Raw genomic sequence first — 57,671 nt, 5'->3', positions numbered from 1 at the left:
CACGCCCAGGAGCGAATCCAGCAAGTAGTATAAATCTTGGAAGTATTAATGCTTCGCAAACGACTATAGTGCGCTTTCAAGTTCGAGTAACATCTAATCCTCTTGTCAATCCAATTCCCAATCGTGCAAGTGCTACATTTACCTTTACTCCAGTGCCTGGTCAACAACCAGTTTCAGGGCAAGCGACAAGTAACACTGTAGTTACGACCGTTAACATAGCTGATATAAGAACGAGAAAAACAGTGGATAGAGCTTTTGCGACGGTAAATGATGTTCTTACGTACACTGTTACAATTGAAAATACAGGAAATGTACTTGCGACGAACGTTATTTTTCAAGATCCGATCCCAATTGGAACGACATTTATCGCAAATAGTGTGACTGTGGACGGGGTTTCACAACCTGGGGCAAATCCAGCAACTGGGTTTACAGTAGCTAATATATCTCCTGGCGGAAGTAGGACTGTTACATTTCGAGTACGAGTTACATCTACACCATCGGGAGGTACGATTGCGAATCGCGGAAATGTGTCTGCTAATTTCGTCGTTATTCCGAATCAGCCACCGATAACAATTAATAGACAAACGAATACAGTTGTGACACAAGTTAATACAGGCGGTTTAAATGTAATAAAAGAAGTGAATACAACGCAAGCGGCGGTAGGGGATACTTTAACATACACAATTGCCGTCCAAAATACAGGAAACGTTCCGTTAACAAATGTATTTTTCCAAGACCCTATTTCTTCTGCTGTTTCATTTGTTGCAAATTCTGTAACAATTAATGGAGTATCGCAAAGTGGATTGAATCCGAATACAGGATTTTCTCTTCCGAATATTCCTGCGGCTCAAACAGTTGTAGTCACATTTGACGTATTAATTGTACAGGATCCAGAAAATGAAGATATTTTAAATCAAGCAAATGTAACAGCAAGTTTTCAAGTGAATCCGAGTGAACCACCAGTAACCATCAATGTTCCGAGTAATGTTGTGAATACGACAGTACAAACAGGGAACTTTGAAGTTGTGAAATCAGTGAATACGGCTGTTGCAACTGTAGGGGATATTTTAGTATATACAATCGAAGTTATAAATGCAGGTAGTGTACCAGCTACAAATGTATTTTTCCAAGATTCAATTCCACAAGGGACATTATTTATTGAAAATAGTGTAGTTGTGAATGGTGTTTTACAAGAAGGGGCAGATCCAGAACTTGGATTCCAATTAAATGATTTGCCTACTGGCGCGAGTGTTATTGTTACGTTTGAAGTATTAATTGATGAAATTCCCCAAGGGAATAATGTCGTAAATAATGCGAATGTAACTGGAGATTTCCTTGTAAATCCAACAGAGCCACCGATTACTGTAACAGTACCAAGTAATACTGTTATGACGATTGTGAATTCTTCAGGGTTAAATGTAATGAAAAGTGTAAGTGCTACTGAAGCCGGTGTAGGAGATACGTTAACGTATACAGTTCGTATACAAAATAGTGGAACGGTGACAGCGACAAATGTATCATTCCTTGATCCGATTCCAGTTGGAACCACTTTTGTAGCGAATAGTGTAACAATAAACGGGACACCTCAACCAGGTTTAAACCCGACAATTGGATTTCCACTTGCTAATATTCCAGTAGGAGGTATGGTGACGGTCACTTTTCAAGTGGCAATCACGAGTGTACCACCAAATAGAGTTCTTCCGAATAATGCGAATGTAACTGCTGATTTCCAAGTAAGTCCTCTCCAGCCACCAATTACAATTGTAACGATTAGTAATATTGTTGTGACGCGAGTGAATGTAGGATCACTTAATGTAATGAAGAGTGTAAATACACCACAAGCCGGTGTAGGAGATACGTTAACGTATACGATTCTTATTCAAAATACAGGAACTGTTCCTGCAACAAATATTGTTTTTCAAGATCCAATTCCGTCTGGTACTGCGTTTGTAACAAATAGTGTGACGATAAATGGAGTTGTTCAGCAAGGTGCGGATCCTATGCTAGGTTTCCCGGTACCAAATATTCCGGTCGGGCAAACGGCTACGATTACGTTTCAAGTTACAGTGACGAGTGTTCCGAGCGGTGGAAATATAAGAAACCAATCGAACGTTACTGCAAGTTTTCTTATAAATCCAGCAAACCCTCCAATAACGACTGTTACAAATAGTAATTTTGTTGTGACGCAAGTAAACACAGCACAGTTAAATATACAAAAATCTTCATCTGTACAACAAGCAGCACTTGGAGAAACTTACACGTATTCTGTTGTCATTCGGAATAACGGTACAGTAACAGCAACGAATGTCTCTTTCCTTGATCCAATTGCTTTAGAAACAACATTTGTAGCAAACAGTGTAACGATAAATGGAACGCTACAACCTGGATTTGACCCAAATGTTGGTTTCCCGCTTCCTAATATTGCTGCTGGAACATCATTGACAGTAACGTTCCAAGTTACGGTAGTTGCACCGTCTACACGTGGAGCAGTATTAAATACAGCATCTGCTACAGCCACTTTCTTATTAAATCCTTTACAACCACCTGTAACAACCACGAATTCAAGTAATACAACGGTAGTTACAATACCGTTACCTCCTCCTGGTGAAGTAACAGCAACAAAAACAGTTGATGTTGCAACTGGGGCCGTTGGGGATGTATTAACGTATACTGTGCTCATTTCAAACGTAGGAATTATCCCTGTTACAGATGTGTTCTTCCAAGATGTCATACCAGAAGGAACGACGTTTGTTGACAATAGTGTAACGATAGGTGGAGTGCAGCAACTTGGTTTAAATCCAGAAATAGGATTTACAGTTACTCCATTATTAATCGCTGGTGGAAGTATTGAGGTCACATTCCAAGTGACGATTACAGAAATTCCAGATAATGAAGTCATATTAAATGATGCAGATGTTACATTTACTTCACAACCAAATCCGCAGGAACCACCGATTACGGAAACGATATTAACAAATTTAGTCGTTACGACAATTAATATAGCGTTTATTTTTCCATTGAAACTAGTAGATAAAGAAGTAGCGACGGTAGGAGAAATATTAACGTATGATGTATTGATTTTTAATTTCGGAACAGTGCCAGCGACGAATGTTCAATTTATCGATACTACTTCCGCGGGTGTAGCATTTGTACCAGGAAGTGTGAGCATAAACGGGGTACCAGCACCAGGATTAGATCCTTTCATTGGTTTTACAGTTCCAGATATACCTGTCGATGATTTTGTACTTGTCACATATCAGGAAGTGGTTACAAGCATACCAGAAGGTGGAACGATTGTTAATTTTGTAGACGTTACAGCTACATTTGCTGTAAGTGAAACAGAACCGCCTATTACGGAAACAACGACAAGTAATACGACATTAACAGAAATCAATGAGCCTGGTTTGAATGTTTTAAAATCAGTGAGTCAGCCGGTTGTTGCAGTAGGCGATACAATCACATATACAACAGTAGTTCAAAATACAGGAACAGTGCCAGCAACGAATGTTCAATATAGTGATGTATTACCTTCCTCTATAGCATTCGTGCCGAACAGTGTAACGATAGATGGTGTGTTACAACCTGGATTCAATCCGAATAACGGATTCCCGCTTCCAGATATAAATCCAGGTGAAAGTGTAGAAGTCACCTTCCAAGTAACCGTTGTTAGTGCGCCATCAAACGGAACAATTGCCAATACGGCAAATGTAACTGGAAGTTTTGTATTAGTACCAGGAGAACCACCAGTTATAGTAACAGAGCCGAGCAATACAACACTTACAACTGTAAATAGAGGGCAATTTAATGTTATTAAACAAGTAAATAGGGTTGCTACTCTCGTTGGAGATATATTAACGTATACGGTTCAAATAACGAATACAGGAACAGTAACAGCTAATGCTGTTCAGTTTGTTGATACCATTTCAGCAGGGGCGTCATTTGTACCAAATAGTGTAACGATAAATGGAGCCTCGCAACCAAACTTAAATCCAATTACTGGATTTGGAGTTGGAGATATACCGGTAGGTGAAACAGTTATAGTGACGTTTCAAGCGACAGTTACAAACATCCCGTCATCAGGAACAATTACGAACGTTGCAAATATAACAGGAAGCTTTACTTTAGTGCCAGGAGAACTACCAGTTGTAGTAACAGAGCCGAGTAATACGACGATAACTAGAGTGAATAGAGGACGATTCAGCGTTATAAAATCTATAAATAAAGAAGCGACACGATTAGGAGATACGTTAACGTATAGTGTGCAAGTTACAAATACGGGAACGGTAACAGCAACGAATGTTCAGTTTATCGATGTTCCATCACCTAGTTTAGAATTCGTTCCTGGAAGTGTACAAATAAATGGGGTTCCGCAAGTAGGTTTAGATCCATTTGTAGGCTTTGCATTGCCTGATCTTGCAGTAGGGGATAGTGTATTAATTACATTTGAAGTAAATGTAATCGCAGTTCCGCCTTCTAGTAGCATTATGAATACAGCAAGAGTAACGGGAGATTTCGAATTGATTCCAGGAGAACCTCCGTCTACAATTACAAATTCAAGTAATACGACGGTTACGCCGGTAAATAGAGGCAGCTTAGATATGCTAAAAGAAGTAGACCATTCAGTTGTTGGTGTAGGAGAAACGGTAACGTATACTGTTCGTATATTAAATACTGGTACTGCTGATGCAATGAATGTTCAATTTATCGATGTGCTATCTCAGGAAGCTGATTTCATTCCAAATAGTGTAACGATAAATGGGGTTCCGCAACCGGGGTTAAATCCGCAGATTGGATTTACGATACCTGATATACCAGTTGGTGAGACGGCACTTGTAACATATGAAGCTACGATTACAAGTTTTCCGGATGGTGGAACAGTAGTAAACGTTGCTGGAGCGTTAGCAGAATATATTTTAGTACCAGGAGAGCCGCCAGTTACAGTGATGGACACGAGCAATACAGTTATTGTAACGGTAAATACTGCAATCTTATTTGTTGCAAAAGGAGCAAACTTTGAAGTAGCAATGATAGGGGATGTTGTCACTTACGGAATCGCTGTTATAAATGATAGTACAGTTCCTGTGACCAATATTGTGTTAACAGATATCATTGATCCGAATACGCTATTTATAAATGGTACGGTAACGGTAAATGATGTACCTCTTCCATTTGCTAATCCGAATACTGGTATTCCGTTAGGTGATTTTCAGCCAAATGATGCAGCAATTATTAATTTCCAAGTTGTAATAACAGGAGGGCAAGTAAATAATTTAGTTACAAATACCGCTACAGCGAATGGGCTCGCAACTGTAAATCCGAATGAGCCGCCAGTAGTAGTTGAAGGTGATAGTAATACAGTTGTTATCCCGTTTATTCCTCAAAATGTCTCAACGACAGTCGTAAAAACGGCAGATTTACAGGCAGCAACAATTGGAGATGTCATTACGTTTACGACAGTCATCACAAATACGGGTGATACTGTAATGCAAAATATTCGTTTTCAAGATATGTTAGATAGTAGTGTTCGATTTGTTCCTGGAAGTGTAACGGTTGATAATAGGCCAGTGCCGAATGTAAGCCCGGCAGTAGGGTTTCTTATCGGAATTTTAAATCCTGGTGAAGCAAGGACAGTTTCGTTCCAAGTAGCAGTACAGAGCGCGCCAAATGGCTCAGGAAATTATATAAATCAAGCGAGTATTCGTTTTGAACATCAAGTAGGCACAGTATTGCCACCTGTTACACAAATAGTAGAAAGTAACATAGTTGTCATTCCATTTGTTCCAACGATTGAACAAATTTGTGAAACAAACTTTAATTGCTTAGATAAAATTCCATTTCAATGTTCTCCGTGTAATCATTTGCATGGACATAAAAAATAAAAACAGAAAGAGCATCCTGAAAAATAATTGGATGCTCTTTCTGTTTTAATCATATAGATTCATTTTCGGGTGAGGTGAAAAATTCGTCGGTTTTGTCGGAGAGTAGTAATGGAATGGCTCCTTTTATAACAGAAATGTCCCAGTCCCACCATGCGAGATTCTCTAGTTTGTCAATCGTTTCTTGTGGGAAACGATATCGAACAAATTTTGCAGGATTACCAGCTACAATTGCATACGGGGGTACGTCTTTTGTAACAACGCTTCTGGCGCCGATAATGGCCCCGTTACCAATTGTAACACCAGATAAAATGCAGGATTGATAACCAATCCATACATCATTGCCGACTACGATATCACCTTTTGAAGAAGGGTGACCAGTAATATGTGCTCCTTCATCAAAAAGTGCATTAAATGGATAAGTTGTTATCCAGTCTGCGCGATGTTCACCGCCGAGTATGAAAACGACTTCTTCTGCTAATGAACAAAACTTACCTATTTTTAATTTTGTTTCATCGTTCCAAGAAAAAATGGTTGGCCCTACTTTACTATAAGTATAATCACCAATATCATATTTATTATATTCAGGTTTTTGATTTAAATATAACATGCTTTTTCAGCCTCCTTTCTCAATTAAGCGATACGTATGGAATATTATATGCAAGATGTAGTAATGTGAACTGTATTAAATGTGAACTGTATTAATAGGTGAAATGAAAAAAAGGGAGTGGGATGTATGCGATACGAAATGGGTTTATATAATAAACCGTTTCAGTCAATTCAATCAGGAAAAAAAGTATATGAAGTACGCCTATACGATAAAAAACGTCAACTAATAAACAAAGGCGATGAAATCGTATTTACGAATCTTACGACGACAGAAATGATGACGGTAAAAGTAACGGAAATAAAGCGATACGAGAGCTTTAAATCTATGTATGAACAAATTGATAAAAAATTATTGGATTGTGAGAATGATAGTTTAGAGGAAATGTTAGAAAGTACATACAAAATATATACGAAAGAACAAGAAAAAGAGTGGGGAACAGTCGCGATTCGTATTGAGGAAATAAAATGATAAGAAATCGCGGGGCGGCTATCATTGTACAGGAAGGGAAAATTGCTCTTATAAAACGTATTCGAGAAGAGGAAACATATTATGTTTTTCCTGGCGGAGGGGTTGAGGAAGGTGAAACGCCTGAAGAGGCAACGAAAAGAGAGGTATATGAAGAATTAGGGCTACATATAAAAGTGGAGCACCTTATTGCAAAGGTAAAATATAAAGGAAATGAATATTATTATTATGGTGCCTATATTACAGGCGGAGTGTTCGGAAGTGGAACAGCTGAGGAATTTCAGCGGGAAGGTAGAGGAAGTTATATTCCGTTATGGCTACCGATAAACGAGTTGGAAAAAGTGAATATAAAACCTTATGAAGTGGTCGGAAATATATTTAATCATTATAAAATATAACGTCTGACAACATACAAAAAAAACCATTGACATAGGCTTCTGATTTAAGTATTGTATTCGAGTATGTTTATAATCAGGAGGTTTATATGAGCAATCAAACTACTACACATCATGTGAAAATGACAACAGCGGATCCATCTGGAATTGGTCTATTTGGATTAGCAATGGTAACACTTGTAGCATCATCTCAAAAGTTAGGCTTAACAGATGGCGTTTCACTTGTATTACCATGGGCAATCTTTTTAGGAGGATTTGCACAAATCTTTGCTTGCATTCACGATGCAAAGCATAACAATACATTCGGTACGACAGCATTTGGTGCGTACGGCCTATTTTGGTTAGGTGTTGGAATGACTTGGTTAATTCAACTTGGAGTATTTGGCGAAAAATTAGCACAAGCTGCAGATTCAAAACAGCTTGGTGTAGCCTTTATCGGATATTTGATTTTCACAATCTTTATGACGATTGGTGCAATGGAAACACATAAAGTATTATTTATGATCTTTGTCCTTATTGATTTCTTATTTATTGGTCTTTCATTAAGTACTTTAGGTGTTATGCCGCACGCAATGCATAATTTAGCAGCATATTCTGAACTTCTTATTTCATTATTATCTTTCTACGGTTCAGCAGCAGCAGTGTTAAATACACACTTTGGAAAAGTTGTTTTACCAGTAGGAAAGCCTTTTGGTATTTTTAAAAAGTAATAAAAAAGCACAGATGATTGTATAGTCATCTGTGCTTTTTTATTTATCCCGCTATTTGCCGGGCAGTAAGACCCCCCACCTCAAAATTCAGTGGAAGCAAAGAAGTTAGGTGAGGGCCCTGCTGCCCGTAAAAGTCCGATTGGTTCAACTAATAATGAGTGGGGGATGAACAAAACTCCCACTCATTAAAGTTTCACTTTATTTGAAATAAGTAATGTAAATAAAAGTAGAAAAAATCAATTGAAATTGATTCTCATTATTAATATAATGAGAATGAGAATCATTTATTGTTAGAGGGGGATGCCAAAGTGGCAAAAATTTTAATAGCTTATGCAAGTATGTCAGGAAATACAGAGAGTATTGCTGATTTAATTAAAGTTAGTTTAGATGCTTTTGATCATGAAGTAGTATTGCAAGAAATGGAAGGCATGGATGCTGAAGAATTATTAGCTTATGATGGAATCATTTTAGGATCTTATACGTGGGGCGATGGTGAATTACCATTTGAAGCGGAAGATTTTCATGAGGACTTAGAAAATATAGATTTAGCTGGGAAAAAGGTAGCGGTATTCGGATCAGGTGATACGGCGTATGAACTATTTTGTGAAGCGGTAACGATATTTGAAGAACGTCTTGTAGAACGCGGTGCAGAGCTTGTACAAGAAGGGCTGAAAATTGAATTAGCTCCAGAAGATGAAGAGGATGTTGAAAAATGCAGTAATTTTGCAATTGCATTTGCTGAGAAGTTCTAAGAATGGGAGTGTCAACGTGGAGACAATGTTAAGTGCAACTGCTATTGCAAAGTTAAGAGATGGAAAACTGTTGTTAGCTACTACATATAATGGCTTATTTATTGAACAAGACGGAGAATGGAAACGAATTTTAAATGGTTTTCAAAAACGAATTAGGGATTTACATAGCGAAGATAATGTAGTTTATGGTGTAGGTGACGAAGGGATTTTTATTCGTAGTATGAATGGTGGAGAGAACTGGACAATTCAGCGTTTTCCAACAAAAGCAACGAGTTGGAATGTATGTAGCAATGTACAAGGAACTGTCATTGCTCATGGAGAAAAAACGCTGTATCTTTCTAATAATTTCGGTTCGACATGGGAGACTATTCATCCGTTTCTTGAGTATGGCAGTGCGGCACCGTCTATTCGATCGTTATTTTTATATAAGCATTACTTATTTATTGGTACGAAAATACATGCTAAATATGGTGGTGTTTGGCTCTTTGATTTGAAGACACGTAAATTAAAGAGGATTAAAATTGCGATGAATCAAATGATCTCCGCGTTGACTTTACACAATTCTTATTTAGTAGCGGCAAGTGGATCGTGCAAGGGAGTTAGCGGGAATATTTCTTATTGTAAAATAGATGAAAGTATTGCGAGTGAAAAAATATATTGGCATACATGTCAAAGTGAGCAGAAAGCAAGTAGTTATTTAGACTTAAGTGTAGATCAACATGTTTTATATACAACTTCAACACAAAATAAGGCGGGTATTAGTAGTGTGTGCCGTGTGCTTCTTGACGAAGGTATTGTTACAGTATGTGATTCAGTTAAAGGGCACGGATGGCGCATTGTTAATCAAAAAGATGGTTATGTAGTAGCCGGATCAGGCGAATTAAAAGCAATGCAGTGGGAAAAAAATAATTTAAGAAAAAAACTTTACTTTTATTATATTGATATGATATAGTGTATTTAAACCATTTTACTTTTAATAATATAGAGATTTAAATGAGCTGTAACTTCCGAGGAGGATAGCAATGTTAAATCTCCTCAGGGGTTGCAGTTTTTTAATATCTGGCTTATTATTGTAAGGTGGTTGAAAATGAATATGTACATATAGGTACATTGTAGGAGGATTTTTTTCATGCAAAACGGTAAAGTAAAATGGTTTAACTCAGAAAAAGGTTTCGGTTTCATCGAAGTTGAAGGCGGAGAAGACGTATTCGTTCATTTCTCAGCTATCCAAGGCGAAGGCTTCAAAACTTTAGAAGAAGGTCAAGAAGTTACTTTCGAAGTAGAACAAGGTAACCGTGGACCTCAAGCTACTAACGTAAACAAGAAGTAATTTTTGAAAAAAGAAGGGCTCGCCCTTCTTTTTTTTGCATTTTTATAGATGTCCTCCTACTTACATATCATAACGAGACTGAATTTTCATTTATTTATTCGGAGTATTTTTGTATAAAGTACATGAATAAATAAATACTGAAAATAGAGTGTTTGTGTGAAAAGGAATTTAGAAAGAGGTAAATAAATTGAAAAACGCTACACATTTCATTGTGTTTGATATTGAGAGGAATTTCAGACCGTATAAATCAGAAGATCCGTCAGAAATAGTTGATATCGGAGCTGTAAAAATAAAAATAGGTACAATGAAGATAATTGAAGAGTTTTCGGAGTTAGTAAAACCAAGTGCACGATTAACTCGTCATACGACAAAATTGACTGGAATTACAAAGGAAGATTTAATTGGTGTAGAAAAATTCCCTCAAATTGTAGAGAAATTTATTCAGTTCATCGGCGAAGATTGTATATTTGTTTCATGGGGAAAAGAAGATTATCGCTTTCTATCTCATGATTGTGCATTACATGGTGTTGAATGCCCAAGTATAGAAAAAGAAAATAGAATTGATTTGCAAAAATTTGTTTTCCAAGCGTATGAAGAATTATTTGAACATACGCCAAGTTTACAATTTGCAGTAGAACAGCTCGGTTTAACATGGGAAGGGAAACAGCACCGAGCTCTAGCAGATGCTGAGAATACAGCAAATATACTTCTTAAAGTATATAGCGAGAGAGATATTCATAAACGGTACAAAAGACATGGCGAACTGGAACTTGTAAAGGACGGGAAACTAACGGAAAAAGCGAAAAAAAAGATGCGAAAATGGGTGTTTAAAGAACTAAAGAAAAATACAGAACGCTCTTTTGAATGGAGTACATTTGAAAGTAGTGACACGTGGGAAAGTATTACGGAAAGATATTATATAAGTGAAAATACAGTAGAACTGCTGAAAAAACATTTTCGTACGGCAGTGCGAAAAGCAGAACGGCAGATTAGGTATTTGGCTGAGATGGAGGAGAATGTAGAGGTTAAATGACATTCTCCTTTATTTCTAGCTACATAAATTTAACATCATTATATTGATGGATGAATAAAGTATTCATATTAAATAGGAATTGATTTGTTGTGATTGGGCCATTATAATTGCTTTGAAAATTAAGGGGCGGTAAGAATTTTTAAATACATTCATAAAATTAGAGCCCATAGAAATGAAAGAGGATACAGTTAAATGGAAGCAATCTTCAACATTGTAACAGTTGTAGTTTTGGGGATAATATTTACCACGCTATCAGCAGTAATTATACTTCCTTTCATAGCAAAGAAGAAGAATTGGAAAAAGCTTAATATATCTTTAAAGCGTGGTGTATTAAAGATTAAAATCGAAGAGTAAAATATGAGTTTTATACAAGGGAGGTGTGATAGTGATAGACTTGGATATTAAAGACGTCACCGTACAGATGGAATTAAACGGTGTCTTTTGGAATGAGGATGGGGTTGCTGAAATGACGGTGACTACAAAAGCTGAGCATTCTCTTCTTCTTCGTTTAGTAGTTGACTTAAAAAGTAAAACTATTAGGGCGACAAGTGCCGACATAGTAAATGGATTCTGCCCTCTGTGCAAACAGAAAAAGGACAAATGTAGTGAACTTAATGACTTGCAAAACAAAATGGAAATTTTAGAAGAAGCCTACGATTGGGTGAGAGAGCATCCGGAATATCGTTTTCAATTATCTTTTTACGAGTATAATAAATTTGAGGTAGTGAAGTGAAGTTTTCATTTTACCAACATACATAGTGACTACTCTAATGGAAATACGCTTGCACAACAAGGAAGGAATTTACTTGATTCTGCGACAATTGATATCTTGAATCAATAATAATTTTTAAAAATAAGCATATTTTTGTTATAAATCAGGAAAAACGATTCTATTAAGAATCGTTTTTTAATATAAACATCAACTAAGCTCAAAATAAAAGAGCGCTTATTAAAAGCGCCCAATAAAAACAGATATATGGAAGGATTTATTCAATCCCGTTCGGATCATACGAATACTGTTGCTTATTCTCAATCCGCTCAATCACATCTTGCAGCTCATCTGGCTTCAGAAACTCAATAGGAGAGAAGCCCTTTTCAAATGTAAGTGTGTCTGCTTCAATCATAAGTACATATCGGTCATTTACCTTCGCAATATGTATTTGATCCCCGAAATCAGCAAGTAACGCCTTCACAGAAATATGGTCTGCTTTTAGCTTTAATTCCACTTCAGGAGCATGCTCAACGATTTGAGCGGTAGCTTCCATTACTTCTTCGGTTGAAAATTGTTCCATAATTTCGCGTTTCGGACTGGCAGCCCATACTTCTATCGCTTGGTCGAATTGTTCGCGTTCTTCTGTACCTTCTTCAAATACCTCTTCAATTTGGTCGTATACCATGTCCATTACTTGTGTTTTCATAATTTCAGGCATAGAGCGTTCATATTCGACGAATTTTAAGAAGTCTTCAAAGTAGCGGGCGTGTGATGCTTGGTGAATTTTTAATTCGCCCACTTCGACCATACCTTCTTCAGGCATGTACGGATATTGGATAGATTTCATATTCTTTGTTGTGATGGCCATTTCAACGTTACGAATCAGTGTTGATTCATCAGAAATAGAAGCCACCTTTGGTTCGAAGTCGCATTTCATTACAAATACGAATGGATCATCAAAGTATTTGCGTAGTTTTGCCTGAGCAATTAAAAATACACCACCGCGTACAGCGCTTGTGTCAAGATATGTATAAACGAGAGGTTCGCTCATATCTTTAAAGTTTTCCTTTGTTTCTGCAAAGCGAATACGATTAAAAAGGTTGTAATGAGGGTTTGAATCAAGTTCGTGCCCTTCTTCTACAATAAAGCGACCAATTTTTGTTGGGGCTTGTTCGGTTTTTGCATGACGTTCTACTTTTCGCTTCGATATTTTTAATAACTCACCATTCAAAAATTCTTTTAAGGAGCTATCTTCATACTCTTCAGCGTCTAAAGTTTGAAAATGTTTGTAGCGTTTATCAACTGCTTCACCTTTTCCTTCTACTTGTACAACATAAAAGGAAAGATAATTTATTTCAAAATCCATATTTATCACCTTGTTTCATTTCATTAACTCTTATCAGTATAGAGATGGAAAAAACTTTCGTCAATTTATATAAAGGAAGGGGGAGCCCCTTCCTTTATATAATTTTTATCCCGCTATTTGCCGGGCGGGCTGCCCGTAAAAGCCCGATTGGTGAAGGTTGATTAAAGTTTCACTTTATTTTCTCGATTAAAATCCGTCTTCTAATGCTGCGAATGGAATGTTTAGTCTGTTTTCTACTGTGCGTAAACGTTGGTTTAAGCGGTTTAGTCTACGTGTATGGCGCTCAACTGTATTTTCTAGTTGACGTACTCTTTGTTCAAGCTCATTTACGCGTCTTTCTAATTGGCGATTTCCAGTGCCAGGAAAAGAGATTGGAAGTTGGAATTGTCTATTTTGGTCATATGGATTCGTTTGCTCTGCTTGATCTGCTTGATCTATATAAGATTGGTATTGTGCTTGTAAGTCATACTGTGGTTGTTGGTACGCATATTGATTATATGGATCATATGGATTGTAGGGATACATAATAACATCCTCCATTTCTTTAAAATAGGTTGAATTCACCATAATGTATGTGCAAAAGCGGAGCGGTGGCACGGCAAATACCTATTTATGTTGAGGGATTTTTCTTTATAAAAAATAGCTTGAGGGTTTTTGATTTGTATTTCTTTTGCTTAATGGTATATACTGGATAAAAGGGAGAGTTTACATAAAAGTTACAATTCTATCAAACTCAAACTTTTATGTAAATATGTATAGACATTTGTAAAAGAAAAGAGTAATTTATATAGAGTGAAAAATAACTTGTAACATTTTATAAACATATTGTAAAATGATTGTAACAAAACATACATAAAAATGAAATAAATACATAATAGTGATGTTGGGGAAAGGGAGAGAGTATATTGTTCCGTAAAGTAAAGGGTATATTAGTTGGGGTGTTATGTGTAGCTGTAGTGAGTGGCTGTGGTACAAAAGTAAGTGATGTTGCATTGGTAAGTGATATTGGTGGGCACACTGTAGAGGCTAAAGCAGAAGTGCAGGATACTATTAGTTTAGTTGATGGTCGAACTGGTACTGAAGTGAAAAAATTAGATTTATCTGGTTTAGGCTATTTTGAAGATGAAGCGAAATTTAAAAAGTCTGTAACAAAGGTTGTTGGTGAGGTTGGAAAAAGCGTCGACAAAAAAATGGTTCCTTCACGTATAGCACCTGATGGAAGTTGGCAAGAAGGAAAACCTTCTTATGAATTAATGGAAAAAGAATTAGTAGATAAATTGTTAAATGTGGGTATGTGGGATGCTACGTATCAGTTGCCGATCGTGGAGAAAAAACCAGTCGCAACATTAAGTGATGCGCAAGGAAATGGTACGGTAATTGGTAGATATGAAACGAACTTAGGCGGTTCAACAGGTGGCCGTATTGAGAATATTCGTTTGTCAGCAGCGAGCATAAATGGAGTTGTGTTAGCAAAAGGAGACCGTTTCTCTTTTAATTCATTAATCGGTGATACAACACCAGACAAAGGATATCAATTAGGGAAAGAAATAGTTGATGGTAAATTAGTAGATGGATACGGTGGTGGTGTTTGCCAAACATCTTCAACTTTATACAATGCAGCAGATCAAGCTGGCCTGAAAATGGTGGAGAGAACTACACATTCTAAAACGGTAGGTTATGTTCCTCAAGGAAGAGATGCTACAATTGCATATCCATATTTAGATTTAGTATTTGAAAATACGAATGATGCACCTGTGAAGCTTTATATGGGCATTCAGGGTGGAAAGCTAGTTGCTGAAGTTCATAAAATGAGATAAGCGTTAAAAAGCCCCCTTTTCTGAAAGTTAGAAAAGGAGGCTTTTTTTATTATGAAAATAAAAATGTATGTAAATTCTGACTTTTCTTATTTACATAGGATGATTTTAGTTGTATCCTTCATAGTAACGGTTATATGTAATGGTAAAATATAGGGATAAGGAGATGAAGTTATTCATGGTACGAATTCATCCGAAAACACGTATTGGTCATGTTGAATTTAAAGTGAAAGATTTAGAGCGTCAAATTGCTTTTTATAAGAATGTTGTAGGATTAGAGGTAATTAAGCAAGAGGGGAATAAAGCATATTTAGCAGGAAAAGGTAGTAAGAATACATTACTTGTTCTTGAAAAGATAGAGGACGGGGTACTGCAAGAACCGCGTACGACTGGTATATATCATGTAGCCTTTTTAGTTCCGACTCGTGAAGCTTTTGCTTCTGCGCTATTTGGGGTTCTTCGTAATAAGAATGTAATTGACAGCCCAGCTGAGCAAGAAGGGCGTTATACATATTCAAATGAAATTTTACCAATCTCAAGGTTTAACAGTGCAAGTGATCATACATATAGCGAAGCGTTTTATTTGCAAGATCTAGAGGGGAATGGTATTGAAATTTATGCAGACCGTCCGCGTGATCAATGGGGAGAAGGACCAGGAGGAAGTACGCCACTAGATTTAAAAGAGCTGGCAACACTCGTTGATTATGAGGCTGATGGATTACCTGCTAATACTGTCGTTGGGCACGTACATTTACGAATAGCTGATGTAGAGAAATCACAAGAGTTTTATGTAGAGACAGTAGGGTTTGAAGTGCAACAACGTGAAGATGACTGCTTATTCATTTCTGCAGGAGGATATCATCACCATATCGGTGCAAATACGTGGAACGGAGTAAATAATCCACACCCACCAGTACATGCAACTGGACTAAAGGTATATACAATTGTACTACCGCATAAAGAAGCGTTAGATGCAGTGAAAGAAAGAGTAATAGAAAAACAACATGAAATAAATGAAACTACAAATGGGTTTACGGTAGTAGATCCAAGTGGTATTACAGTGCAGTTTGAAATAGAAGCAGTGTAAAATAAGCGAGAAAGTGTATAATCACTTTCTCGCTTATTTGTGATCATTCATAGCTCAATCCAATATCTTCTTACTACATTCCCATCTTCCTCAGTGAAATCATCATCACGAAGCCCGCCGTTATGTAAAATCGTTTTTTCAGAAGCGGTATTCACTGCGTCGCAAACGACAAGTACTTTCGTGATGTCTAATTCCTTCGTTTTTTCTAATGATAATGCTAGTAATTTCGTAGCATAACCTTTTCTTCTTTCAGAAGGGCGAATGCCATAACCGATATGACCGCCAGCGTTAAATAGATGTTCAGTTAAACTATGACGTATATTAACAGCTCCGACAATTCTATTATTATTTGTAACGAGCCAATATGTAGAATCTGGTACCCAAGTTTCAGGGATATTTATTCCGTTATGCGCATCGAGAAGTTCTTGAACCATAGCTGGGAAGTTAGCAGGATTTTTTGAGATAACCCACGGGATCATTGTTTCACCGCTATCTTTCCATTCGATATAGAAATCTAAGTATTCTTCTTGTAAATCAGTAGTAGGTGTAAGTAACGAGACGTTCATTGTTAGTAAGCTCCTTTGTTTATGTAGTATTTATAAAAAAATTATGACACAAAATGAAAGCGTTTTCTTAAGTTTCTCAACCTAATTTCATGTAATTCACCTTTGATTTTTTAGAAAATTAGTGAAGATTTAAAATTAGAAGTTATTTATTTTATGTTAATATTTTAAATATTAACATAAAATGGTCGGAGTATTAAGTGTATTTTAGTGGTATTCCTTCATGTTGATAAATGGATGTTTGTGATAATTTTTGTTTTATCTATCTATAATGAATGAAAGGGGGAAGTGCCCGTGAGTGTAGATTTTGATTTTATTATACGAATCGGTGTTGCTGGCTTGTTAGGAGCAATGATTGGTATTGAAAGAGAAATTCGATCGAAAGAAGCTGGATTAAAGACTCATTTCCTCGTAGCGGTAGGAAGTGCGTTAATAATGGTTGTTTCGAAATATGCCTTTTCAGATATTGTGTATGAAGAGCATACGTCTCTAGACCCAAGTCGGATTGCAGCACAAGTCGTTAGTGGAGTTGGTTTTTTAGGTGCAGGCACAATTATTATTCAAAAGCAGGCGGTGAAAGGATTAACGACCGCGGCTGGTTTATGGGCTACTGCCGGCATAGGATTAGCAATTGGAGCGGGAATGTATGTAGTAGGGATTGGAGCGACGATTCTCGTTTTAATTGGTTTAGAAATTGTGAGTCGTATTTTTAAGGTGCAATTTTTATTTCCACAAAATATAACGGTGCAAATGTGTATAAATAAACATGAAGCGGTACAACAAATAGTAGAAACGCTACAAGTGAAAGGCATTCCAATAGTTTCATATGAGGTGGAGGCTTCACAGCAAGGTACAGAAACTGTTTATAAGGTAGGGATGCAACTGAAAAATATATCGTCAGAAGAAAAGAATGAGTTTATTCAGTATATGCAAACATTACCGGAAGTTACGTTTATAAAGTTAAAATCATAGTGTTGAAAACGAGGATAGATGTAGCAGGAATTTTGCTATTATCTATCTTTTTTGATATAAAACGCACATAAAGTCAAGTGCTAATTTTGCGCAGCAAGGATACATATGTGAACGTTCCCTTATTTTTTCTCAATACAGGACAAAAAGTAAAAATAGTAAAATAATGGAGCGGGACACTAAAAATGTAAGGTAGGGGAGAGTATGAAAGGCTATTCAAAAAAATGTTAGTAGGGGTAAGTTTTGCTAGTTTAATGTTAGGGAGTTTTCAAGGGGTAAGTTTGGCAGAAGATACTAAGGGAGAGCAAGTTTCTTATCGAAATGTACTCAAAATGGAGCCAGTCGGTGTACAACTACCAGTACAAGAATTAGCTCATTCATCGAAATTGCTCGAAAGCAAGTCTTTTGAGCAAAGGATACAATTTGCTGATTTATCACAAAGACCGCCTGAGGTAAAAAAGGAAAGTAAGCAATTAGCTGTAGCGAAAACTTATACAATTGCTGAATTAAATCAATTAAGCAATCAGCAGTTAGTAGATTTACTTATAACCATTGATTGGGAGCAAATTACGGGGCTATTTCAGTTTAATACAGACAGTCTAGCATTCTATCAAAATGATAGTAGAATGCAGGCGATTATTGATAAATTGAAGCAGCAAGGACAAGCCTATACGAAGGATGATTCAAAAGGGATTGAGACATTAGTAGAGGTATTACGTTCAGGATTTTATTTAGGATTTTATAATTCGGAACTTAGTAAATTAAATGAACGGAGTTATCATGATAAATGCTTACCTGCATTAAAAGCGATAGCTAACAATTCAAATTTCAAGCTGGGTACATTAGAGCAAAATAGAGTGGTATCATCATACGGAAAGTTAATAGGAAACGCTTCGAGTGATGTGGAAACGATAACATCGGCTGCAAAGATTTTTAAACAATATAATGATAATTTCTCTACATTAGTAGATAATCTTTCAGCTGGAAATGCTATTTACGATATTATGCAAGGTGTTGATTACGACATTCAATCGTATTTGTACGATACGAGGAAAGCACCGAAAGATACAGTATGGTATCAGAAAATAGATAGTTATATTAATGAACTAAGTCGTTTTGCATTAATGGGAACGATTACCGCAAAAAACGGTTGGCTTATTAATAATGGCATTTATTATACAGGTAGGCTCGGTTCGTTCCATAGTACAGGAACGAAAGGATTACAAGTTGTAACAGATGCGATGAAAATTTATCCGTATTTAGGGGAGCAATATTTCGTAGCTGCTGAGCAAATCGCGACGAATTATGGCGGAAAAGATGCAAATGGTAAAGTGGTGAATTTAGATCAAATAAGAGAAGATGGAAAGAAAAAATATTTGCCAAAAACGTATATGTTTGATGATGGGGCAATTGTTTTAAAAGCTGGAGATAAAGTGACAGAAGAAAAAGTAAAACGTTTATATTGGGCGGCAAAAGAAGTGAAGGCACAATTCCATCGTACGGTTGAAAGTGATCAACCTTTAGAAAAAGGAAATCCTGATGATGTATTAACGATGGTTATTTATAATAGCCCAGCAGAATATCAGTTTAATCGTCAATTGTACGGATATGAAACGAATAACGGTGGTCTTTATATAGAAGGAACAGGTACGTTCTTTACTTATGAGCGTACGCCAGAAGAAAGTATTTATAGTTTAGAAGAATTATTCCGACACGAGTTCACGCATTATTTACAAGGTAGATATGAAGTACCAGGGTTATGGGGTCAAGGGAAAATATATGAAAATGAAAGATTATCTTGGTTTGAAGAAGGGAATGCTGAATTTTTTGCAGGGGCAACGAGAACGGATAATGTTGTACCGAGAAAGAGTATTATAGGAGGATTATCTTCAAACCCAGCAGAGCGTTATACGGCAGAGCGAACGTTAAATGCAAAGTATGGAACATGGGATTTCTATAATTATTCCTTTGCTTTACAATCGTATATGTACAATAAGAGATATGATATGTTTGATAAAATACATGATCTTATTAGGAAAAATGATGTAACAGCATATGATGCATATCGCTCTACATTAAGTAAAGATGCGAATTTAAATAAAGAATATCAAGATTATATGCAAATGCTATTTGATAATCGTGAGAAATATAACGTACCATTAGTATCAGACGATTATTTAGCAAATCATGCACCGAAACCAGTTTCAGATATTGCGGCAGAAATAACGGCGGAAGCAAAATTGAAAAATGTATCAGTGAAGAAAAATAAATCAAAGTTCTTTAATACATTCACACTACAAGGAACATATACAGGAACTGCAGCAAAAGGAGAATATGAAGATTGGAAAATAATTACACAAAACGTTAATGATACGTTAAAACGTTTAAGCGCAAAAGAATGGACAGGCTATAAAACGGTAACAGCATACTTCGTAAATTATCGCGTGAATGCATCAGGACAATTTGAATATGATGTTGTGTTCCACGGTATTAATACAGAAGAAGGTGCAGAGAATAAAGCGCCAGTTGCGGTTATAAACGGTCCGTATAGTGGAAATGTGAATGAAGCAATTTCATTTAAAAGCGACGCATCAAAAGATGAAGACGGGAAAATTACTTCATATAAATGGGAGTTTGGAGACGGTACTGTAAGTAATGAGCAAAATCCAACTCACGTATATACAAAAGAAGGAGCGTATACAGCGAAATTAACAGTAACAGACGATAAAGGAGCAACTAATACTGCTACAGCGACTGTAACTGTTCAAAAGAAAGAAGATAACAGTTTAGAAAAAGAACCGAATAACTCATTCCAAACAGCAAACAAACTGCAGTTAAATCAAGTTTTACGTGCTAGTTTAGGAAATGGAGATACAAGTGATTTCTTTGAAATTAATGTGGAGACTGCTAAAAATCTTCAAATTAACGTAACGAATGAAAATAATATCGGAATGAACTGGGTACTTTATTCTGAAGCAGATTTAAATAATTATGTTACGTATGCTCAGCAACAAGGGAATAAACTAGTAGGTAGTTACTACACGTATCCAGGGAAGTATTATTTACATGTGTATCAGTATGGTGGTGGAACAGGGAATTATACGGTGGAAGTAAAGTAGTAAAAGGGGAGTTGTCTTTTTTAATGAACGGCACAAGGTCTGTACTTTAATGAAAAAACAACTGTAGGAAATGTCCCTAACGATAATAACAAATTAAGTGTCGAGAGATGCTATATTTACATTAAACAAATCTAATTAGTAAAAGAGATAAACTATTATTTCATCCAGATGTAAGAAAAGTTATAAATATTAAGTGCGTTTACTGTAATTAAACTAAAGGATCAGAGTGTATCTGTAACAATAGATAAGCTCTGACCCTTATTATTTTATAAATTTAAGATAATTAATAAGTAAGCTAGCTAGCGGGATTCTTAAAATTCATTTATATAATTAACTAAACAGAAAATTTTTATCACATTGGCAAGGGATACTAATAGAAAAGCGTGTCCCTTTACCTAATTCACTCTCTATCTCTATATCTCCGTTTAATTCTCTAATAATACTATAAGCAATCATAGTACCAAGCCCAGTTCCTTTTTCTGTTGTTGAATAGAATGGCAAAGCAATTCGTTTTATTTGTTGAGATGACATCCCAATTCCTGAATCAATAATATCAATTATGATATTTCCTTTTACTTTTTGTATATTTATTTGTAATAATCCACCATTTTTCATAGCCTCAATTCCGTTTTGGATGATGTTGTTTAGACAGAGTTTGAATTTTTCGGGGTCCCCATTTATATAAAAGGAATCTGTACTATTTTGTTTGATTTCAACTTTGTATGATAGAGCGAGTGGTGAAATAGTATCTTTCACCTGATTTAAAATGTGATTAATATCTATTTTCTCTTTTAGGGTGTTCTGTGGTTTGGTTAAAGATAAATAGTTATTAATAGTAGATTGTATTTGCTGCATTTCAATTAACATGATTTCTAAGTATTGATCCTGAGATAGCTTAGAGGCATGTTTTTCATTTAATAATTGAGTGAATCCATGTACCGTGGTTAGTGGATTGTGGATTTCGTGTGCAATTGACGCCGCTAGTTCGCTAGCTATATAAAATTTTTCAGCCCGTTGCAGTTTTTCTTCCATTTTATATTTCTCAATCATTCCCTCTATTAAATAAACTGATAATAATACTGTGAAAATATTAATGACTATATAATTTAATAAAAATTCTATGAGAGTAGAGTCTATTTTCCCTCCTGTATTTATTTGAGTTACAATACCGCAAATAGAAAGTGAAGTTGTACATACTAAAATAAGGAGTAAGCTTAATAATACTTTTTTTTCTTTAATATACATAGGTAATAGGTAACGAAAGAGCATTGTTATACCAAAAATAATAGTGAAGATAATAAATGATGGAAGAACGCCATTTCCGCCTAAGTAAAACCGATAAGAAAGATATAAAATTCCTATAAAAATAATGTTTTTTGTATTTCCATATAGAAAAACTAATATAATAGGAATAAAACGTAAATCATAAATAAATCCCACATGTAAATGAAAAGGAAAAGTCATACAAAAAATAATAGCAATGGAGGAAAGGATAGAAAATAACATATTATTACATGTTGTTTTTTCTTTAAACTCTAGCCAAAATACGTGATAGCTAAGGATACAAATTATTATAATAAAGGTATTTAATAAAAGAGTAGAAATTCCCATAGTTTTGCATCTCCGATAGTTTGTAAGTAGAATTATGTATGAGTTGGACATAGATGTTTAGTATTAGTAGACTTTTTATCTAAAAAAGGAAGGGTACTTGAAAAACATGCTGTTATATTACTCGTATTAAAATTGATAAGGAAAATAGAAAAAATCTATTTAAATTTATGTACATATGAAATTATCAACTAACTTTTGTATGGGTAAAATCGGGATTTAGTTACTGATAAAATAATGTTTTTTAAGTATGAATATTCTGTGAAAATGATATGCGTGGTGACTTCTGTTTTGTAGCCTCCGTTATATTAACATGGAATATATCAAATTACAAAGTGAAATTTTAGAAAAATTTTATTAGTACATTTTATCTGAAATAGAAATGCTATTTATGTGAGTATTTTGGTACTTACTCGTATAAAACTTTGTTAGAAAAAGACTTTAAAATTTACATGTTTTTTATGAATCGTAATATTGTAGCTTTATCTATGTAGGGTTCTCAATAACTGTTAATACAAAAAGTTAAGATATATAGTTTTATAGATATGAATTATTACATAAAAACGCACTTGGAAAAGGATGTATGATGGTAATAGAATACAAACATCAAGGGGGAACTTAAAATGAAGTTAAATAAACTAGTGCTTAGTTGTGGAGTAGTTTCAGCATTAACACTTGGTGTGTTAGGGAATAATACTTATGCTGAAGAAGTACACAAAACGAATGATCCAATTCATGTAGTTGAACATGTTTCTGCAGACTTATTATTAACCCAAACAATGGATTATAGTGGCGAGGCTGAAACTTCTTTCGTATATGATGGGAGTACTGACTTAAGCTTCTCTATGAAAAATAATGGTCAAAATACAATGGGATATAGTGTAAAAGGTCCAAATACAGAGCTAATTGTTGGTGGTTATATAAAACCTGGAGAACAACAAATTAATGTTACAAATGTACGGAATGCTTTATCTCCATTACCGAATGGAACATATAAAATTTACGTTTCAAATGATGATGGTTCTAAGGGGCAATTCCAAGTTTCAGTAAGATCTATGAATTAAATTTAAAACGCTTTGTTTTTAAGTTAATTTAATCTTTACTTATTGGAAAGAAGCTAAATTGAATTGAGAATTACCGATAAAAATGAAAACGAGCACCTTATCTAATTGTGAGAGGGTGTTCTTTTTTGCTATTAAACAGAAAACAATTACTTCCAACCACCTATAAATATATTTTGATATTTTCATTGCTAATCTACTAGTTTGTGTCAACGAGAGAATGTCTACTATAAAAGATATTAAAATAAAGATGATGTAACATTCAGCTAAATTATATGGGGAAATAGAAAAACCACTCTTATATGAGTGGTTTTTAGTAATTATTTTTAGGTTATACATTTAAAATTAGGCTAAGTTATAGAAATAATAAACATTTAATCCCGCATTAACTGGCAGTAAGACTCCCACCTCAAAATTCAGCGGAAGCAAAGAAGTTAGGTGGGGGTCGGGCTGCCAGTAAATGCCCGATTGGTTCAACTAATAATCAGTGGGGGATGAACAAAACCCCCACTGATTAAAGTTTCACTTTATCCGTTGTGATTATTTTGGTTCTGGATAATGATTGTAGTAAGAGATTCTAATAAATTCTTGGTAGACATTTGTTAATTTGGCATCTCTAAGAGCATCGTTGAATTTTTGCATACGTACACTACCTTGAGCGTAGCCTCCACCTGGGGCATAAGGGTTTCTAGCTTCAAAGTCATCCAAAAATACTTTTAATTTTTTATAGTCTTGAGATTGATAGAAAGCCACGGCCTCTTCAGGAGTGACATCAAAGTAAGAGGATGATGTTGAGTTATAAGAAGCTGCTTGAGCAGTAGGTGCCTCTAGCATAGTTGCAGCTCCACCGAACATAGTAAGCGCCATAGAAGATACAATAATTTTTTTAAACATAATAAAACCTCCATGTAGAATATTGGACTAATAGCAATCCTGTAATCATTATAGTTACATTAAAAATGATTATCAAATGCAATGTTGCATAATGTATCCTGCTATTTGTGGGCAGTAAGGCTCAAAGCAGAGAAGTTAGATGGGGATCGGGCTGAATAAAGTTTTACTTTATTCTTTGAATGAAGAGTCACCCTTATATCTCAATGAAGGAGCGTAATAGAGAATTAATAGATTAAAAGAGGTGTATAAATTACTCGGATTAACAAGAAAATGAAAAGGCTATTTTTAATAAGGGGAAGGTTAATAGAAGATTAATAACTGGAGCAAAGGAATTGCTATTTATATATTTAACATACATATTTGTCTTTTAAATTGTAGGCGTGTTTTAGAATTTGTATATAGTAAATTCGTTAAAAAACTTGATAAATAATAAAATGTGTAAATTTTTTGACTATTTCATTAAAATTATTTAATATTTGTAATTTATTGTTTTATAATGATAATCGGGTCGATCGTGAATGTTTTAGATATTGCGATATATACTCGGATTAATTTATTCTAGGGAGGTTACAAAATTGGGTAAGAGAGTCATTATAAGAGTTTTTACATTATTATCAGTACTGGCATTATTCCTTAATGTATTTTTACCTAGGGCTAGTGCAGAGGTTATGACGCACGAGAAATATTCAATGAACTGGAGTTATAGTAATAGTTTAGGAAAGCACATTCGAACTGAAATGATTAAAAATTCAAGTGGTCAAATTGCTTATTGCTTAACTCTTGGACTAAAATCACCAAATGGTGAAGATCTTCCTGAAATGGGGAAAACAGATAATGTAGTATATAGGGTCCTATTAAACGGTTTCCCGCAAAAAAGTGTTCAGCAGTTGGGAGTAGCTAATCAGAATGAGGCACACTACGCAACTCAGCTTGCAGTTTGGAATGCATTAGGTCAACTTGATGTAAATGAACTGAAACATGAGAATAAAAATGTTGAAAAAGCAGCTAAGGCAATTATCAATGCTGCTAACAATAGCGGCGATACACAAGATATTTATATGAATGTTATCCCAGTTGAAAAACAAAAAGCAGAATTAAAAGGTGAGTTCTTCGAAACAAATCTATATACAGTACAAACAAATGCTAAGGGTGGTTCTTATAAAGTAGTAGCAAAAAATGCACCTAATGGAGTAAAAATTGTTAGTGAAAATGGTGAAGTGAAAGATCAACTTTCAGTTGGAGAGAAATTCCGTATCCAAATTCCTAAAAATACTAAAACAGGTGAATTTAATCTAAGTGTTGCTGCAAACTTAACAAAAGTTCAAGCAATTGCTTACCGTGGTACGGATACTGTTCAGAATGCTACAGTACTATTAGAAAGAAATGAAGAAAAGCTTAGTAGTGATCTTGCAGTAAATTGGGAAGCAGCTGGTTCTTTAAAAATTAAAAAGGTTGGAGAAAATGGAGAAGTTTTAGCTGATGCAGTATTTGAGGTCTTTAATGCAAATAATGAATCAGTTGGAAAAATCACGACTGGTGCTGATGGTATAGCAGAATTAAACAACTTACCAATTGGTACTTACACATTAAAAGAAATTAAAGCACCAACAGGCTATGTTTCAGATGATAAACCACAAACTATTGAAGTTAAGACAGGAGAAACAGGAGCTGTCCAAATAGTAAATAACAAAGTAAAAGGTAACATCGAAATTAAAAAGCTTAGTGATTCAGGAAAGGTTTTACCAAATGTTGAATTCACAGTCTTCACTGAAGATGGTAAAGAAGTGAAAAAAGTAGTAACAAAAGAAAATGGAATTGCAAACGTTGAAGGTCTTACGTATGGTAAATATTATTTCTTAGAGACACAAACACCTAATGGATATATTGGAAATAAAACAAAGTATCCTTTTGAAATTAAAGAGCACAATAAAACACTTACTTTTACAGTGGAAAATACAGAAGTAAAAGGTAGTGTAAAATTACTTAAAGTGGATAATGAAGATGTTAGTAAAAAATTAGAAGGTGCAGAATTCGAGCTAAAAGATGCAAGTGGAAAAGTAATTGGTGAATATAAAACAGATAAAAATGGTGAGATTAACGTCAAAGATTTAGCGTATGGTAAATATTCATTTGTAGAAAAGGCTTCTCCAAATGGTTATGTTCTTGTTAAAGAACCAATTATGTTCGAAATAAAGGAACATGGAAAGATTATTGAGTTATTGGCAGTTAATCATCTTATCAAAGGTGATCTAGAAATTACAAAGGTAGATGTAGCTGATGGAAATAACAAGCTTCCAAATGCAGAATTTACGATTTATAACGAAGCAGGAAAAGAAGTAGTAAAAGGAAAAACAGACGATAAAGGAATCGCTAAATTTGAAAAGTTACCATTTGGAAAATACACATATAAAGAAACTGTTGCACCAAAAGGTTATGTATTAAATGAAGAAACGTTCTCTTTTGAAATTAAAGAGAATGGTCAAATCATTAAACACATTGTCAAAGATGAAAAGATTCCTTCAATAAAAACAACAGCTACTGATAAAACAGATGGTACAAAAGAAATGCACACGTCTAAGTCTGTAACAATCCAAGATAAAGTGGAATACAAAGATCTACAAGTAGGTAAAGAGTACACTGTAAAAGGTAAATTAATGACTAAAGAGACTAATAAACCATTAGTTGTAAATGGTAAAGAAGTAACTGCTGAAACGAAGTTTACACCAACAGAAGCAAATGGTTTTATTACACTAGATTTTACTTTTGATGCAACTGGTTTAGAAGAAAAAGAAGTAGTAGTATTCGAAGAGTTACTGAAAGACGGAAAAGTTGTTACGACACATGCTGATATCAATGATAAAGGTCAAACAGTTAAGTTCGTTAAGCCATCAGTAAAAACGACAGCTACAAACAAAGCTGATGGTGGAAAAGAGATTCATTCAAAGGATTCTATCACTATTCAAGACAAAGTGGAGTATACTAACTTAGTTGTAGGTAAAGAGTACACTGTAAAAGGTAAACTTATGAACAAAGCTATTAACAAACCATTATTAATTGATGGAAAAGAAGTAACAGCTGAAACGAAGTTTACTGCAAAAGAAAAGAACGGTTTTGTAACATTAGACTTTACTTTTGTTGGTGCTGAACAGCAAGGAAGAGAAGTAGTCGTGTTTGAAGACTTATTACATGAAGGTCAAGTAATTGCAACTCATGCTGACATTAATGATGTAGGTCAAACAGTTCGGTTTGTAGAACCTTCTATTAAAACTACAGCTACAAATAAAGCTGATGGTTCTAAAGAGTTAGACGCTTCTAAATCTGTAACAATCCAAGATAAAGTGGAATACAAAGACTTAATCGTGGGTAAAGAGTACGTTGTAAAAGGTAAACTAATGGATAAAGCAACAAACAAGCCATTATTAGTTGATGGTAAAGAGGTAACAGTAGAATCTAAGTTTACTGCTAAAGAGAAGAATGGTTCTATCATACTAGATTTCACATGTAATGCTTCTGCATTACAAGGTAAAGAAGTAGTAGTATTTGAAGAACTGTATCAAGATAATATATTAATAGCTATTCACGCTGAAATTGAAGATAAGGGACAAACAGTGAAATTTAAAGAGGTAAAGCCGGAACAACCTAAACCAGAACAGCCGAATTCGGATGAAAATACTCCAACACCAGAGCAACCTAACGAGCAAGTAAAAGAACAACCACAACCTAAGAAAGAAATCCAATCTAAAATTGGATGGTTACCACAAACAGGTACTAATCTTACAAGTTGGATCTCTATGGCTGCAGGAGCATTACTGTTAATTGTTGGTGGAGTGATTTTCTTAAAACGTAAAAATGCATAGAAATTAAAAATAAGCACATCTGTTTTTATAACAAGATGTGCTTATTTTTATCATTTTAGCCAAGAAAACTCCTATATTTAAGTCTGAATGGCATTTAAAATAGCAACTTTATTTGTAGTAAATAATATATAATTTTGTTTTACTGTTTTAATTAAAATACGGTCTGTTGTCCCATAAGCTGCTCCAATACGTATTACATCTACGTCTTCAACACCAGCATAGGTAGCATCTTCGGTAACCTCAATCACATCACGTAATGGAATTGTAATCTCCGCCAATTGCCATGAAATAATTAACTCTTCATTTGTTTTTTTTACATTAATGCCTAGCATTATACCAAGACCCTTCAACAATAATATGCTACACTTCTAATCTCGTTATATAAATTTTTAGATTTTTTATCTATATGTAGCCATAGAATTTATTTATATTTGTGAGCATCTTAATGATGTCAAACAAATAGAAGGATATACAGTCTTTCTATTAAGAAATATGGTAAGAACAAAAGTTCACTTCAAATTAATATGAATTTGATATGGTTGAGATATTATGAACGAGAAACAGTAAGAGTTGCAGGAAGGAAATGAATAATGAGACTTAAATTAGTAGGGATTTTCAGTTGTGTAATTATGATGTTAGGTATTTTTATAATTTACACCAATCAATCTATTGGTAAAGAACCAGATAAGACGAACTATGAATCTCGTGAAAACTCCATAAATAAAGAGAAAGATAGTAGAGGAAAAGGGCAATCAAAATACAATGAAAGTTCTTTTGCTAGTATACAGGCTGTAGTTAATAAGGAATATGGATTACCCGAAGACTATAAACCAGAGGATTTAGTTGTACCAAATGTACCATTCTCATTTAGTGGAACGGTAGAAAAGAGCCACCTCCGTAAAGAGGCGGCAGAAGCACTGGAAAAGTTATTTGATTTAGCAAAGCAGGAGGGGATTCAGTTAAATGCTGTTTCGGGATTTCGTTCCTATGACTATCAACAACGACTGTATGCGAACAATGTGAAAAGAAAAGGACAAGAGCATACGGATCGCTTCTCGGCAAAACCAGGACATAGCGAACATCAAACAGGGTTAACAATGGATGTTTCTTCTAAAAGTGCGAACAATGAATTAGAGCTATCTTTTGCTAATACGAAGGAAGGAAAATGGCTGAAAGAAAACGCGCATCGTGCAGGGTTTATCATTCGTTATCCTAAGGGGAAGGAAAGTATTACAGGTTATGCATATGAACCTTGGCATATTCGCTATGTAGGAGATATTGCTGAAAATATATATGAACAAAAGCAGACTTTAGAAGAATACATGAATCTATGAAAATAGAATTGAAGAATTAAACGGGCTATCAATAGACGTGAGATTATAAAAGGCAGGGGAAAATTAAGGTGTTTTTTAATTTTTTTAGTGAAGAGGGAAGGTATCCCTCTTCTTTTTTCATTCCTTGTAAAATTTGAGGATGTCTTAGGGGAGTGAAAAGATGGATTGTGTAGGTGTATTAATAAAGGCTACTTTCGATGGCTTCTGGAGATGTTTTTTGAGGGAATATATTCATTGCAGCAATTGACTATATTATAGGAGCATTCACGTTGGGATATAACAGAGAATTATAGAGTAAAGTAGGATTCAAAAGCATTGTTAACAATGTGGGTGTTATAAGTTATTTTCCTATCAAAACAATTAGTTTTTGTTCAAAATTTAAGAGTGTTATTTTATTATATCTAGTAACTATTTATATTATTTAATAATTACTTGATTTACTATTAAGGTGATTATCTTACAAAATTGTAAGGTTATTTTAATTGACACTTGTATGTATAAGTAACTATACTGGTTACACAATGTTGGTGAGTATATTTAATAATCTTTATCTATAAGTGTATGTCCGAGGATTATTTTTGGAGCAATAATTCGATTTTAAATTTATTATCTGATATATATTAATATAAACAACTTAATCTATTCTTTATTCAAGGTCGTATTATTTAAAGATTAATTATAAATGATATATTTACCAAATTGTAATAATTTGATAGAGGTGTTACATTTTGAAATACAAATTAATTGCTACAGGAATTCTTGCTGGAAGTCTATTAACCTACTCATCTAATACATTTGCAAATACTCATAAGTTCCCAGATGTTCCTGCATGGGCGGACAAATCCGTTAATTATTTAGTTGATAAACAGGTATTGAATGGCTATCCAGACGGAACGTTCGGTTCAAATGACTCATTAGACAGAGCTTCGGCTACAAAAATTATGACAAAAGTTTTAGGTATACAAATTGACTCTAATGCAAAACCATCATTTACAGATTCACAAAACCACTGGGCTACTCCGTATATTGCTGCTGCTGAAAAAGCTGGTATTGTTAAAGGTGAGGGTAATGGAATCTTCAATCCATCCGGAAAAGTAACTCGTGCTGCTATGGCTACGATGCTAGTAAATGCATATAAACTACAAAGCGCAGCAAATCATAATGAGCAGGTTAAATTTGAAGATTTAAAAGGGCATTGGGGAGAAAAATATGCCAATATTTTAATCGGTTTGAAAATTTCCAATGGTACTGAGAACGGTTGGCAACCAAATAGATTTATAACACGTGCTGAAGCTGCTCAACTTACTGCAAAAACAGATATGATGCAACATCGTCCCCAAAACCCATTAGAAAGCAAAACAATCATTATTGATCCTGGACATGGTGGCGAAGATCCTGGGAAATCCACAAAGGGATTACCTGAAAGTAAGATTGTACTAGACACTTCTTTACGTCTACAACAATTACTTGAAAAGCATACACCATTTACAGTTTTATTAACTCGTCAATCTGATAATAGACCGGGGCATGATCAAAAAAGTTCTTTACAGGAACGTGTTAAATTTGCTAAGAAAAATCAGGGTGATATCTTTATAAGCGTACATGCAAATGCTTTTAATGGTAATGCAAAAGGGACAGAAACATATTACTATAAATCTTCTAAATCCGAAAAAACAAATCCTCATGTGGAAGAAAGTCGTGTTTTAGCAGAAAAAATTCAAACACGTTTAGTAGAGGCACTTCAAACACGAGACAGAGGAGTTAAACATGGAGACCTTCATGTAATAAGGGAAAATGACATGCCAGCTGTGTTGACGGAACTGGCGTTTATAGATAATGGTATTGATTACAGTAAATTATCTACGGAAGATGGCAGACAAATTGCAGCAGAAGCCATTTATGAAGGAATTTTAGATTATTATGAATGGAAAGGAAATAATGTATCTGAATATAGGCTGTAATAAGTAATTGAAAATATAGTAATTCTCGAAATGAAGAATTCTATAATTTTTTTGTATTTTTTTAAACAATAATTTTAAATTTGTATTTAAAATTATTGTTTAAATTTTTATTTTATGTTTTAATATTATTGATAATAGTTATCAATAATAGTGAGAGGAAGATTAGTGAAACATGTGTTTTTAGTTAGTGTCATAAAAGTTAATGAATTTCTATATTGTATGGCTATGAATCTATCTCTATTTTTGCGAACTAGAAATAATATATTTATATCTTTTAAATGTTTAAGAAGGAGTGGCTGTCTGTATGAAAAAAGCAAAAGAAATAGCTAAATGTGTTGCGGTAGCGTCCGTTATTATGTCTGGATCATTTAGTTTACAAGCAACATCTGCATTTGCAGATTCTAAAGGAACTGTAGAAAATCTTCAAAATGGTGGGAAGGTCTATAATAGTTTTAAAACTACTTATGACATGAAGCAGAATATCAAAAATTCGATAAAGGTTTCTTTTATTGAGGATCCTTACGCAGATAAAAAGATTGCAATTGTGACCACTGATGGTAGTAATATTGATGCTAAATATACAGTTAATAGTGGATACTATAACGCAGGCTTAAAATGGCCATCAGCTTATCATACTGAAGCAGAAATAACAAGTGGTGATAGTGCTCAGTTCCATAAAGCTGCCCCAGTTAATACAATGACTTCAGCAAAGGTCACTTCTGAGGTAGGGTATACACTTGGTGGAAGTGTTAAAGTAGGAGTAAATGATAAAGGGCCAAATGCCGATGCAAGTATCACAGGTAGCTTTGCTTGGAAAGAAAGTGTATCTTATGATCAAGTAGATTATAAAACGGTATTAGAGACTCACACAGATAAGAAATTAAATTGGAAAGTAGGATTCCAATCATTTAATTTCCCAGAGTGGGGAATTTATAATCGTGATTCATTCAATACTTTCTATGGTAATCAACTATTTATGAAATCACGTAGTTATAATGAAGGGACGAATAATTTTGTTTCAAAAGATACAGTACCAGCTTTAACAGGATATGGTTTTTCTCCAAACGTAGTAGCGGTTATTACTGCTGATAAAACAGAAACTACATCAGATTTAAAAATAACAAATCGTAGAATTTCAGATCAGTACAATATTGAGTGGGTAAGTTCAAAATGGTGGGGAACAAATAATAAAGATACATATAATGAATTCTTTACGAACCACTATAAATTAGACTGGAAAAACCATCAAGTTACTCTTGATAACCAAAAATTCCTTGAAGAACAAATGAATAGTATCAACAGCGTGAATGATAAACTTAACAAAGGAAAAGGGAAGTTATCTCTTTCAATGAATGGAAATCAACTCAAAGCTACGTCTAGCAATGCTGGTTATGGTATCAGTTATGAAGATAAGAATTGGGGTATCTTTGTAAATGGTGAAAAGGTCTATACTTTTAATGAAAAATCAACTGTAGGCAATATATCTAATGATATTAACAAATTAAACATTAAAGGACCTTATATCGAGATTAAACAGATCTAGTCAGAAAATGATGGACGATTGATGGATAATTCTCTCATCAAGCTACGAGTATACTAGTTTATCCCGCTATTTGTGGGCAGTAAGACCCCTCACCTCAAAATTCAGCGGAAGCAAAGAAGTTAGGTGGGGGCCCTGCTGCACCTAAAAGCCTGATTGGTGAGGGCTGATTAAAGTTTCATTTTATTTTAAATCTGTATAATGTAACGAAAGGACCAAAGTTTATCTATAAAATGGATAAACTTTGGTCCTTATTATGTTTTTATTCGCACACGAAATTAAGATAAAATTAGATGTTTTTTGTCTATTCTTTTACTCAATTAGAAAAGAGCGTAAAGTATTTGAAAACTATTGATGCTACGCAAGGGGATATTGTTTAAAGTAATCAGAACTTCATCGGTTGTTAAGTTACCACTTTAAATATATAATTAAATTTCATTAAAAAGATACTCTATTCAAAGTCCTTATTGGGTTTTTGAAGTGAAATATATACTATTTGAGGTGTGTGAAATGGGGAAATCTCGAGAGCAGACGATGGAAAATATCTTAAAGGCTGCTAAGAAAAAATTTGGAGAGCGTGGCTACGAAGGTACGAGCATACAAGAAATCGCAAAAGAAGCGAAAGTGAATGTTGCTATGGCCTCTTACTATTTTAATGGGAAAGAAAACCTATATTATGAGGTGTTTAAGAAATATGGTCTTGCTAATGAGCTACCCAATTTTCTTGAGAAGAATCAATTTAAACCTATCGATGCCCTTAGAGAATATTTAACGGTTTTTACTAAACATATAAAAGAGAACCCTGAAATTGGATCATTGGCATATGAGGAGATTATTAAGGAAAGTGCACGATTAGAAAAGATTAAACCGTATTTCATAGGTAATTTTGAACAGTTAAAAGAAATATTACAGGAGGGTGAAAAGCAAGGAGTTTTTCATTTCTTCTCCATAAATCATACGATACATTGGATCACTTCTATTGTTTTATTTCCAAAGTTTAAAAAGTTTATTGATTCTTTAGGGCCAAATGAAACGAACGATACAAATCATGAATGGATGCCAGAAGACTTAGTGGACAGGATTGTTACTGCATTAACAGATAAACCTAACGTGTAAATTATTCAGTATTTATGAATTCTGTTATTACTATTTAAAGCCTAATTTCTCAATGTATTGTAGAGAAATTAGGCTTTTTTCAACACGTCATTAAGGTTTTTATAGTTCAAGGACTCAAGTTAATGATTATATTTTCAAGTATTCGTTTTGAGCTACATAGATATAGTTTTTGTTGCAACTGTTTGTTGAAATGCTTTATCATGCTCAACAATAACCATTGTGGGATTAAATTGTTGAATAAGTTCTTCAATCTGCATACGGGAATAGATATCTATAAAATTTAGTGGTTCGTCCCATATATATATATGGGCTTTTTCACATAAACTTTTAGCGATAAGCAGTTTTTTCTTTTGTCCACCAGAATAATGAGATATATCTTTCTCGAATTGAATTCGATCAAAGTCCATCTTACTTAGGATGGATTTAAATAAGGTTTCATCAATCTTGTGCTCTTCAATGAAGTCTGATAGCGCCCCCTTCAAATGAGAAGTATCTTGTTGGACATAGGAAATGATGAGTCCTGTACCTAAAGTAACTAAGCCTGTATGCTGTATCGGATGTCCTAGAAGTAGTTTTAGGATACTACTTTTTCCGCTCCCATTCGTTCCATCAAGTACAATTCGGTCACCTTGTTCAACTATGAAGCTAATCGGCTCATTCACAATTTGGTCATTGTACTTAACGGACACGTCAACCAAAGTAACCAATTCATTTGATTTAAATTGCAATTGTTCCAATTTTAATGACTCAGTTTTTTCCACATTTTTTAGTAATTTTGACTTTTCCTCAATAGCTTTTTGTTGCCTTGATTCAAGGTTTTTTGCTCTTTTCATCATCTTGGCTGCTTTATGTCCTACAAACCCCTTATCCAACTTAGAGCCTGAATTCCTCGTTCCATTTTTTGAAGCTTCCACGTCATGAGACCAACTTGCTGATCGTTTGGAAGACTGTTTTAATCTCCCTATGTCTTTTTGTAGACGCTCATTTGTAGCCTTCTCGTGCTCTTGCTGTCTATCAAAATTTAACTTCCAAGAAGAATAGTTACCACTTTGAATTTCAATATTTGCTCTATTAATAGATAGGATATGGTCAACGCACCCATCTAAAAAGATTCTGTCATGTGAAATTAAAATAAATCCTTTTTTCTTCCTTAGATAATTAGAGACTATCTTTCGTGCATCTGTATCTAAGTGATTTGTTGGTTCATCAATTAATAGGAATTGACCCGCATTTAAAAACAGTGCAGCAAGCAACACCTTTGTTTGTTCCCCATTTGATAATGTTTTAAATGGTCTGTACATGACCTCAGCATCAACATTTAAATAGGATATCTCACGTAGAAATTCCCAATCTGCGGCTTGGGGACAAATTTCTTCAAGGATTTCATGAGTGAATTTGTTCCTATCTGAAACAGAGTAGGGGAAGTAATTGAATTCTACCGAAGCAAGGATTTTCCCGCTATACTCATAATTCCCTAACAATAAATTAAAGAATGTCGTTTTACCTCGTCCGTTTCTACCAATAAATCCTAGCTTCCAATCCGTATCTATTTGGAAGTTTACACTTTCAAAAATATTATCAAAGCTACCTGGGTATGAAAAAGTTAAGTCTTGGACCTTTATCATTGACATAATAATTCCTCCTTTATATATCGAAACGTTTCATATAAAGTCGGAACATCCATCCATTTTTTAATTCCTCTATATAAGTTTGATGGATATTAACGACTTATATAGAGCATTACATGTGTAACAATAGTGTCTGAAGTACTCATTTTTCTCGCTCCTTTATTTGTGAAGTACATTTAACAATTAGTAAGTTTCAACTAAGCTAAACGGGAATAAAAAAATCCCCCAATTTGTAATCGGAAGGATTAGTCTTTCGTCTATACTTAATAAGTACTTATTAATCATTTGAATCATGACAAATAAAGTATGAACTGAATTTTAAAAATGGATAGACTAACCCTATATTTTGTAGTTTGAAGTTATAAAATTCAACTTAAAATATAAATTAGTTAATCATTATTCATCCATCATTCCTTTCATAATTCTATTTTTAGAGTAACATTCTTTTTAGGGAGATGCAATATTAGCTTCAATTTCATCTAATCCTAGATCATTTATAATTCTTTGAGTAAGGAGATAAAATTTTACCTCTCTTTTTATAAACATCAAATTTTTGTTCAATAGGTCATGTCTTTTGTCCGTTAAAAAGGGAGGATATGAAATTGACATCAACCTTTGTTGTAACTATAATAGTTACAGTATGTTCCGTAAACTAATTCGAATTGCTATGTTAATGATAGTATATTTTCATTCCTTTTTAAGTGTGACAGGTAGCAACTAACTATAATCCAATAGAGGATTAGATTCTATCTCATATTTAAAGGGTAGATAAGTTGTACCCGCCAAATTTACGATGCGCAAATACTTAAAAAACTACATTTTTCAGCGTATCCTTTTTGGAATCCTCAGTATTGATAATTGTAAACATCTACAAAAAGTTAGCAAGACTGTTGTATGTAGAAAGAAATCTTTTAAAAAGGTCATAATATGGATAATAGGTAACACACATTTAAATTTAGTAGGAGTTGTGCCACTATCAAGACATTTTTTTAATAAAAGTATAGAAAAAACTCAAGAAGGTGAGTCCATTGCGTAAACATACATATGTGCAATTTTATGTATTGATATTGGCTTTAATAGCTTATATAAGCTTTTGCTTTATATTTATATTTGTTTTTCCAAGTCTTTATTTCGTATCAGATTTTAATATCCGACTATCATCTTTAGTTGTTGAAACTACTGTATTTATCTCACTACTGTATTCTATATTATCCAGAAAAATTAAGTTAGGAGTATTCTGGGTGTGCATTATTATTGCGATAGGTTGTTTCTTGATAGGGAATTTTATATCTGCTTTTCAAGTACTTAATGTAGAATTACCAATAAAAAATTTTAATATCTCTGATGTATTTTTGTTGCTTTTCTTATTCTTCTTTCTCTTTGCGTTCTTTTATAAAATCATGATGGAATGTAATAAATGGGAGAAAGCATATTTGCTTTGTGATTTATGCATTGTTGTTACTGCTATTTTTACATTAGAGTGGTATTTATTTAATAAACCTTCTGCAAATATCTTATTCTTATCAATTGGAGATGTTTTTCTCTCATTTATTTTTCCGATTATAGATTTATTACTTCTATTACTTGGAGTTACACTAATCTTTCGACCTGCTATTTTCAATGCAAAAAGCAAATTGTATATTTTTATCCTAGTATTAACTGGATTAGCTATTACGGACTATTTGTATTTTTACTTACAAGGTGATTTGTCAGAGCGTTCAGTTATATTTTTAAGGTGTTTGTATAGAGTTTTCCTATTATTTATTGCTATTGCTGCTACAATTCCAAAGGATGCTTCTTCTAAAAGAAATTATTTTATTATTAATCCGACATTTGGAGAGAAACTTCTTGGCATATTCCCTTATCTTGCAGTTGCAGTCTTAATTGGCTTTACTTTGAAAGAGCAAACGTCTTCAGCTACATTGATTACGGGAAATTGTATTGCTTTTGTATTTGTACTGATTCGTCATACAATCGTACGAATGCAAAACAAAGATTTAACTGAAACATTAAAAGTGTTTAATAATCAATTAGAACAAACAGTATCTCAAAGAACAAGGGATTTAATAAACAAATCTAATGATTTGGTAAAAAATCAAGAAAGATTTAAGTCATTATATGAGTATCATCCGGATCCTATTTTAACGATTGATTCAACTGGTATCGTATTAAATATAAACCAGGCTGGAAGTATGTTATTAGGAAAAGACAGTGCTGTATTAATAGGGAAAGAGTGCTTCTCTATTTTTTTAGATGAAGATAAATCTGAATTGGAAGCGGCTATAAAGAAAGGGAGACGATGTAGTTCATCTTCACTACAGTTGCGTGTGAAAAATAACAATGAGAAGGACATGCTGTTTTGGTATGTCACTATAGTTCCTATTATGATAGAAGGTCAAACTTTTGGGAGTTATGTAATGGTAAAAGACATAACGAGGATGAAACAACAACAGGATGAGATAAACTACCTTGCATTCCATGATACGGTGACGGAGATTGGAAATCGTATATTCTTCCAACAAGAATTAGATAGATCCATTAAGCGTGTGCAAAAAACACAGGATAAATTTGGGCTCCTGTATATTGATTTAAACCGCTTTAAGACTATTAATGATACACTGGGCCATTCCATTGGTGACAGGGTTTTAAAAGAAGTTGCCAAACGTTTTAGGACATGTCTTTCACCGACAATTCCTCTAGCAAGAATAGGTGGTGATGAGTTTGCAATCATTGTCCATAACCAAACAGAGCAACAGCTATTGAACTGCACCCCAATTGTTAGACACAGTCTAACAATTGGAGGTGCAGTTTTTCTATGGCTAAATTTACAGCTGATGAAAAAATACAAATCGTTCTACGTTATTTGAACGGAAATGAAAGTTATCGAGAAATGGGTAGATCGCTCGGTATAAGTGACACAATCATTTTGAATTGGGTAAACCAATATAAACAGAATGGTCTGGAAGCTTTTCTAAAACGATGTACAAATTACACACAACAATTTAAACTAGACGTACTAAACTTTATGATTGAAAACGGTATGTCCTTATTTGAGACGGCAGCTATCTTTAATATTCCTGCCCCTTCAACGATTTCTGTTTGGAAAAAACAGCTCGAAACACAAGGAATTGATGCCCTTCAATCTAAGAAAAAGGGGCGTCCATCCATGAAAAAAGATTCAAATAAACAATTAAAACAACATTTAGCTGAAGGGTCAGTCGAAGCACTTGAAGCACGCATTAAACAGCTTGAGATGGAAAATGAGTACTTAAAAAAGTTAAATGCCTTAGTTCAAAACAAGGAAAAATCACAAAACAAGACAAAGCGCAAGTAGTCTATGAATTAAGGCATAAATATTCGGTGAAGGCACTCGTGGAGCTAGCTACTATTCCTCGAAGCACGTATTATGATTTAGTAAAGAAAATGAATCGTCCAGATGTAGATGCCGATTTGAAAGCTGAGATTAAAGCGATTTATGAGGAAAATGAAGGTCGTTATGGTTACCGTCGCATTCGTGATGAATTAACGAATCGTGGCCAGAAAGTGAACCACAAGAAGGTTCAGCGCATTATGAAAGAGCTTGGGTTAAAGTGTGTTGTGCGTATGAAGAAATATAAATCCTATAAAGGAAAAGTCGGTAGAATTGCACCTAATATTTTAGAGCGTAATTTTCATACAGATGCACCGAATCAAAAGTGGGTAACAGACATCACAGAGTTTAAATTGTTTGGAGAAAAACTGTATGTATCACCTGTATTAGATTTGTATAATGGTGAAATTATTACCTATACAATTGGTTCTAGACCGACGTATTCGCTTGTTTCAGACATGTTAGAGAAAGCATTGGAACGTTTACCTGAAACGCACCAGCTACTGATGCATTCGGATCAAGGATGGCATTATCAAATGAGACAATACGTCCGTACACTAGAATCAAGAGCTATCGTCCAGAGTATGTCTCGAAAAGGCAACTGTTACGACAACGCAGTAATAGAAAATTTCTTTGGGATTATGAAATCGGAGTTCCTCTACATAAAAGAATTTGAAAATGTAGAGCACTTTAAAATAGAATTAGAAAAATATATAGATTATTATAATACGAAACGGATTAAGGCAAAATTAAAAATGAGCCCGGTACAATACCGGACTCACTTTTATCAAGCTGCCTAATCAAATAACCGTGTCTAACTTTTAGGGGTCACTTCATATTGAATTTGTGTAAAACTCTATTTCTTATAACTGAAGAACCATTCGTAGTAAATCAGCATAGTTTTTACTTATCTCTTAGTATAGGAATAGCAGTGTATCCATTTGGAGGAATAAATACTACTACACTTTTACAACACGCTGATATCGCTATGTATAGCGCAAAGGAAAAAGGTAACAATGCTGTTTGTATGTATGACGAGACATTATCTCAAAAAGTAACCCGTCGATTACGATTAGAACAGGATTTACCAAATGCAATTGAAAATAATGAGTTGTTTTTATTGTATCAACCACAAATTGACAGTAAGGAAGGTAAGGTTATTGGTGCAGAGGCTTTAATACGTTGGCAACATCCAGAACTTGGGCTGATTTCTCCGTTTGAGTTTATACCTATCGCAGAAGAAACGGCGCAGATTATTTCAATTGGAAAGTGGACGTTACAGAAAGCGTGTCGACAACTGAAAGAATGGCATTCTGCGGGCTTTTCAAATCTAAAGATGGGGATAAATTTATCAGCTATAGAGTTTGAACAGAAAGATTTTGTTCAAACCATTATATATACCATAGAAGAGATAGGAGTACCTGCTAATTCGATTAATTTGGAATTAACAGAGCGAATCGCCATGGTAGATGAAAAAGAAACTTTATCAAAGTTAAAAGCATTAAAATCATTTGGTGTACATTTATCAATTGATGATTTTGGTACAGGTTATTCTTCATTAGCGTATTTACCTCTTTATCCAATTGATACTTTGAAAATTCCAAGAGAATTTGTTAATAGGATTGGAACTTCTACTGATGGAGGTGAAATTATACAGACCATTATTTCACTTGCTCATACTTTAAACATGAAAGTCATAGCAGAAGGGGTAGAAACGAAAGAACAATTAACAGTGTTACAACGTAATGCATGTTATCTAATTCAGGGCTATTACTACAGTAAACCTGTAAATGATGATGAATTTATTGTTTTTTTAAGTACAATACAAAATGAATAAATGAAAAATCAGTATATGTATGAAATAAAGTGAAAAGAGGTTCTATCCATATGGATTTGAACCTCTTTTCACTTTATTTTCAGGAGTTATGCAGCAAGGTTTCAGCCTTTGAAAGTAAAATAAGTATCTATATTTCTTGTATTTTGGGTTAATGGGATATGAGGTGAAAGTTGCTTCTTGTGAAAAAGAATTAGAGCCAGCTTGTATATTCTTAAAGCAATTTGAAAAAGGATTAGCAGTTTGTATGGAATTAGGAAATGAAGAGTATGTATATCATTTCAATATTTTACGTTCTCTTAATGAAGATGAAGCAATTAAACTCTTAGAAGAAGTGAAAAAAGTATTTCTTACTTCGAAAAGCAAGGTTTATGGGATTTCGTAGAAGAATATGCAGATCTAAAAAAGGAAGAAATTATACAATAATCACATGCTATCATTTTTAATAGCTAATTAACAAAGGGACTCCAATTATGGAGTCCCTTTGTTAATGGGGTAATGCTTTGGTTTATCTAATTATAGCAATATTTGTAAAAAGTGTAAAGGGGTCCTAGTTTGGAGGGGGAATTATTTAATCTTTTTTATTTAATAAAAGGGATAATATTTAGTTATCTGCGCTTCTTAATTATGTTTTCTATCACAATTTGAAGTGAATTTCAGTTAATCTTATTTATTTTATGGGAATTATAAGGTATACTAAAAGTAGGTGCAAAATGTACCATTTGAAAAAGAGTGAATTGCAAAAAGGAATCCGTAAAGGATTCCTTTTTTGTTTCTTTGAAAATGAAGCAATGTTCTAATTATCTCATTCATTTTTATGAATACGCTGCGATCTTATAAACTAAAAAGGCTTTTATGGAAATTTGCCATATTCCTGTAACAAAACAAAGGTATGTTATGTGTGTTAAATATAAAGAGAAAGAAGGAAAAGTTGTGAAAAAAATTTTGCCAATTGTTGCGTTATTAGGCATGATGAGTTTTGGAGTACAGGAAATGAATGTAAGAGCTGATACATACCACAAGGGCGATTCGAAAATTAGTTTTTGGGATTCGAAAAGAAAGGGTACTAATTTCATGAATAGTACGTCATTACCTGAAAACTATAAAAGTGCAAAAGAAGCTAATATTGAATATGTACGTTTAGCACCTGATAAATGGGCAAAAGATAAAGATTTTCTATTTGAGGATAAACCAGATACTTCTGGAAAGGATTTTCTGATAGGTAATGCAGATAACTATCAGGGATTAGTAAAGGAGGATTTAGAAAAATTTAAGGCGGATTTAGATGCCGCACAATCACAAGGAATGAAAGTTGTTCTTACAATGTTATCTTTACCTGGTGATCGATGGCGCCAATTTAATAATAACAAGAATGACGACAGAATATGGGAAGAAGAGAGGTATCAAGAACAAGCAAGTCAATTTTGGAAGGACCTTGCTCTGGAATTAAAAGATTATCCTGCGGTGGTGGGTTATAATATTATAAATGAACCACATCCAGAAACAGCTAAAAATAATAGATATAATGATTTTTGGACAGAAGATTACGAGAAATGGTATGCAAAAGTGAAGGGAACGACAGCGGATTTAAACAGATTGTATCAAAAAGTAATCAATTCCATTCGTGAAGTAGACCAAGAAACACCAATTATTTTAGATTCAGGTTTTTATGCTACTCCATGGGCTTTTAAATATTTAAAACCAGTAAAGGATAAAAAAACGCTTTACGCATTTCATATGTATGAACCATATGAATTAACGAGTCAAGGTGAAAAGAAAAATAAAGAATATCAATATCCAGGATTAGTAAAAGTAGGAGACTTAGAGAAACCTGTAATGTGGAATAAGCAGGGATTAGAGAAATTTTTGAAGCCAATCCAACAATGGTCTAAGAAAAATCATGTATCATCTAATCGAATTATTGCAGAGGAGTTTGGAATTAACCGTACTGTTCCGGGAGCTACCCAATACATGCAAGATCTTATTTCTATCTTCAACCAAAAAGGTTGGCATAAATCATTCTATGCATTCCGTGAAGACACATGGACAGGGATGAATTATGAATTGGGAACAGGAAAAATAAAATGGGATGAAGAGGGTAAACCGGTGCCTCAAGATAATTCACTCTGGGAAGTAATAAAAAAAGATTTACAACCACATAAATAGTTTAGAATATTTGTCCTAAGGACTAAATGTAAGCATCTAATTCAAGTAGAATTAGATGCTTTTTTTCAAAAAAGGTGGAAGTTTAAACAAATATAGTTGCAATTGAATTGACCTTTAAACTGAAAAATTTTTATGAATTTTTTGTGAGATTCCAACCCTTAAATGTTGAAAATTATTTACTGATTTCTCCAATTGGATATATTTCTCCAATCGGATGGAAGTTTAGAATACAGAATCAAAACATAATAAGCTGTTATCGATGAGTTTATCGTAAAGTTGTTATTTAATGTGTCATCAAATAACATTTATATACAATAATAAATAAAGAAAAGGAGATGTTTATGAAAAAATATAGAGTAATAGATACAACTTAAATAGTATGAATAGTTTAGATTGTAAAAACATGAAGAAGAAAACAAAAAATCCTTAAGAGTACTAAGGAAAAATGAAGGAGATAATATGGGGAATAATTCAAAATATAAAACTAGAAAAATACTTGCAGCTACTGCTACAGTAACTATGCTTGCGACTGGAATGATTTCTTCATCAGATGTCTTTGCGGAGCAAAAGGAGCAGCAAAAAAATTTATCGACATCACTGCAAAGTGAAAAATCAGTTAAATCAGAAAATAGAACATTTACAGTCCCAGGAAAAGGGGATGTTGAGCTAATAAAACAACAGGAAAGAAAAAGTATGGCATTTAGTCCATATGAACCAACTGGTTTATATGCAAAACCAAATGAACAAATAACGATTAATGTAGAAGGTAATCAAGATATTCAGGTATATATTGGAACGTATTCATATGATGCTTCTTGGAGAGAAGATTCTAAGATAAAATCATTTACATTAAAACCAGGTATAAACACAATCCAATCTCCAAATGGGGGGATGATTTATTTTTATAATAAACAACAAGGTGGTACCATTCGAACAACAATTACAACAGGTGGAACGACTACGCCTTTCTTTGAACTAGGAAAGCATACGAAACAAGATTTAATTAACATGCTGGACCAATATCCAAATGCACATGCAGTGGAGTTAAAAGGAGAACGTGTATTAATTACGGCCAGTCCTGCACGTATTAAGAAATATTTGTTGGGTTCTAATACAGATCCTGTACAACTCTTAAAAAAGATGGATGAAGCTACTCGAATTCAAGACAAAGTAGCTGGATTATCTGAAGAACAAGTAGATAAACATTATGTTCATTACGTAGAAGAAAATCATTCTCCCGATTATTATATGTATGCGACTTCTTATCGAACTGCATATGTAGGAGATGCAATTCAATATGTATTAGATATTAATAAATTTATAAAAGATGGTTGGGGTCCATGGCATGAGGCAGGGCATTTGAGACAGCAATCACCTTGGAAATTTTATAATATGACAGAAGTACAAAATAATATATACAGCCTTTCTGTAGAAAAAGCATTTACATCTAATCAACCTTTTAGATTGCAACAAGAGGGTGCTTATACTAAGGCATTTCAATACTTAGAACAACCTAATAAAAATTATGACGAAGTTAGTGATGTTTTTGTTAAGCTTGTTATGCTTTGGCAACTACAGCTAGCATATGGAGAGGATTTCTATCCTAAATTGCATCAATTGTATAGAGACATGCCTTCAAGTGAACTTCCACAAACTGATGAAAATAAAAAACAATTATTTATGATTTCAGCATCAAAAGTAGCCAAACAAAATTTGATTCCTTTCTTTGAGAAGTGGGGATTACGTCCAAATAACGATACTATTCAAAAAGTAGCTGCATTAGGATATCCAATTTTAACAGCAGAGATTTGGAAGAGTACGGATTCTAATCCAATTAAACCAGATATGCCTAATGAAAATAATATTTTAGAAGGAAACCAGTTTGCATGGTCACTAAAAGGAATTAGTGATTTCGAGTTTGCAAAAGTCAATTTTAATAAGTCGACAGAAGAGATGCAAATTGATTTAAAAGCAGGCGTACCACATCATTATTTTAATGAAACATATGCGAGTATTAAAGTACAAAATGCATCAGGAAAAGTAGTATACAATAAAGATATTTATGGGAACAAACAACAAAATGCTGAATCGCAAAAAGTTCCAGTTAAAATAGGGGATTATGTTGAGCTGACACATCTAGAAGGTGTGCATAGAGCTACTTTAATAAATGTAGGTAACAGTAAACAAGAAAGTTTTGGAAAAAAAGGCATGTACGAAGTTACAAAAGAAGGCTTGAAGAAAGTAGAAAAAATGCCAGAAACAACGGTTTTACATGGAAATCATTTTGGGTGGTCTTTAAAAGGATATAGTGATAGAGAAATCGCAAAAGTAGATTATAATAGGACAACAGAGAAAATGCAGGTGAATTTAGAAGCAGGCGTACCACATTCTTACTTTAATAATACGTATGCAAGTATTACAGTAAAGAATTCAAATGGTGGTGTTGTGTACAATAAGGAAATAGTAGGGAATAGACAACAAACTGCTGAAAGCCAAACCGTGCCCGTAAAAGTGGGAGATTACATTGAGTTTACCCATATAGAAGGGGAAGCAGTAAAGGAAAAAACACGCGCTACACTTATTAATCTTGAGAATAATAAACAAGAATATATGGGCAAAAAAAGAACCTATCAAGTTACTTCAACGGGATTAAACAAAATAGATTAACATGAAAAACATTCTAAGTATTAGTTGGATGCAAATAGTCGTTCATTATGAACGGCTATTTGGCTTTTATTTAAAGAAAGGTGAAATGAAAATACTCTCTCTTTTGTATATACTTTCGTTTCCAAAAATTTCTACGTTTTTTTATCAGGGGGAAAATAATTTAAAAAATGTGCTTGAGAATTGATACATGTTTAATTGCTATAGATTTGAGAAAAAAGAAACAGAATAGTAAGGTATTTGTTGATAAACCCTCTCAAGTGTTACAAAATTTTACATATTTGGTATGATATATATGAGTTCTATGTATATTAAGGGAGGAATGGGAATGAAAAGGTTCATAACACGTGCAAGTGGTAATACAATCTCAAAAAGGTTAGTTTTAATGGTGTTGTCGATGGTTTTAATGATAGTGATGATTACACCATCGAATGATGTATCAGCAGCCAATCTATCAAAAGCAGGTTCACTAAAAGGCGTGAATTTATTTAATGGAAGTTGGACAGTTGCTGTACAGGCAGCAAATTTACAATATGTTTCGGCTGAGCCTTCGGGAAATATAATAGCAAATCGTAATGCAGTTAATGAATGGGAGAAATTTGAATTAATTTCGACTGGGGAATTATATACGTACGCTTTAAAAGCTAAAAGTAATGGGAAGTATGTTTCGTTTGAGCCAAATGGTAGAGTAGTAGCAGATCGTACATCAATTGGTGCATGGGAAAAGTTTATCTTATATAATGGTGGAGACAATAGGATATATGTATTACAAGCACTAAGTAATGGTAGATATATATCAGCAAATGGTGGTAGAGAATTAACAGCTACTAGTTATGTAGCTGGAAGCTGGGAAAGATTTGTTATTGTATACTTCTAAACTTTGAAGTGTTATATATCTAAATGATAATAGCATGTTTAGTTTGTATAAATACCTAATACAATAAATTGTTAAGTATGTAATACAAGTGTATATTAACGTGTAAAAGGGCTGCAAATAATTAGCGGTTCTTTTTGCATGTTAAATAAGCACTTACTGAGGTTATAATGAAAAGAAAAAGAACCCTATAGGGTTCTTTTTCAAGGCATATTAACAGTAAGGAGAATCATGAAATGCTACTTCAAATCTTTATTAGGGGAAAGATTTTGAATAAGCTTAACATACATCTATTTTTACATAAATGTAATATATAGTAAATTGATAATGTTTATACTTACTATTACTAATATTCAATTAAGATAGTTAGCACTATTTGTATAGTGTTAATGAAGTGCATATTTAGAAAACTAATAATGGCCACAAGTTGGTTATATATGTCTAATATTATATTTTATTTACTAAAAGAGCTTATAGATATATTATTTTAAAAATTAATTAACATTTAAACAATTTTAACTGAAATTGGGTGTGTATTAACTAAAAGTAAATAAAATAAACAAAGACCCTGTAATGAATACAGGGTCAAATACAGGGTTAAGGGAACGCATAGTTTCTCAAAATCATAATAGCATATATTCTTTGTATAGCTACATGAGGATTTTGACAGAATTAAGAAAAAGACAGAAATCTGTAAGAAAGCAAATATATTGCTGGAAATTTGATTTGAAATTAAACTATAAGGCATATTGAAATAGATGGAAACTCTTGAGTACCGTGATTAAATATGAGGTTTAGATTAGAGGGATAATTGGATCTTACTGAAAAGGCAAAATGTTTTTTAGATTAAAAGAAGAAAAGGCACTTTTGGGTGCCTTTTCTTTAGGTAAACAGTTTACATATTGCTGAATTATACACGAAACCATAATTCGACTATGAAGTAAATCTTAATATAATTCTAAATAGAAAAATATGTAATATTATATTTGAGTTTTTAATTATTTTATCGAATATAGAGTAGCAATGTAAATAAAAGGGCATGCATTCGTATCTGCAGCCCTTTTTAGGAGGAATTCAAGATACCAATAGGACACGTATTGGTAAACAGGTTCAAAAATAGTATATGTGAAAAGAAAAAGTCCTATACCAAAAGTAGACAGGACCTTATTTTTTACAATTTCAAAAATGACATTCTGTCCTTTTTGAAATTAGTACAACACACACTTGGTTTGTAATAAAGTTAGAAAAAGTATACATGAAAATGGCAGACAACTATTTTGTTTCCTGCCGGTGCTAGTGGGTTGAATGAGTTAGTCAATTCAATAAATTGCTACCCCATTACCAGAAGAGTGAAGCCGCTAGTTCAAACGGCTTATACATAGTTTTCCTAATAAAGAAAAAATTATGAGTAAAGATTTTGTTTGCTCTATATGAAAAGATAAATAGATATTCATCAGACAAGGATAATTTAGCATACCTTGAATAGGGTGAAGGAACGAATTAAATAAAAGGATTTTTGTTTAGGAAGGGACTGACTCAGGAATGGGACTTTCGGACAGGGTTTGGGGGGCGATGATTGCCTTTGGCATTGCGACTAATATCGTTGCTTGTATGATGGCAGTATACATTCAAAAATATGAGCTAATGATAAATCATCTTACAAATATTTTATTTTTAATAATTATCTCTTTAACGTTTATTAAGATGAAAATTAACAGATGGGTGGCTTTAGGATTTACATTTGTTGTAATAGAGAAAGGTATTAAGGCGGGATATGACTTCTACACACATGATTATTATGGTGTCAGTTGGAGTTTAGCTATCATTGTCTATTGCATATACGAGATGAAAAAGTATCATATTGAAATAAATGAATAGTCTCAACAATAAGATGTTAGTAGGTGTAATTTTTTAAATAATAAAAAAAAGACACTACAAGAGTGTCTTTTTTTTGAAAATACTCTATAATTAACTTTGGGGAAGGTAATGTTAGAGTATTCGTTTAGCATTATCTTTATATTTGATAAACCATGAAATCGAAGGATTTTGTGGTTTATTTTTTGAACAATAGATATTACAGTATTGGCAGTGAGCTAGTGATCATTTTAAGCATTAGGAGAGAATGGATTAAAAGTCTAACATCGAATAACGGTTCCGGAATATAGTGTTGCGAAATGATCTCCCATATCCCAAACGGTACTTGCCTGTATATAGCCCTTAAAGCCTTCTGAAGAATAATACATCTCTTTTGGTATACTTTCTTTAGTTTGGAAATGTGCTTTAGAGTACTTTACATAATGGTTTTTAACAACTTTTGCATCTGGAACAATAGTGTTTTTTTGTTCCAATGTTGGCCTAGCACTAGAAGGTGATATAAATTTTACAGTGTCTTGGTAATTAGGATCTAAGGTGTCAGCTTGTACACTGTGTGACGAAACAATTGTGCTTAAACTACTTCCCGCGATTAAAGTTGCAAATACTAACTTTGAGAATTTTGTTAATCTACTCATTCTATAATCTCCTTTTTATTATTTTGTAAGGTATCTCCTTACACCTCACAGTCTATATCCACTACAAAAGGGTGTACATACATATTGATAGACAAAATTCTACAAAATACCTCATGTTTTTGGGGACGTGTATAATAATCCAATGTTTAATAACTTATCAGAAGTAAAAAAGTAAGTCTTATATAAAAGAAAAAGAATAATTTATGCAGGTAATGTATATAAAATTATTGTTTGAATATTCTAAAATGAGTTGATAAAGATGTGGGATTGTTTTTTAGAAAATAAATGATTCCAAAGATTAAATTTAGAAGTTTAATTCTCTTTGTAAGTTTATTTTTATAATACTATTCACAGGTGTAGATTATTAAGATTTAAATATAAAATGTCTAAAGATTTTTGTACAACCAAACAGTTAAAATATAAAAAAGTGAGAAAAATGATAAACATTCTTCTCACTTTCATCAATTAGGGTGGCATATACATAAATATGCGTTTGGGTAGATTTTTGAATGAAAAATCCACATGCATAGTATAACAAAAAAAATAGGGCTTTTCACATGTAATATTGCATATGAAATATAGTAAAGTTTTAAATTTTAATATTACAAACTTGTATATACGTGTTACAATGTAATTCTCTAATTTATTTTATTCAGCTATTTAGAATTTATGTTTTAGTTAATTTATTATGGTAAGGATTTCATCTGATTGGATTAGCGCTAAACTAGATTTTTATCCAAACAAATCCAATAATTATTTTTAAAATGAAGTATATGTTGTATCCAATTTATTTGGAATAATTCGTAGTCTAATAATTGCTGAATCTAGAAAAAAACATATTCGAAAGGAGGACAGATAAAACTCTGCCTGTGAAATTTAAATCGCTAAATGGTAAAGTGTGGATGATAGGATGTAATTGTGATTTCATTTCGAATGGTACCATAAATGGATATGGAAAAATATAGGATAAAATTTAAATAAACTATATAAGTAGTAAAAATGAAAAGGAGAAGTATCTAGTGTTTAATATAAAAGAAAGATTGGGACAAATAAAGCTTAAAACGAAGTTGTCTATGGCATTTATAGCAATATTAATTATACCAAGCCTTATCGTAGGAGTATCATCTTATAATAAAGCAAAAACAGATCTTAATGAAACAATTCTACAATCAGCAAAAGATAATATAAGTATTTTAGACAAGATTGTTGATGATGAATTAGAAAATAAGCATACAGATGTCACTCATTTTGCAAAGGTACTCACACAAGGGGATTATAATCCTGAACAATCGCAAAATGTACAGAGTAAATTTGATCAATATATACAGTTACATCCAGAGATAGAAACGATTTATACGGCATCCAGTAACAATCAATTTATTCATGCACCTGTTGGCAAAATACCAGAAGGGTTTAATCCGTTAGAAAGTAGTTGGTATAAGGATGCAGTAAAAGCAAATGGAGGGATTATTGTTTCATCTCCCTATAAATCAAAGTCTACAGGAAATATGGTAATTGCAATTGCAAAGCAAAATGCAGATAAAAGTGGTGTCATTGGCGTAGATTTGAATATTACAGATATCGTAAAAACATCCAAAATGATAAAAATTGGAAAGCAAGGATTTGTATCTATAGTTAGTCAAGATAAAACTATAGTTGTTCATCCATCACTAAAGCCTGGAGAGAAATTAGAGAAAACTTTAGCGGATGAATTGTACAAGACAGAAGATGGAGTAATTACTTATAGCCTCAATGGCGAAGATCGAAACATAAGCTTTAAGACAAATAAAAAAACAGGTTGGAAAATAGCTGGCGTAATGCCTACGAAAGAAATTGAAGAAGCTACTAATCCTATTTTTTATAAAACGTTCACTATAATAGGGGCTTCATTATTGTTAGGTGGAATTGTAATTCTATTCATACTCAGATCTATAATTACTCCACTAAGACAATTAGTCATTTCAGCTCAAAGAATTAGTCAAGGAGATTTAACCGAGAAAATAGATATTCGTTCAAAGGATGAACTTGGTCAATTAGGTGGTAGTTTCAATACAATGGCAGAGTCGTTACGTAATATTATTTCTCAAATTAACACATCTGCAGGACATGTAGCTGCGTCTTCTGAGGAACTAACTGCTAGTGTAGAGCAAGCAAGTGTTGCGACAGAACAAATTACAAAAGAGATGGAAGAAATCTCGAACAGTGCAGAAGTTCAAAATAATGAAGTTGAGTCTGGAGCTGAATTAATTGGTGAGGTAACACGAAATATTCAATATGTAGCTGAGAATGCATCTGAAGTATCGGCTTCATCCATATACACAAAACAAAAAGCCAATGAAGGTGAACAATTAGTAGAACAAACTGTAGCACAAATGCAGTCTATCCATCACTCTGTTTCTCAATCCGATAATGTAATAAAATTATTAGATAAGAAATCGCAACAAATTGGAAGTATATTAGAAGCGATTCAAAATATTGCGGAACAAACAAATTTATTAGCATTGAATGCAGCAATTGAAGCAGCTAGAGCAGGAGAACAGGGTCGAGGGTTTGCAATTGTTGCGGATGAAGTTAGGAAGCTAGCAGAGCAATCATCCGAATCTTCGATGGAAATTGGAAGCTTAATTAAGGAAATACAAGCAGACGTACATGAGACTGTAAAAGCTATGAATGAAGTGGGAGTAGAGGTACAGTCGGGAATTAAAGTTGCGAACGATACAAAGCAAAGTTTTTATGAGATTTCAAAATCTGCAAATGATATTGTGTCAAAAGTGCATGGTATGGTGGAACTATCTAATACAATGACTACTGATGCAATGAAAGTCGATACATCGATTGATCAAATAGCTATGGCTGTAAAAGAGAATTCTTCAAGTATGCAAACGATTGCTGGTTCATCTGAGGAACAACATGCTTCTATGGAAGAGATAAATTCTTCAGCAATACAATTAGCACAGATGGCAGAAGAACTTCAAGAGTTAATTGGTGGATTTAAGATTTAAGTTGAGATTCTAGGAGAGAATGCTAGAATCTTGTTACAGAGTGGAAATGCATAGTAAATAAGTATAATATATACTCTCTATGCGCGTATTGAACAGGCAGAAAACCCATTTAAAAACCCTCCATTTGGAGGGTTTTTAAATACATTTACATTAAATTTGTGGTGGTGCACCACCATAATCGCCAACACTATATGAAGGAGCAGGATAATGCCCATGAGTAGCAAGCTGATCTGTTTTAGAAAACTGAAAAATTCCCACCGTTAATACCCCAATAAAAGCAATGCCTGATAATAATAAGCTAATTTTTTTCATTATTTTAACACTCCTTTTGCAATTGATTTTTGTCTTGCTTGATAACAAATATGGAAATAGTCACTTACTTTTTGGTGGTTCTCTAATTGTCTACATTTTGTGGCAAATAATTCAGCGTATTCGACAACATATTCCCATAATTCTTCTTCCTTAAAGTATAAGATTCCTTCTTGAATGATTTTTTCTAATTCTTCCAATGGAATATTTTCGTTTAATCTTTTTAAAATAGAGAAGTGGTGTGTGTATTCTTCGTTATGAATTTTTCTGCAAATCTGTAATCCCTTATCAATGAGTTGGCTGGCCGTTGATTGTTCTCCTAATTTATAATGTTCCTTAGCTTGTAGGAAGATGGCCTTGAAGTGTGTAGGGATTTTCTCTGTTACTTCTGAAAGGTGACGAATAGCTAAAGTAGACATACTTTGATCAGAATACAGCCACCCCATAGTATTTTTTACATATAACAAGGAATCTTCTTCCCTATTTTTTTGTAGTAAATCAATTGCACAATGTAGATATTCTTCTGCTTGTTCGTACTGTTTTAAATAGATGCAGCAACCACCTAGTAAACTATTACAAAAGGCTGTTTTTACTTCATAACCTTCATACTTTGAAAAGATTGCTCTCGATTTATTTGCGTATTCGATAGAAGCGAGATTGTTATAGGTATGGTGATAGAAAGTAGCAATTCTATAGTAAAATTCAGCATGTTCAATTTCATCTGGTATAGCTACCAATATTTTTTCTGCTAGTTTATAATGTTCTTCTGCCTCAGTATAATTTGATATAAAAGTGGAATGAATGGATTTGAAAAAGTGATAATAGAATCATAGAAATTGATCTGTAGGCATATCATAATCGCTAATAGTATCAAAACTATTTTGTTGAATACCAAGGCTATCTGTTAAGACCTTGTAACGAAATTCGAGTAGTGAATAGTATAGTAACAAATTTTGATCCTGATGTTCTTGATCCGGTTCAATGCTTAACTTATTAATTTTTTCATCAATTTTCTTTTTTAGATTAGTAGCTTTTATAACTTGTTGAGATAGCATTGCTCGATACCAGTCGTTCAATAGAGAGGTTAATTGCTCATTTCCCTTTACTGAAACACTCATAATATACGCCCCCATTTTCTAAAAAAATCCTAATCCAATTTAATTATAAACATCATAACAAAATAGAAGAAAAAATGGAGTGATATTACAATATTTTTCAAGAAAATTCAGAAAAAATAATCAATTTATGTCGAATATACTCATAATAAAACATCCGAAAATTATCAAAAGATAATATGAGTCTTTATACGTTCTATCAGGTGAACTTAGAAACTGTGATTGAAGATTTATGAAATTTTCTTTTCTTAAAACGGATCAATTACGTATTAATTTTTAAATTATTTTATCGGATACATATAGTATGTATCACCACCAAATGTATAAATCTTGCGTATGTAAATAAGAAAAGAATAAAGAAAACAAAAGAAGAACTTGTAAGAATTTCTACAAGTTCTTCTTTTGGATAATGTAAAAAGGTGAAACAGACTATCTCATTATTTGTAATAGTGAAATTATCTTACTTATGGTTTTGTTTTATAGAAGATGTACTATTATATTGGAAGATTTGTTCTAAATGTTGATTAAAGGAAAATTAAAGACTGGTAGGGGAGAAGTGCATAAAAGAGAAAGCCTTCTTTACTTATTCTGAAAAGATAATTCAAAAAGCAATTTGTGTATAGAATAAGCAATGCATGAATTCATCGACATTGGTGATAATAAATAAGAGAATCATAAGCATGAACTTTAGTGGAATAGCTACAAGAAGGGGATAATTATAAAATTGTTAAAGCTCAGTATAATTCTATAATAGTAGATATAATTATTGGAATTTTCAACTTAGTTACTTTTCGGGTAGGGTAAGTAGAAGAAAATAGGAAGTTTTTCTTTGAAGAAAGCTCTTTTGACAGGAATAGATTTTCTCATAACTAGAACAAATAAATTAATAATCGCATATACTGTATTGTCGTTAAAGCAAGACAGTATTTTCTCATAACAAGGGAATCACTAGAAAAATATGTGATTCCTTTATTCTTCAGTATAATGTCAATAGTTGATTTGAAATAATCGAAGAAATAAAATCTTTGTTAATGGACAATCACATCATTTTAGGTATAGTAGGTTTATAATTTAGACTATAAAAATTAATGTGTCTTTTATTATTTTAACCAAGAAGACTCCCTCCATAAGGAACTCACAGCAAGTATGAGTAAGTGGGAGTAGTTCAAAGCATGCAATATTGTTTGATTTGGCTAATACATAGATTTATCATCTCAGAACTGGTGTAAGAATTATAATGTTTATACCATTCTATTGTATTTTCTAAAGTCTGTTGTAGGGACCATTTTGGTTGCCAATCAAGATTGAATTTTGCTTTGCTAATGTCAAGATTTAGTAAATTTGCTTCATGAAAATTTATTGCGCCTATATTTTCTGCTGTCCAATCCCCACAGCCCCAAATATCTAGTAAACTTGTCACTAATTTTTCTACTGGAACAATATTGCTTAAGGATGGCCCGAAGTTCCATGCTCCTGAATAAAGGATACCATTATTTATAATTTTTTCTGTAAGGAGTAAATACCCGCTTAAGGGTTCTAGTACATGTTGCCAGGGTCTAATAGCAGTAGGGTTTCTAATAATAATCTTTTTGTTTGATTCTAATGCTCGTATACAATCAGGAATAATTCTATCTATTGACCAATCACCACCACCAATTACATTACCAGCTCGAACGCTTGCAATTATTTTCTTGTGGTGAGAAAAGTTTTCTTCTGAAAAGTAAGAATTTCGATAGGAAGAAATTAAAAGTTCGCAGCATCCTTTGCTTGAGCTATATATGTCATGGCCACCCATAGGATCAATTTCACGATAACCCCAAGGCCATTCTTTATTTTCATAGCACTTGTCACTTGTCACCATAATTCCTATTTTAGCTGATTCATGTAATCGAATTGCCTCTAGTACATTCATAGTTCCTACAACGTTTACCTCGTATGTTTCTCTAGGATATTCATATGAATACTTAACTAGAGGTTGGGCAGCTAAATGGAATACAATTTCAGGTTTATAATCTGTAAAAACCTTATTTAATTTATTAAAATCCCTAATGTCTCCACGAATATCAATTATATTGTTTTGAAGGTTAGTAATGTTAAAGTTATCATTTTTATTTTTAGGATCCAATGAATATCCGATTACAGTAGCACCTAATTCATTCAACCATAGGGATAACCAAGAACCTTTAAAACCAGTATGTCCAGTAATTAAAATTGTCTTTCCGTAAAAAGCATTATTAAAGTTTTGATTTAACAATTAGTCCACCTCCTTTAGTACCCTATTTTTAGGGGATTAGGTATAAATGTTTATTATTTTTATACCAATTAACAGTTTTTATAATTCCTTCTTCAATATTAATTCTAGGTTCCCAGGAAAGAGAGTTTTTTATTTTTTGCACATCTGCTTCAGGAACCCATCTTTCATTCGTTCTAGATGGAATTGCACCGTAATTTGGTCTGGAATTGGTTTTCAAATGTTTGAATAATAATTCTACATAATGTTTCAAGGGGTAAATAGTGCCACTCCCAATATTAAAGATTTCATTTTGTACAGTAGTATTCTCTACTGCTAGGATACAGGCATCTATTATATTTTCTATATAACAATAATCTCTTAATTGATTACAGAAAGTTAAATTTACATCTTTGTTTTGTAATACTTGCAAGATTATATAGCTAAAAATTTTATGTGGCTCCTCGCTTTCTCCGAATATGCCAAAAGGTCTTAATGTTATAAGATTAATGCTGTTTTCGCTAGCAATTTGATGGGCGAGTATAGTAGCAGCAGCTTTGGTACTTCCGTAGATATCCACAGGAGTTAGTAACATATTTTCATGAATAGGTTCCATCTTGTTACCGTATTCAGAACTACTCCCAAAATTGATAATTTTTTTACAATTCACCAATTTTGCTGCTTGAATAATGTTACATGTCCCTATAATATTTGTTTCTATAGCATGCATGTAATCTGTATGGGCAGAATTTACACCATAGGCTGCCAGGTGAAAGATATAATCCGGATTAACTTTCTTTATTGCATCCTGTACTTGTTTTCTATCTCGTATATCTATTTCATAGGTTTCAATATTTTTTATAATATCCTTTAGTCTCCAAAAATTTGATGGTGTTCTTATGAAAAGAACAATTCGTGCTTGTAAATTTAAAAGTCTTCGTGCCAAGTGAGAACCAATAAAACCGTATCCACCAGTAATAAGGAAAGTTTTATTTTTAAATGAAGTAATCATAGTGAAAATCTATCCTTTATTAAGATTTATTTTTAAATAAGGAGAGTATCAGTCTTAATTGTAATGAGGGGAGGAGTATTTAAAATAATTTTTTATTGTCGTTGTATCAATTTGGTCAGCAAATAAAGAGGAGGGGGATTTTTGAAAAGTATTATGAAGGGTAAGATATGTCTTGTTCAATTGTTCAATATAAGGAATGTATATATAATCTAAAACTTCTGGAGGTAATTCTAAAGTTTCTTGTTTCCATAAATCGAACTCATTTGGATTAATAATTTGCATACTTCCAAAATGAAAAGCTATTAATTCATCTTGATCAATAAAAACTTTTTTATCTGTTTTTGATATAGAACTGCTATTTAAAATGACATTCCAAGGTGCTGCATCAATACCTTTATGAGTCATGATTTTTATATTAGAAAAGATGTTAGGAATGTGATTTAAATATTTTTGGTCACCCCATCTATTCATTTCAACATCATAATGATTATTGCAATATTCTAGGCATTTATCTTTCCACCATGTTAAAATTTCTTTGCTATTTTGATCGTTTTTGAAGCCTACTAAACCAGCTTGATATATACCGTGTATGTTTTCAATTTCAGTAGAGCTTCTTTGAGGGCAAAGGAATACAGAGTATTTCCACCATTCATCAAGAATGATATTAGGTGCTGTAAAGAAATACATATCAGCATCACAATATATAATGTGATCAACTTCCGGATAAAGACTAAGGACATGTAGACATAGGGGCGCTTTTAATGTCCAACAATATTCTTGTAAAC

40 protein-coding genes and 3 pseudogenes (2 of these 43 cut by a window edge) are annotated in these 57,671 nt (G+C 33.3%); 29 read left to right on the top strand and 14 right to left on the bottom strand.

The window, feature by feature from the left end; all coding sequences use genetic code 11:
• Positions 1 to 5,879: the 3' portion of a DUF7507 domain-containing protein gene (locus NZ044_RS17435; protein ID WP_044783425.1), read on the top strand. 1,594 nt of this gene lie to the left of the window's left edge; the window shows 5,879 of its 7,473 coding nt (coding positions 1,595-7,473); its start codon lies off the left edge, out of view; the stop codon is at positions 5,877 to 5,879.
• Between the two features lie 49 nt (positions 5,880 to 5,928).
• Here NZ044_RS17435 and NZ044_RS17430 read toward each other — a convergent pair whose 3' ends face one another.
• Entirely contained in the window at positions 5,929 to 6,486 is a 558-nt protein-coding gene (locus NZ044_RS17430) for a CatB-related O-acetyltransferase (RefSeq protein WP_000966310.1), read from the bottom strand.
• 126 nt (positions 6,487 to 6,612) lie between these two features.
• Between NZ044_RS17430 and NZ044_RS17425 the strand changes: the two genes are divergently transcribed.
• The 9 genes from NZ044_RS17425 (at position 6,613) to NZ044_RS17385 (ending at position 11,904) form a co-directional block, all read left to right on the top strand.
• Positions 6,613 to 6,954, top strand: coding sequence for an ASCH domain-containing protein (locus NZ044_RS17425; protein ID WP_001268365.1), 342 nt, complete (start codon positions 6,613 to 6,615; stop codon positions 6,952 to 6,954).
• Positions 6,951 to 7,349, top strand: a complete 399-nt coding sequence (locus tag NZ044_RS17420) for an NUDIX hydrolase (RefSeq protein WP_000620836.1) — start codon at positions 6,951 to 6,953, stop codon at positions 7,347 to 7,349. The genes NZ044_RS17425 and NZ044_RS17420 overlap by 4 nt, the downstream gene beginning before the upstream one ends.
• A gap of 86 nt (positions 7,350 to 7,435) precedes the next feature.
• The gene (locus NZ044_RS17415; protein WP_000070938.1) at positions 7,436 to 8,056 is read left to right on the top strand and encodes an acetate uptake transporter; all 621 of its coding nucleotides are present in this window, start codon (positions 7,436 to 7,438) and stop codon (positions 8,054 to 8,056) included.
• Between the two features lie 308 nt (positions 8,057 to 8,364).
• Positions 8,365 to 8,808, top strand: coding sequence for a flavodoxin (locus NZ044_RS17410; RefSeq protein ID WP_001062758.1), 444 nt, complete (start codon positions 8,365 to 8,367; stop codon positions 8,806 to 8,808).
• A 16-nt stretch (positions 8,809 to 8,824) separates the two neighbouring features.
• Positions 8,825 to 9,760 (top strand): WD40/YVTN/BNR-like repeat-containing protein, encoded by a 936-nt coding sequence (locus NZ044_RS17405; protein ID WP_340949884.1) that lies wholly within the window; start codon positions 8,825 to 8,827, stop codon positions 9,758 to 9,760.
• A gap of 177 nt (positions 9,761 to 9,937) precedes the next feature.
• Positions 9,938 to 10,138 (top strand): cold shock-like protein CspB, encoded by a 201-nt coding sequence (gene cspB / locus NZ044_RS17400; protein WP_001179150.1) that lies wholly within the window; start codon positions 9,938 to 9,940, stop codon positions 10,136 to 10,138.
• 187 nt (positions 10,139 to 10,325) lie between these two features.
• Positions 10,326 to 11,171, top strand: a complete 846-nt coding sequence (locus tag NZ044_RS17395; RefSeq protein WP_000786425.1) for an exonuclease — start codon at positions 10,326 to 10,328, stop codon at positions 11,169 to 11,171.
• Between the two features lie 192 nt (positions 11,172 to 11,363).
• Entirely contained in the window at positions 11,364 to 11,525 is a 162-nt protein-coding gene (locus NZ044_RS17390; protein WP_000387294.1) for a hypothetical protein, read from the top strand.
• Positions 11,526 to 11,556: 31 nt separating this feature from the next.
• Complete coding sequence (locus tag NZ044_RS17385) at positions 11,557 to 11,904, top strand: hypothetical protein (RefSeq protein ID WP_000566111.1); 348 nt, start codon at positions 11,557 to 11,559, stop codon at positions 11,902 to 11,904.
• 253 nt (positions 11,905 to 12,157) lie between these two features.
• Here NZ044_RS17385 and NZ044_RS17380 read toward each other — a convergent pair whose 3' ends face one another.
• Entirely contained in the window at positions 12,158 to 13,249 is a 1,092-nt protein-coding gene (locus tag NZ044_RS17380; RefSeq protein ID WP_000345052.1) for a DUF3900 domain-containing protein, read from the bottom strand.
• A gap of 186 nt (positions 13,250 to 13,435) precedes the next feature.
• Entirely contained in the window at positions 13,436 to 13,774 is a 339-nt protein-coding gene (locus tag NZ044_RS17375; RefSeq protein ID WP_000283709.1) for a hypothetical protein, read from the bottom strand.
• A 380-nt stretch (positions 13,775 to 14,154) separates the two neighbouring features.
• Here NZ044_RS17375 and NZ044_RS17370 point away from each other — a divergent pair, with 380 nt between their 5' ends.
• Positions 14,155 to 15,066: a VanW family protein gene (locus NZ044_RS17370; RefSeq protein ID WP_000488994.1), complete on the top strand. Its 912-nt coding sequence runs from the start codon at positions 14,155 to 14,157 to the stop codon at positions 15,064 to 15,066.
• A 175-nt stretch (positions 15,067 to 15,241) separates the two neighbouring features.
• On the top strand, positions 15,242 to 16,150 hold the full coding sequence (locus NZ044_RS17365; protein WP_098505505.1) for a VOC family protein: 909 nt from the start codon (positions 15,242 to 15,244) through the stop codon (positions 16,148 to 16,150).
• 47 nt (positions 16,151 to 16,197) lie between these two features.
• Here the strand turns inward: NZ044_RS17365 and NZ044_RS17360 are convergent, their stop codons facing one another.
• Positions 16,198 to 16,716, bottom strand: a complete 519-nt coding sequence (locus NZ044_RS17360; protein ID WP_001103111.1) for a GNAT family N-acetyltransferase — start codon at positions 16,714 to 16,716, stop codon at positions 16,198 to 16,200.
• A gap of 291 nt (positions 16,717 to 17,007) precedes the next feature.
• Here NZ044_RS17360 and NZ044_RS17355 point away from each other — a divergent pair, with 291 nt between their 5' ends.
• Together NZ044_RS17355 and colA are read left to right on the top strand one after the other, a co-directional pair.
• On the top strand, positions 17,008 to 17,685 hold the full coding sequence (locus tag NZ044_RS17355; RefSeq protein ID WP_000109726.1) for an MgtC/SapB family protein: 678 nt from the start codon (positions 17,008 to 17,010) through the stop codon (positions 17,683 to 17,685).
• Positions 17,686 to 17,906: 221 nt separating this feature from the next.
• Positions 17,907 to 20,801 (top strand): collagenase ColA, encoded by a 2,895-nt coding sequence (gene colA / locus NZ044_RS17350; protein WP_340949880.1) that lies wholly within the window; start codon positions 17,907 to 17,909, stop codon positions 20,799 to 20,801.
• Positions 20,802 to 21,131: 330 nt separating this feature from the next.
• Here the strand turns inward: colA and NZ044_RS17345 are convergent, their stop codons facing one another.
• Entirely contained in the window at positions 21,132 to 22,412 is a 1,281-nt protein-coding gene (locus NZ044_RS17345) for a sensor histidine kinase (RefSeq protein WP_000513024.1), read from the bottom strand.
• 620 nt (positions 22,413 to 23,032) lie between these two features.
• Here NZ044_RS17345 and NZ044_RS17340 point away from each other — a divergent pair.
• A complete protein-coding gene (locus tag NZ044_RS17340) occupies positions 23,033 to 23,473 on the top strand; it encodes a hypothetical protein (RefSeq protein WP_000773517.1) in 441 nt (146 codons plus the stop codon).
• A 537-nt stretch (positions 23,474 to 24,010) separates the two neighbouring features.
• On the opposite strand, the gene NZ044_RS17335 is transcribed toward NZ044_RS17340, so the two are convergent.
• Entirely contained in the window at positions 24,011 to 24,364 is a 354-nt protein-coding gene (locus NZ044_RS17335; RefSeq protein WP_000473481.1) for a hypothetical protein, read from the bottom strand.
• Positions 24,365 to 24,939: 575 nt separating this feature from the next.
• Between NZ044_RS17335 and NZ044_RS17330 the strand changes: the two genes are divergently transcribed.
• A complete protein-coding gene (locus NZ044_RS17330) occupies positions 24,940 to 28,221 on the top strand; it encodes a VaFE repeat-containing surface-anchored protein (protein WP_118961988.1) in 3,282 nt (1,093 codons plus the stop codon).
• A gap of 77 nt (positions 28,222 to 28,298) precedes the next feature.
• On the opposite strand, the gene NZ044_RS17325 is transcribed toward NZ044_RS17330, so the two are convergent.
• A complete protein-coding gene (locus NZ044_RS17325; RefSeq protein ID WP_000900690.1) occupies positions 28,299 to 28,553 on the bottom strand; it encodes a SunI/YnzG family protein in 255 nt (84 codons plus the stop codon).
• Positions 28,554 to 28,811: 258 nt separating this feature from the next.
• Between NZ044_RS17325 and NZ044_RS17320 the strand changes: the two genes are divergently transcribed.
• The 4 genes from NZ044_RS17320 (at position 28,812) to hlyIIR (ending at position 34,172) form a co-directional block, all read left to right on the top strand.
• Positions 28,812 to 29,555, top strand: a complete 744-nt coding sequence (locus NZ044_RS17320; RefSeq protein WP_001237444.1) for a M15 family metallopeptidase — start codon at positions 28,812 to 28,814, stop codon at positions 29,553 to 29,555.
• A 728-nt stretch (positions 29,556 to 30,283) separates the two neighbouring features.
• Positions 30,284 to 31,516: an N-acetylmuramoyl-L-alanine amidase gene (locus NZ044_RS17315; RefSeq protein ID WP_000875666.1), complete on the top strand. Its 1,233-nt coding sequence runs from the start codon at positions 30,284 to 30,286 to the stop codon at positions 31,514 to 31,516.
• Between the two features lie 304 nt (positions 31,517 to 31,820).
• Positions 31,821 to 33,059 (top strand): hemolysin II HlyII, encoded by a 1,239-nt coding sequence (gene hlyII, locus NZ044_RS17310; RefSeq protein WP_000709372.1) that lies wholly within the window; start codon positions 31,821 to 31,823, stop codon positions 33,057 to 33,059.
• A 507-nt stretch (positions 33,060 to 33,566) separates the two neighbouring features.
• Entirely contained in the window at positions 33,567 to 34,172 is a 606-nt protein-coding gene (gene hlyIIR / locus NZ044_RS17305) for a hemolysin II regulator HlyIIR (RefSeq protein WP_000520485.1), read from the top strand.
• A gap of 152 nt (positions 34,173 to 34,324) precedes the next feature.
• Here hlyIIR and NZ044_RS17300 read toward each other — a convergent pair whose 3' ends face one another.
• On the bottom strand, positions 34,325 to 35,803 hold the full coding sequence (locus NZ044_RS17300; RefSeq protein ID WP_000061801.1) for an Lsa family ABC-F type ribosomal protection protein: 1,479 nt from the start codon (positions 35,801 to 35,803) through the stop codon (positions 34,325 to 34,327).
• 1,025 nt (positions 35,804 to 36,828) lie between these two features.
• Between NZ044_RS17300 and NZ044_RS17295 the strand changes: the two are divergent.
• The 8 genes and pseudogenes from NZ044_RS17295 to NZ044_RS17260 form a co-directional block, all read left to right on the top strand.
• Positions 36,829 to 38,583: pseudogene (locus tag NZ044_RS17295) on the top strand (diguanylate cyclase domain-containing protein); the annotation flags it as partial.
• A gap of 32 nt (positions 38,584 to 38,615) precedes the next feature.
• Positions 38,616 to 39,970, top strand: a protein-coding gene (locus NZ044_RS17290) for an IS3 family transposase (protein WP_085959122.1) whose coding sequence is annotated in 2 segments (ribosomal slippage) — positions 38,616 to 39,069 and positions 39,069 to 39,970 — 1,356 coding nt in all. Because the reading frame shifts where the segments join, the coding sequence is not laid out codon by codon here.
• A gap of 35 nt (positions 39,971 to 40,005) precedes the next feature.
• Positions 40,006 to 41,007 (top strand): annotated as a pseudogene (locus NZ044_RS17285) (putative bifunctional diguanylate cyclase/phosphodiesterase); the annotation flags it as partial.
• A 151-nt stretch (positions 41,008 to 41,158) separates the two neighbouring features.
• Complete coding sequence (locus NZ044_RS17280) at positions 41,159 to 41,389, top strand: hypothetical protein (RefSeq protein WP_002162674.1); 231 nt, start codon at positions 41,159 to 41,161, stop codon at positions 41,387 to 41,389.
• A 512-nt stretch (positions 41,390 to 41,901) separates the two neighbouring features.
• A complete protein-coding gene (locus NZ044_RS17275; protein ID WP_098505509.1) occupies positions 41,902 to 43,170 on the top strand; it encodes a glycoside hydrolase family 5 protein in 1,269 nt (422 codons plus the stop codon).
• Between the two features lie 459 nt (positions 43,171 to 43,629).
• Complete coding sequence (locus NZ044_RS17270; protein WP_118962007.1) at positions 43,630 to 45,837, top strand: M60 family metallopeptidase; 2,208 nt, start codon at positions 43,630 to 43,632, stop codon at positions 45,835 to 45,837.
• 325 nt (positions 45,838 to 46,162) lie between these two features.
• The gene (locus tag NZ044_RS17265; protein WP_079245802.1) at positions 46,163 to 46,711 is read left to right on the top strand and encodes a fascin domain-containing protein; all 549 of its coding nucleotides are present in this window, start codon (positions 46,163 to 46,165) and stop codon (positions 46,709 to 46,711) included.
• A gap of 1,539 nt (positions 46,712 to 48,250) precedes the next feature.
• Entirely contained in the window at positions 48,251 to 48,586 is a 336-nt protein-coding gene (locus NZ044_RS17260) for a hypothetical protein (RefSeq protein WP_000524430.1), read from the top strand.
• Between the two features lie 257 nt (positions 48,587 to 48,843).
• Here the strand turns inward: NZ044_RS17260 and NZ044_RS17255 are convergent, their stop codons facing one another.
• Positions 48,844 to 49,218: a hypothetical protein gene (locus tag NZ044_RS17255; RefSeq protein ID WP_000088965.1), complete on the bottom strand. Its 375-nt coding sequence runs from the start codon at positions 49,216 to 49,218 to the stop codon at positions 48,844 to 48,846.
• A gap of 1,019 nt (positions 49,219 to 50,237) precedes the next feature.
• On the opposite strand from NZ044_RS17255, the gene NZ044_RS17250 reads away from it, so the two are divergent.
• Complete coding sequence (locus tag NZ044_RS17250) at positions 50,238 to 52,220, top strand: methyl-accepting chemotaxis protein (RefSeq protein WP_118961974.1); 1,983 nt, start codon at positions 50,238 to 50,240, stop codon at positions 52,218 to 52,220.
• Between the two features lie 150 nt (positions 52,221 to 52,370).
• Here the strand turns inward: NZ044_RS17250 and NZ044_RS17245 are convergent, their stop codons facing one another.
• From NZ044_RS17245 to NZ044_RS17225, 5 genes and pseudogenes are all read right to left on the bottom strand, one after another.
• Positions 52,371 to 52,532, bottom strand: coding sequence for a hypothetical protein (locus tag NZ044_RS17245; protein WP_000724107.1), 162 nt, complete (start codon positions 52,530 to 52,532; stop codon positions 52,371 to 52,373).
• A pseudogene (locus NZ044_RS17240) lies at positions 52,532 to 53,647 on the bottom strand (response regulator aspartate phosphatase). Before NZ044_RS17240 ends, NZ044_RS17245 begins: the two are co-directional and overlap by 1 nt.
• Before the next feature lie 1,162 nt (positions 53,648 to 54,809).
• On the bottom strand, positions 54,810 to 55,898 hold the full coding sequence (gene rfbG / locus NZ044_RS17235; RefSeq protein WP_000934343.1) for a CDP-glucose 4,6-dehydratase: 1,089 nt from the start codon (positions 55,896 to 55,898) through the stop codon (positions 54,810 to 54,812).
• 28 nt (positions 55,899 to 55,926) lie between these two features.
• On the bottom strand, positions 55,927 to 56,886 hold the full coding sequence (locus tag NZ044_RS17230; RefSeq protein ID WP_000633065.1) for an NAD-dependent epimerase/dehydratase family protein: 960 nt from the start codon (positions 56,884 to 56,886) through the stop codon (positions 55,927 to 55,929).
• 54 nt (positions 56,887 to 56,940) lie between these two features.
• Positions 56,941 to 57,671, bottom strand: the final stretch of a protein-coding gene (locus NZ044_RS17225) for a glycosyl transferase (RefSeq protein WP_079245801.1). 1,339 nt of this gene lie beyond the right edge of the window; the window shows 731 of its 2,070 coding nt (coding positions 1,340-2,070); its start codon lies off the right edge, out of view; its stop codon occupies positions 56,941 to 56,943.

The organism is Bacillus sp. FSL K6-1338, from assembly GCF_038006965.1.
Taxonomy (GTDB): Bacteria; Bacillota; Bacilli; order Bacillales; family Bacillaceae_G; genus Bacillus_A; species Bacillus_A thuringiensis_S.
This window is presented reverse-complemented; position numbering and strand designations above follow the sequence as displayed.

What these genes read in the sequence shown, in the direction of transcription:
- NZ044_RS17365 (WP_098505505.1), top strand. Translation starts at nt 15,242, where the DNA reads ATGGTACGAATTCATCCGAAAACACGTATTGGTCATGTTGAATTTAAA.
- NZ044_RS17245 (WP_000724107.1), bottom strand. Translation starts at nt 52,532, where the DNA reads ATGAAAAAAATTAGCTTATTATTATCAGGCATTGCTTTTATTGGGGTA.
- NZ044_RS17430 (WP_000966310.1), bottom strand. Translation starts at nt 6,486, where the DNA reads ATGTTATATTTAAATCAAAAACCTGAATATAATAAATATGATATTGGT.
- NZ044_RS17375 (WP_000283709.1), bottom strand. Translation starts at nt 13,774, where the DNA reads ATGTATCCCTACAATCCATATGATCCATATAATCAATATGCGTACCAA.
- NZ044_RS17325 (WP_000900690.1), bottom strand. Translation starts at nt 28,553, where the DNA reads ATGCTAGGCATTAATGTAAAAAAAACAAATGAAGAGTTAATTATTTCA.
- NZ044_RS17360 (WP_001103111.1), bottom strand. Translation starts at nt 16,716, where the DNA reads ATGAACGTCTCGTTACTTACACCTACTACTGATTTACAAGAAGAATAC.
- NZ044_RS17335 (WP_000473481.1), bottom strand. Translation starts at nt 24,364, where the DNA reads ATGTTTAAAAAAATTATTGTATCTTCTATGGCGCTTACTATGTTCGGT.
- NZ044_RS17275 (WP_098505509.1), top strand. Translation starts at nt 41,902, where the DNA reads ATGTGTGTTAAATATAAAGAGAAAGAAGGAAAAGTTGTGAAAAAAATT.
- NZ044_RS17260 (WP_000524430.1), top strand. Translation starts at nt 48,251, where the DNA reads ATGGGACTTTCGGACAGGGTTTGGGGGGCGATGATTGCCTTTGGCATT.
- cspB (WP_001179150.1), top strand. Translation starts at nt 9,938, where the DNA reads ATGCAAAACGGTAAAGTAAAATGGTTTAACTCAGAAAAAGGTTTCGGT.
- NZ044_RS17230 (WP_000633065.1), bottom strand. Translation starts at nt 56,886, where the DNA reads ATGATTACTTCATTTAAAAATAAAACTTTCCTTATTACTGGTGGATAC.
- hlyIIR (WP_000520485.1), top strand. Translation starts at nt 33,567, where the DNA reads ATGGGGAAATCTCGAGAGCAGACGATGGAAAATATCTTAAAGGCTGCT.
- NZ044_RS17380 (WP_000345052.1), bottom strand. Translation starts at nt 13,249, where the DNA reads ATGGATTTTGAAATAAATTATCTTTCCTTTTATGTTGTACAAGTAGAA.
- NZ044_RS17300 (WP_000061801.1), bottom strand. Translation starts at nt 35,803, where the DNA reads ATGTCAATGATAAAGGTCCAAGACTTAACTTTTTCATACCCAGGTAGC.
- NZ044_RS17255 (WP_000088965.1), bottom strand. Translation starts at nt 49,218, where the DNA reads ATGAGTAGATTAACAAAATTCTCAAAGTTAGTATTTGCAACTTTAATC.
- NZ044_RS17345 (WP_000513024.1), bottom strand. Translation starts at nt 22,412, where the DNA reads ATGGGAATTTCTACTCTTTTATTAAATACCTTTATTATAATAATTTGT.
- NZ044_RS17320 (WP_001237444.1), top strand. Translation starts at nt 28,812, where the DNA reads ATGAGACTTAAATTAGTAGGGATTTTCAGTTGTGTAATTATGATGTTA.
- NZ044_RS17280 (WP_002162674.1), top strand. Translation starts at nt 41,159, where the DNA reads ATGGGATATGAGGTGAAAGTTGCTTCTTGTGAAAAAGAATTAGAGCCA.
- hlyII (WP_000709372.1), top strand. Translation starts at nt 31,821, where the DNA reads ATGAAAAAAGCAAAAGAAATAGCTAAATGTGTTGCGGTAGCGTCCGTT.
- NZ044_RS17415 (WP_000070938.1), top strand. Translation starts at nt 7,436, where the DNA reads ATGAGCAATCAAACTACTACACATCATGTGAAAATGACAACAGCGGAT.
- NZ044_RS17265 (WP_079245802.1), top strand. Translation starts at nt 46,163, where the DNA reads ATGAAAAGGTTCATAACACGTGCAAGTGGTAATACAATCTCAAAAAGG.
- NZ044_RS17270 (WP_118962007.1), top strand. Translation starts at nt 43,630, where the DNA reads ATGGGGAATAATTCAAAATATAAAACTAGAAAAATACTTGCAGCTACT.
- NZ044_RS17425 (WP_001268365.1), top strand. Translation starts at nt 6,613, where the DNA reads ATGCGATACGAAATGGGTTTATATAATAAACCGTTTCAGTCAATTCAA.
- NZ044_RS17390 (WP_000387294.1), top strand. Translation starts at nt 11,364, where the DNA reads ATGGAAGCAATCTTCAACATTGTAACAGTTGTAGTTTTGGGGATAATA.
- colA (WP_340949880.1), top strand. Translation starts at nt 17,907, where the DNA reads ATGTTAGTAGGGGTAAGTTTTGCTAGTTTAATGTTAGGGAGTTTTCAA.
- NZ044_RS17420 (WP_000620836.1), top strand. Translation starts at nt 6,951, where the DNA reads ATGATAAGAAATCGCGGGGCGGCTATCATTGTACAGGAAGGGAAAATT.
- NZ044_RS17340 (WP_000773517.1), top strand. Translation starts at nt 23,033, where the DNA reads ATGAAGTTAAATAAACTAGTGCTTAGTTGTGGAGTAGTTTCAGCATTA.